Annotated in this window: 42 protein-coding genes, 2 tRNA genes, 4 rRNA genes and 1 pseudogene (2 of these 49 only partly in view); 35 read left to right on the plus strand and 14 right to left on the minus strand. The window is 40.2% G+C overall.

Annotated features, from left to right (window positions below; translation table 11 throughout):
* Nucleotides 1-992: the 5' portion of a M28 family peptidase gene (locus tag ACQY77_RS16280; protein ID WP_421941120.1), read on the minus strand. It extends 712 nt beyond the left edge of the window; 992 of the gene's 1,704 nt are visible here — the first part of the coding sequence; the start codon lies at nt 990-992; the stop codon falls past the left edge of the window.
* Between the two features lie 33 nt (nt 993-1,025).
* The gene (locus tag ACQY77_RS16285) at nt 1,026-1,484 is read right to left on the minus strand and encodes a DoxX family protein (RefSeq protein ID WP_421941119.1); all 459 of its coding nucleotides are present in this window, start codon (nt 1,482-1,484) and stop codon (nt 1,026-1,028) included.
* A 565-nt stretch (nt 1,485-2,049) separates the two neighbouring features.
* On the opposite strand from ACQY77_RS16285, the gene rlmD reads away from it, so the two are divergent.
* Nucleotides 2,050-3,459, plus strand: a complete 1,410-nt coding sequence (rlmD, locus tag ACQY77_RS16290) for a 23S rRNA (uracil(1939)-C(5))-methyltransferase RlmD (RefSeq protein WP_421941118.1) — start codon at nt 2,050-2,052, stop codon at nt 3,457-3,459.
* A 107-nt stretch (nt 3,460-3,566) separates the two neighbouring features.
* Nucleotides 3,567-3,977 carry a hypothetical protein gene (locus tag ACQY77_RS16295; protein ID WP_421941117.1) on the plus strand — a complete coding sequence of 137 codons (411 nt, stop codon included), beginning with the start codon at nt 3,567-3,569 and terminating at the stop codon, nt 3,975-3,977.
* Nucleotides 3,978-4,047: 70 nt separating this feature from the next.
* Here ACQY77_RS16295 and ACQY77_RS16300 read toward each other — a convergent pair whose 3' ends face one another.
* Nucleotides 4,048-4,752, minus strand: coding sequence for a head GIN domain-containing protein (locus tag ACQY77_RS16300; RefSeq protein ID WP_421941116.1), 705 nt, complete (start codon nt 4,750-4,752; stop codon nt 4,048-4,050).
* Between the two features lie 196 nt (nt 4,753-4,948).
* Here ACQY77_RS16300 and ACQY77_RS16305 point away from each other — a divergent pair, with 196 nt between their 5' ends.
* The 9 genes from ACQY77_RS16305 (at nt 4,949) to ACQY77_RS16345 (ending at nt 11,729) form a co-directional block, all read left to right on the plus strand.
* Entirely contained in the window at nt 4,949-5,458 is a 510-nt protein-coding gene (locus ACQY77_RS16305; protein WP_421941115.1) for a phosphoribosyltransferase family protein, read from the plus strand.
* A 69-nt stretch (nt 5,459-5,527) separates the two neighbouring features.
* Nucleotides 5,528-6,151 carry a 1-acyl-sn-glycerol-3-phosphate acyltransferase gene (locus ACQY77_RS16310; RefSeq protein WP_421941114.1) on the plus strand — a complete coding sequence of 208 codons (624 nt, stop codon included), beginning with the start codon at nt 5,528-5,530 and terminating at the stop codon, nt 6,149-6,151.
* Nucleotides 6,148-7,245, plus strand: coding sequence for a glycosyltransferase (locus ACQY77_RS16315; RefSeq protein WP_421941113.1), 1,098 nt, complete (start codon nt 6,148-6,150; stop codon nt 7,243-7,245). Before ACQY77_RS16310 ends, ACQY77_RS16315 begins: the two co-directional genes overlap by 4 nt.
* A gap of 2 nt (nt 7,246-7,247) precedes the next feature.
* The gene (locus ACQY77_RS16320; RefSeq protein ID WP_421941112.1) at nt 7,248-7,871 is read left to right on the plus strand and encodes a carotenoid biosynthesis protein; all 624 of its coding nucleotides are present in this window, start codon (nt 7,248-7,250) and stop codon (nt 7,869-7,871) included.
* A 29-nt stretch (nt 7,872-7,900) separates the two neighbouring features.
* On the plus strand, nt 7,901-8,749 hold the full coding sequence (locus tag ACQY77_RS16325) for a 4-hydroxy-3-methylbut-2-enyl diphosphate reductase (RefSeq protein ID WP_421941111.1): 849 nt from the start codon (nt 7,901-7,903) through the stop codon (nt 8,747-8,749).
* A 78-nt stretch (nt 8,750-8,827) separates the two neighbouring features.
* Complete coding sequence (locus ACQY77_RS16330; protein ID WP_421941110.1) at nt 8,828-9,502, plus strand: fatty acid desaturase; 675 nt, start codon at nt 8,828-8,830, stop codon at nt 9,500-9,502.
* A 91-nt stretch (nt 9,503-9,593) separates the two neighbouring features.
* The gene (gene hemH / locus ACQY77_RS16335; protein ID WP_421941109.1) at nt 9,594-10,607 is read left to right on the plus strand and encodes a ferrochelatase; all 1,014 of its coding nucleotides are present in this window, start codon (nt 9,594-9,596) and stop codon (nt 10,605-10,607) included.
* The gene (locus tag ACQY77_RS16340; protein WP_421941108.1) at nt 10,604-11,116 is read left to right on the plus strand and encodes a gluconokinase; all 513 of its coding nucleotides are present in this window, start codon (nt 10,604-10,606) and stop codon (nt 11,114-11,116) included. Before hemH ends, ACQY77_RS16340 begins: the two co-directional genes overlap by 4 nt.
* Before the next feature lie 4 nt (nt 11,117-11,120).
* The gene (locus ACQY77_RS16345) at nt 11,121-11,729 is read left to right on the plus strand and encodes an HAD family hydrolase (RefSeq protein WP_421941107.1); all 609 of its coding nucleotides are present in this window, start codon (nt 11,121-11,123) and stop codon (nt 11,727-11,729) included.
* Here ACQY77_RS16345 and ACQY77_RS16350 read toward each other — a convergent pair.
* Nucleotides 11,726-12,832, minus strand: coding sequence for a 3-deoxy-D-manno-octulosonic acid transferase (locus tag ACQY77_RS16350; RefSeq protein ID WP_421941106.1), 1,107 nt, complete (start codon nt 12,830-12,832; stop codon nt 11,726-11,728). The two genes, ACQY77_RS16345 and ACQY77_RS16350, sit on opposite strands and share 4 nt — an antisense overlap.
* A 180-nt stretch (nt 12,833-13,012) precedes the next feature.
* Between ACQY77_RS16350 and ACQY77_RS16355 the strand changes: the two genes are divergently transcribed.
* Genes ACQY77_RS16355 through ACQY77_RS16375 form a run of 5 tightly spaced genes read left to right on the plus strand, consistent with a single transcriptional unit; the run spans nt 13,013 to nt 17,648 of the window.
* Nucleotides 13,013-14,323, plus strand: a complete 1,311-nt coding sequence (locus ACQY77_RS16355; RefSeq protein WP_421941105.1) for a UDP-glucose dehydrogenase family protein — start codon at nt 13,013-13,015, stop codon at nt 14,321-14,323.
* Nucleotide 14,324: 1 nt separating this feature from the next.
* Nucleotides 14,325-15,314 (plus strand): UDP-glucuronic acid decarboxylase family protein, encoded by a 990-nt coding sequence (locus ACQY77_RS16360; protein ID WP_421941104.1) that lies wholly within the window; start codon nt 14,325-14,327, stop codon nt 15,312-15,314.
* Between the two features lies 1 nt (nt 15,315).
* Complete coding sequence (galE, locus tag ACQY77_RS16365) at nt 15,316-16,338, plus strand: UDP-glucose 4-epimerase GalE (protein ID WP_421941103.1); 1,023 nt, start codon at nt 15,316-15,318, stop codon at nt 16,336-16,338.
* Nucleotides 16,339-16,896 carry a hypothetical protein gene (locus ACQY77_RS16370; protein WP_421941102.1) on the plus strand — a complete coding sequence of 186 codons (558 nt, stop codon included), beginning with the start codon at nt 16,339-16,341 and terminating at the stop codon, nt 16,894-16,896.
* A 14-nt stretch (nt 16,897-16,910) separates the two neighbouring features.
* Nucleotides 16,911-17,648, plus strand: coding sequence for a tyrosine-protein phosphatase (locus ACQY77_RS16375; protein WP_421941101.1), 738 nt, complete (start codon nt 16,911-16,913; stop codon nt 17,646-17,648).
* 81 nt (nt 17,649-17,729) lie between these two features.
* Here ACQY77_RS16375 and ACQY77_RS16380 read toward each other — a convergent pair whose 3' ends face one another.
* Together ACQY77_RS16380 and ACQY77_RS16385 are read right to left on the minus strand one after the other, a co-directional pair.
* The gene (locus ACQY77_RS16380) at nt 17,730-18,959 is read right to left on the minus strand and encodes an ABC transporter permease (protein WP_421941100.1); all 1,230 of its coding nucleotides are present in this window, start codon (nt 18,957-18,959) and stop codon (nt 17,730-17,732) included.
* Nucleotides 18,960-19,108: 149 nt separating this feature from the next.
* Nucleotides 19,109-19,462: a HesB/IscA family protein gene (locus ACQY77_RS16385; protein WP_421941099.1), complete on the minus strand. Its 354-nt coding sequence runs from the start codon at nt 19,460-19,462 to the stop codon at nt 19,109-19,111.
* A gap of 93 nt (nt 19,463-19,555) precedes the next feature.
* Between ACQY77_RS16385 and ACQY77_RS16390 the strand changes: the two genes are divergently transcribed.
* From ACQY77_RS16390 to ACQY77_RS16420, 7 genes and pseudogenes are all read left to right on the plus strand, one after another.
* Nucleotides 19,556-20,086 (plus strand): hypothetical protein, encoded by a 531-nt coding sequence (locus ACQY77_RS16390; protein WP_421941098.1) that lies wholly within the window; start codon nt 19,556-19,558, stop codon nt 20,084-20,086.
* 146 nt (nt 20,087-20,232) lie between these two features.
* A complete protein-coding gene (locus tag ACQY77_RS16395) occupies nt 20,233-21,783 on the plus strand; it encodes an acyl-CoA mutase large subunit family protein (protein WP_421941097.1) in 1,551 nt (516 codons plus the stop codon).
* Nucleotides 21,784-22,254: 471 nt separating this feature from the next.
* Nucleotides 22,255-23,685 carry a chromosomal replication initiator protein DnaA gene (gene dnaA, locus ACQY77_RS16400; RefSeq protein WP_090887578.1) on the plus strand — a complete coding sequence of 477 codons (1,431 nt, stop codon included), beginning with the start codon at nt 22,255-22,257 and terminating at the stop codon, nt 23,683-23,685.
* Nucleotides 23,686-23,946: 261 nt separating this feature from the next.
* Nucleotides 23,947-24,486, plus strand: coding sequence for an RNA polymerase sigma factor (locus ACQY77_RS16405; protein ID WP_421941096.1), 540 nt, complete (start codon nt 23,947-23,949; stop codon nt 24,484-24,486).
* Nucleotides 24,487-24,596: 110 nt separating this feature from the next.
* Entirely contained in the window at nt 24,597-25,622 is a 1,026-nt protein-coding gene (locus tag ACQY77_RS16410) for a FecR family protein (protein ID WP_421941095.1), read from the plus strand.
* Between the two features lie 103 nt (nt 25,623-25,725).
* The gene (locus ACQY77_RS16415) at nt 25,726-29,022 is read left to right on the plus strand and encodes a SusC/RagA family TonB-linked outer membrane protein (protein WP_421941094.1); all 3,297 of its coding nucleotides are present in this window, start codon (nt 25,726-25,728) and stop codon (nt 29,020-29,022) included.
* Nucleotides 29,023-29,133: 111 nt separating this feature from the next.
* Nucleotides 29,134-30,603 (plus strand): annotated as a pseudogene (locus ACQY77_RS16420) (RagB/SusD family nutrient uptake outer membrane protein); the annotation flags it as partial.
* Nucleotides 30,604-30,661: 58 nt separating this feature from the next.
* Here the strand turns inward: ACQY77_RS16420 and ACQY77_RS16425 are convergent.
* From ACQY77_RS16425 to ACQY77_RS16445, 5 genes are all read right to left on the minus strand, one after another.
* A complete protein-coding gene (locus ACQY77_RS16425; protein WP_421941093.1) occupies nt 30,662-31,213 on the minus strand; it encodes an NUDIX hydrolase in 552 nt (183 codons plus the stop codon).
* 83 nt (nt 31,214-31,296) lie between these two features.
* On the minus strand, nt 31,297-31,683 hold the full coding sequence (locus ACQY77_RS16430; RefSeq protein ID WP_421941092.1) for a hypothetical protein: 387 nt from the start codon (nt 31,681-31,683) through the stop codon (nt 31,297-31,299).
* A gap of 101 nt (nt 31,684-31,784) precedes the next feature.
* Nucleotides 31,785-32,576 (minus strand): TPM domain-containing protein, encoded by a 792-nt coding sequence (locus ACQY77_RS16435; RefSeq protein ID WP_421941091.1) that lies wholly within the window; start codon nt 32,574-32,576, stop codon nt 31,785-31,787.
* Nucleotides 32,577-32,666: 90 nt separating this feature from the next.
* Entirely contained in the window at nt 32,667-33,110 is a 444-nt protein-coding gene (locus ACQY77_RS16440; protein ID WP_421941090.1) for a TPM domain-containing protein, read from the minus strand.
* 83 nt (nt 33,111-33,193) lie between these two features.
* The gene (locus ACQY77_RS16445) at nt 33,194-33,775 is read right to left on the minus strand and encodes a LemA family protein (RefSeq protein ID WP_421941089.1); all 582 of its coding nucleotides are present in this window, start codon (nt 33,773-33,775) and stop codon (nt 33,194-33,196) included.
* A 108-nt stretch (nt 33,776-33,883) separates the two neighbouring features.
* Between ACQY77_RS16445 and ACQY77_RS16450 the strand changes: the two genes are divergently transcribed.
* From ACQY77_RS16450 to rrf (ACQY77_RS16490), 9 genes are all read left to right on the plus strand, one after another.
* A complete protein-coding gene (locus ACQY77_RS16450) occupies nt 33,884-35,425 on the plus strand; it encodes an NAD(P)/FAD-dependent oxidoreductase (protein WP_421941088.1) in 1,542 nt (513 codons plus the stop codon).
* Nucleotides 35,426-35,458: 33 nt separating this feature from the next.
* Nucleotides 35,459-35,926, plus strand: coding sequence for a DinB family protein (locus tag ACQY77_RS16455; protein ID WP_421941087.1), 468 nt, complete (start codon nt 35,459-35,461; stop codon nt 35,924-35,926).
* Nucleotides 35,927-35,944: 18 nt separating this feature from the next.
* Entirely contained in the window at nt 35,945-36,304 is a 360-nt protein-coding gene (locus tag ACQY77_RS16460; protein ID WP_421941086.1) for a CoA-binding protein, read from the plus strand.
* A gap of 1,466 nt (nt 36,305-37,770) precedes the next feature.
* Nucleotides 37,771-39,292: ribosomal RNA gene (locus ACQY77_RS16465) — 16S ribosomal RNA — on the plus strand.
* 271 nt (nt 39,293-39,563) lie between these two features.
* Nucleotides 39,564-39,638 (plus strand) — tRNA-Ile (locus ACQY77_RS16470).
* Nucleotides 39,639-39,716: 78 nt separating this feature from the next.
* Nucleotides 39,717-39,790, plus strand: a tRNA-Ala gene (locus ACQY77_RS16475).
* 412 nt (nt 39,791-40,202) lie between these two features.
* Nucleotides 40,203-43,080 (plus strand): 23S ribosomal RNA (locus tag ACQY77_RS16480).
* Nucleotides 43,081-43,217: 137 nt separating this feature from the next.
* Nucleotides 43,218-43,329: ribosomal RNA gene (gene rrf / locus ACQY77_RS16485) — 5S ribosomal RNA — on the plus strand.
* 164 nt (nt 43,330-43,493) lie between these two features.
* Nucleotides 43,494-43,605: ribosomal RNA gene (gene rrf, locus ACQY77_RS16490) — 5S ribosomal RNA — on the plus strand.
* The 16S, 23S and 5S rRNA genes sit together here with 2 tRNA genes alongside, the layout of an rRNA operon.
* Before the next feature lie 239 nt (nt 43,606-43,844).
* On the opposite strand, the gene ACQY77_RS16495 is transcribed toward rrf (ACQY77_RS16490), so the two are convergent.
* The 3 genes from ACQY77_RS16495 to ACQY77_RS16505 are packed head-to-tail and all read right to left on the minus strand — an operon-like array spanning nt 43,845 to nt 46,452.
* Entirely contained in the window at nt 43,845-44,696 is an 852-nt protein-coding gene (locus ACQY77_RS16495) for a hypothetical protein (protein WP_421941085.1), read from the minus strand.
* Nucleotides 44,697-44,722: 26 nt separating this feature from the next.
* On the minus strand, nt 44,723-45,574 hold the full coding sequence (locus tag ACQY77_RS16500; RefSeq protein ID WP_421941084.1) for a hypothetical protein: 852 nt from the start codon (nt 45,572-45,574) through the stop codon (nt 44,723-44,725).
* Between the two features lie 26 nt (nt 45,575-45,600).
* Nucleotides 45,601-46,452, minus strand: coding sequence for a FimB/Mfa2 family fimbrial subunit (locus ACQY77_RS16505; RefSeq protein ID WP_421941083.1), 852 nt, complete (start codon nt 46,450-46,452; stop codon nt 45,601-45,603).
* A gap of 635 nt (nt 46,453-47,087) precedes the next feature.
* Between ACQY77_RS16505 and ACQY77_RS16510 the strand changes: the two genes are divergently transcribed.
* The 3 genes from ACQY77_RS16510 to ACQY77_RS16520 form a co-directional block, all read left to right on the plus strand.
* A complete protein-coding gene (locus ACQY77_RS16510; protein WP_421941082.1) occupies nt 47,088-51,527 on the plus strand; it encodes a hypothetical protein in 4,440 nt (1,479 codons plus the stop codon).
* Nucleotides 51,527-55,435: a fibronectin type III domain-containing protein gene (locus ACQY77_RS16515; RefSeq protein ID WP_421941081.1), complete on the plus strand. Its 3,909-nt coding sequence runs from the start codon at nt 51,527-51,529 to the stop codon at nt 55,433-55,435. The genes ACQY77_RS16510 and ACQY77_RS16515 overlap by 1 nt, the downstream gene beginning before the upstream one ends.
* Before the next feature lie 554 nt (nt 55,436-55,989).
* A protein-coding gene (locus ACQY77_RS16520; RefSeq protein ID WP_421941080.1) for a hypothetical protein crosses the window boundary here: on the plus strand, nt 55,990-57,671 show its 5' portion. 409 nt of this gene lie beyond the right edge of the window; the window shows 1,682 of its 2,091 coding nt (coding positions 1-1,682); its start codon is at nt 55,990-55,992; the stop codon falls past the right edge of the window.

Raw genomic sequence — 57,671 nt, forward strand, 5'->3', positions numbered from 1 at the left:
GCCCTGGTGCTATCTTCAGTAATGTATCTTCTGGTTGATACAATTTCATCTCCCCACAGAAAGGTTAGGGTTCTTTTAGGATTGATTTTCTTCTCCTGATATAATTGTGCGGTTAGTCTGGCCATTTCTGCCAATGTACCTACGCCACTGGCATTATCATTTGCGCCCGGTTCCTGAACATGAGCACTGAATACGAAACGCTCGTCTGGATTTACACTTCCTTTAACATTGGCCACAAGGGTTAACTCTTCAGCCTGGTAACGCTTGTTTTGAATATTAACCTTTAATTTTGGGCTTCCGTTTAAGCAAGCTTTTTTTAACTTTTCCTTTGCGGCATAAGACAGGAATAAGGCCCATATCGGACTGTCAGTGCCAATACTTCCAAACTGAATGGAGGTTTGATGTTTTTCGGGCTGCGTATATGTGGGCATAGAATAGCCGAGCACACCTATGGCCCCTGCCTTGGCCGCAATATTTATCAGGCGTGAAGGATTGGTTTCGGAAAAAAGAATCTTTCCTTTCAAATCCAACTTTTCTATTTCGGCCGTAATAATTTTTGGAATATAAATTACTTTAGCCGAAACCCCACCGGCTGGTGTAGAACCGCAATTTATGGGGATCATGTTGCGGTTGGTTTGAAAAGAAAGTAGTGGCATAGGTTCTCCAATAATGCCAATGCTCGCTGCTAGCGGTTCCCATGTAGCTTGCTTCATTGCCCGCTTTTCTATACGATAAGTTAGCGGCGTCTCCAATTCGTTTTCTTTTTGTTCAACGAATCCTGCCTGTTTTAAAATATTTTCTACATAGTGGATGCTTGCATTAAATCCTGTATTTCCGGGAACACGAAAATATTGTTCCACAAATTTTGTGGTTTCAAAAGCATTTTCTTCTTTAAATCCAGCACGTGTTAACTTAAAGCCCTCTTCAACTGGGGTTTGGGCATGTGTAGATAATCCCACCAAAAGCAGGGCGATTAGTACTTTCGTTTTCATGGCGAAAGATACTAAGAAAATTAATGGCTGTTGTTAGGCGTATCGCTTTCCGGTTTTGTTTTTTAAGCCTTCATCAACAGATAAAGGGCCTGAGCCAACTACCCAAAACAAGATCAGCAAGAAAAGCACGATTACGGAAAGCCAGAGTTCTGAATTGGGCATTGAAAATCCTTGTGTTAAGTTTACAAAGAAAACCGCAAATATCAGAATTGGAATCTGTATCACTACGGCAAATCGGGTTACCAATCCCAAAATGATGAGTATTCCGCCTACCAAATGCGCAAAAGCCACCACATGAATAGCCATACTGATCATCATACTGGAAAAGCCAAACACATTGTTTTCAGTAATCAAATTTTGTAGTGTTGTGGTATCGCTGATGAAAGATACACCTTTGCCGAAGATAATGAGGCCGAGCAGGATGCGCAGGTAGTCTAGCCACTTTGCATGATGAACATCGCCCCAATGCTCAATTTTACGGATAACGTTCATAATGAACCTCCATTTTTATGTGAAATGATATATTAAGTTACGCACTTAAATCGACTATGTCAAGGTGTTTTTTTGATTATACCCGGTTAAAAGGAATGTTAGGGATGTTGTCCTTTAGTTGTAATTTAACATGATATTAATATATACCGTTTCGGTTTTTGGTATAAATTTGGTATTATTGTAAAAATGAGGAGGTTTTTTGTCATGAGTAAAGAAATATTGGAATTTAATGTTCAGCTAGATGAAAAGTTCGATTTACATTTTAATTGGTTAGATGGCTTTTGGGCTTCGGCGGTAAAGATTGTGTTTAACATCAAATAGGGTATATTGAATTAAGATTTTTTCTTTTAACGCCTTTAACCAATTTAGGCGGTCAGGCATGTTATGGCTTTTGGTATTTTTTATCTGTTGCCCTTTGTTTTCTTCTTTCACTGCGCCTGATCTTGCTGCCTGATACTTGCTACTATGTACTTGATACTTTTTGCTCCTTGTTCCTTTCTTCCTAACTCCCTATACTAACGAATTACTTTAGTCTTTCAGCTTTTAACTTTATCTTTGCAAAATAATGAGTAGAAGAAAACCAGGAACAGTTACCATCATTCCTAATGTAGAGATTATCGACATTGCTGAGGAAGGAAAGGGAGTAGGCAAAGCCGACGAATTAGTGATTTTTGTAGATAAGGCCGTACCCGGAGATGTAGTTGATGTTCGATTAACTAAGAAGAAAAAGAACTTTGCAGAGGCTGTAATTGAACAATTGCATCAAAAATCTGCTCTAAGAACAGAACCTTTTTGTCAGCATTTTGGAACCTGCGGGGGCTGTAAATGGCAACACATGGGCTATGATTCCCAACTGAAGTTTAAACAGAAAAATGTAGAAGCTGCGCTTCAACGTTTGGGTAAAATAGATACCTCTGCTGCAGAACCTATCTTAGGATCAGTAAAAAACAAGTATTATCGCAATAAACTGGAGTTTACTTTTTCTAATAAAAGATGGTTAGAGAAAACGGATATGGAGCGCGACGAAGCGTTTGATATGAATGCATTGGGCTTTCATGTTCCTTTACGGTTTGATAAGATTTTAGATATTGAACACTGTTACCTGCAGGATGATCCTTCCAATCAAATCAGAAATGCCGTAAGGAAATACGCATCAACAAATGAATTATCATTTTATGATCTGCGTAATCATGAAGGTGTATTGCGTAATCTCATTATTCGTACTTCTTCTACTGGTGAAATTATGGTTGCCGTGGTTTTCGCCTATCCGGAGCAAAACCAGGTTGATGGATTAATGACCTTCCTAAAAGCTGAATTTCCACAAATAACCTCGTTATTGTATATCATTAACCAAAAGAAGAATGATACCATCTTTGATCAGGAGGTGATCGTATTTGCTGGTCGCGACCACATCTTCGAAGAAATGGATGGCATTCGTTTCAAGATAGGGGTAAAGTCTTTTTATCAAACCAATTCAGATCAGGCTTTCGAACTGTACAAGATTACCAAAGAATTCGCGGATTTTAAGGGCGGAGAATTGGTGTACGATTTATACACCGGAGCAGGTACTATAGCAAATTTTGTGGCCAGGGAAGTAAAGCAGGTGGTAGGCGTGGAATATGTGCCAACAGCTATTGAAGATGCTAAATTCAACTCTGAACTAAATGGAATTGATAATACTATCTTCTATGCCGGCGACATGAAGGATATCCTTACAGCGGAATTTATTTCATCTCATGGTAAGCCAGACGTGGTTATTACAGATCCGCCAAGGGCTGGTATGCATGCAGATGTGGTTCAGCGCTTATTGGAGATGGAAGCCGAGAAAATTGTTTATGTAAGTTGTAATGCGGCAACACAAGCAAGAGATTTAGAACTTCTTAAAGAAAAGTATAACGTAGAACGGATTAAACCGGTAGACATGTTCCCACATACGCAGCACGTAGAGAACGTGGTGTTGTTGAGGTTGAAGTAAGTAATTGAATGATTGAATGATTGAATGAGTGAAGGAGAGAATGGCTGAATATGCGTTATGCTATATTCATTTATTCAAAATGCGCTCATTCGATCCTTTTATATAATATGGATAGAGAAGAATTATTAAGTGCAACGCCCGAAGATAGTGGCGCACCGAAGAAAAAGGAAAGTCCTTTAGTTAGTCTGGAAAAGGACCTTGAGTTTTATTCTGATGCGATTAAAGAAGTGGCGATCGAAATTATGGTTGAGGGTATTTCAGCTCATCCGATTTTCATTGCACACCAGCATGAAGTGAGTATTGGAGAATTGATCTTAAATAAAGAAGAATTAAACACCGATTGGACCATTCAGGCTTCTACTTTAGAAGAGTTTGTAGAAAAAGGTATCATCAGTAAGGAAAAAAAGGATCCTTTTTTAAAGGTTTACAAAAAACCTGAAGATTATATGTGTGTATTTGTAATTGTACCGGAGGGCGCCAACTTCATTTACTACCCATACAAAGGATTCAAAAAATAGAATTTTTATCAAAAAAAAACGCTGCTTTGCATCCACAAAGCAGCGAATTAATTATTAACTAAAACTAAACTTATTTTACTCTGGTTACATCCCCACTCTTGGAGTTGGATGTTTTCTTCAATGCGGCATTGCCTTTAAAGTGGATATCACCACCACCACTCGCAGCTGCTTCCAGGCCCTTCTCTACATAAATGTTTACATCAGATCCGCCTGAGGTGTGCACTTTGGCATATTGGGTAATCAATCCGTAGGCATTTATATCGCTTCCACCACTAGATTGGATAGACATATTTTCAGCCCTTCCTTTTAAATCAACATCGCTTCCACCACTTGATTGGATCGATAAATCGTTACAAACCAATTCTAATTTTACATCAGCACCACCAGATGAACGGATGGCCAGCTTATCAACTTTGATTGGGTTTTGAGAGAAAACATCAGAACCTCCGGAGGCAGCAATGGCCGACAGCGTTTTGAAATTTACATAAGCTTTAATGATGCGGTTTTTAAACAAACCACTCCAGTTAATGCCGTCTTTAAACTTAATGGTGAGGTTGCCGCCGCTTTGCTCAACAACAATGTTTTTTAATGTTTCTTCATCCGATTTGATGCTTACACTTTCAGATCCGCCTTGTGTAAGGTAGAGATCTATGCCACTACTCACGCCAATACTGTTAAAGCTTCTTACTGCAACATTTTTAGTGTCCTGGGCTTTTGCCATGTAACTGCTGATGATGATAAAGAAGATAGCGGCCGGTTTAAATAATTTTTTCATCTGTTCAATTTTTAAGTGGAAGCAATCATAATCGAAGTATTGTACCAATGGCTCATGTTGATCCCACAATTTGGTCTTAGGTTATTGATTAGACGCATCAAAGATTGAAACGTTGCAAACAATTGAAATTTTTTTTCAAATAGTTTGAATATCCTAGTTAAAATCGTTCTTTTTGTATTCAATCCTTTTGAATACAATGGCAGCATCGCAATTACTTATTTTAAATAAAAAGCAGATCCAACAGAAAATAGACCGTATCGCTTACCAGATTTTAGAAGATAACCTTAATGAAAAGGAAATCGTGCTGGCGGGTATATGGGATAGAGGTTATAAATTGGCGCTGCGTTTGGAGAAAGTATTGAAAAAGATTTCTGCATTAAAGATCACCTTGCTCCGTATCGACCTGGAGCGTGAAAGCAGCAAGCTCATTGCCAAAACTGATTTAGATGAAAGCCATTGGAAAAACAAAGTGATTATCATTGTTGATGATGTTTTGAATAGTGGTAAGACTTTAGCTTATGGTTTAGGGGTATTTTTAAACACACCTCATAAGAAAATCAGAACAGTTGTACTGGTAGATCGCAGCCATAAAATTTTTCCGATTGCAACAGATTTTGTAGGTTTAGAACTGGCAACCATCTTAAAAGAACATGTGGATGTAGTAATGGATGTAGAAGGGGAAGAAGATCGTGTTTATTTAAGTTAAACTATCCGGTTGCCATCTTTTAGGCTTTAATGATTTGCAAATTACCCCAAATTTTTGCAATTTCCCGGAATGCACCGGCCACGAAAAAATTCTGTCATTTATAACTTTTTTTCCTGGTATATCTCTTTTATCCTCAAAAAGGATTTTAGTGATTTTCAATATAACTCGCTGGAAATCAAAGATAACACATCTGTATTGATATTAGCTAATCACTTTAGCTGGTGGGATGGTTTTTTCCTTTTTTACATCAATAAAAAGCTTTTTAAAAAACAATTTCACGTTTTGGTAAATGCAGAGAATTACAAGCAAGTAGGTTTTTTAAAATATTTAGGGGCGTTCGCCGCAGAAAATAAGGGAAAAGATGTATTAGAAACGCTCAATTATGCCGGCCGGCTTTTGGATAATCCACAAAACCTTGTGCTCGTTTTCCCCCAGGGCAAACTTTTCTCTAATCATGTAAATAGCATTAATTTCGAGAAAGGAGTAATGCAAATGATTAATGCCAGTCAGAAACGAGTAAGCATCGTTTTTGCGGCAACATTTATCGATTATTTCTCTAAGCGAAAGCCTTCAGCATTTAGCTATCTTCAAAATTGGGAAAGTGAAGAATATATCAGTTTACAGTTATTAAAAAGTGCTTATAACAAACATTACGATCATGCCGTTGTTAAACAAACACAAATCTCAGAATGACCGTTTTTATTTATGCCGTACTTGTTTTTTTAGTGATTAGATTTTCTGTTACTGTTTTCAATTTTTTATCTAATCCCAAATTGCCCCGGGTAATTAAGCATTATCAGGACAAGGTTTCTATTTTAATTCCTGCACGCGACGAAGAAGCAGATATCCTTCTGCTGTTAGAATCTGTTTTACAACAGGACTATCAAAATTACGAAGTCATCATTCTGGATGATGATAGCAAAGACAATACTTACGAGGTGGTAGAGGGATTTTGTAGCCGGCACCCTCAATTTCGCGTGGTAAAAGGATTACCCTTGCCAAAAGATTGGTTGGGTAAAAATTATGCCTGTAAACAACTTGCTGAACAGGCTACAGGCAAGTATCTGTTGTTTATAGATGCCGATGAAACAATTGAACATGGTTTAATCAATGCGTTAATCAATAGAATGGAAGTTGAGCAGCTTGCTTTGCTGAGTATTTTTACCCAACAACGTATGTTTTCATTGGGTGAAAAACTAACGGTTCCATTGATGCATTTTATTTTACTCAATCTGCTTCCTTTGCGGTTGGTGAGGCTTTCGGGAAATCCGGCATTTGCTGCAGCAAGTGGTCAGTGCATGTTCTTCGATGCAGAAAATTATAAACAGCACCAATGGCATGAACGGGTAAAGCTACAGGTTGTTGAAGATGTAGAGATTTTAAAGCAGGTTAAACTGGAGAAATATAATACTGAGGCGCTTTTAGCTAACGGTTTGATTCATTGCAGGATGTATAAGAATCTGAATGAAAGCCTGCAGGGTTTTAGTAAAAATTTACTTGCCGGCTTTGGCAATAACATTATAATATTGTTAATTTACCAGCTTTTGGTAACCATTGGCCCTGTAATTTTGATTTTCAACTTCGATATTAATCTATTGATTTTGCCTATCGCTTTAATTGTGTTAAGCAGAATGATGATTTCTTATTTATCAGGTCAACCTGTATGGATGAACCTGATATTACATCCCCTGCAAATGGTTTTTTTCTTTATTATTTCGCTCCTCTCAATAAAAAAACACTTATTTAAAACAAGCACATGGAAGGGCAGAACAATCAATCCGATATAAAAATGAAAAAGATAGCTACTGCAGTTATCATCATTTTCCATTTGGTGGGTTTGTTAGGCTTTTTAATTCCTGCAGCAATACCCTATTTCCTCAAATTAGTTCCCTTCCATCTTTTACTGATGTTTGCGGTCATTATCTTCTCGTACAATGCTGATGTAAAAAGACTTTTGCTTTTTGTTTCAGGGGTTTTCCTTTGTGGATATCTGGTAGAAGTTTTAGGGGTTCATACCGGGAAAATTTTCGGAAGCTATTATTATGGTGATACGCTGGGATATAAGGTTGCTGCGGTACCGCTGTTAATGGGGGTTAACTGGGTGATTTTAATCTTCAGCGTGGGACAAACCATGAAAGCGCTGAAAATTAGAAATAGCATTGCCGCCTCTGCATTAGGTGCAGCTGTATTGGTTTGCTTTGATTTCTTTTTAGAGCCTGTAGCCATGAAATTTAATTACTGGCAGTGGGACTGGCACGAAATTCCGGTTCAGAATTATGTAGCCTGGTATATTGTTTCGGTAATCCTTTTGAAATTTTACTACGCTTTAGGTTTGAAGCAACAAAAGTATATTGGCCCAGCCATGTTCCTGTCACAGCTTGTCTTTTTTGTTGTCTTGTTTATGACAGCCTGAACAAATTTTTTGCTTAATTTTGCAACTACATGAGTTATAATCTACAAGTCACTATCGATAAATCATCAGGCTTTTGCTTTGGTGTTGTATATGCTATAGAAATGGCAGAAGATATTCTGGATCATGAAGGATATTTGTACTGTCTGGGTGATATTGTACACAATGATGAGGAAGTTGCAAGACTAGCCAATAAAGGCTTAAAGATCATTGATCATGAGGTTTTAAAGGATTTAAGAAATGAAAAGGTATTGATTAGGGCCCATGGGGAAGCACCTTCTACCTATCAACTGGCTTTGGAAAATAACCTAACCCTTATTGATGCTTCCTGCCCGGTAGTTTTAAAACTTCAGAACAGGATTAAGAATTCTCATGATGATAATGAGCAGGTGTTGATTTTTGGCAAACACGGCCATGCAGAAGTAATTGGGTTGCAAGGACAAACAGATGGTAAAGCAATTGTTTTTCAGGATCTTGCAGAACTGGATCATGTAGAGTTGCCTTCTAAATTTACGTTGTATAGCCAAACCACTAAAAGCACTGATAAATTCTATCACATTAAAGATGAATTGCTGAGCAGAGGTTATGAGGTAAAGGCTAACGATACCATTTGCAGGCAGGTTTCTAACCGTTATGAAGAACTGGAAGAATTTGTAAGCCATTACGACAAGATTGTTTTCGTTTCAGGTAAAAAATCATCTAACGGAAGAGTACTTTATGACGTTTGCAAGAAATATAATGACAATTCATACTTCATTTCCAATGTAGACGAATTAGACAAATCATGGTTCGCTGAGCAGGATAAAATCGGGATTTGTGGAGCTACCTCTACACCGATGTGGCTAATGGAACAGGTTAAAGCTGCTCTTCTACAGTATTAAGCCCTTTTTTAGGTCTGATAAAATCAATTTTCAGTTTCAACTGTTACTGAGGTATATTACATCAACGCATAATATCCATTGAAAAAGACCAGTAAGCATACCGGAATTCTTGTAGCTGCAGCAGTAATTAGCTGTTGGTTTGCATTACTTTGCTTTTTACTCCAATGGGGTTTTTCCTGGTCTAACCCATGTGTTTATCTCCTCGTACTTTTACAGATGCATTTGTTTACCGGATTGTTTATTACGGCACATGATGCCATGCACAGTACGATTTCCAGTGATAAAAAAATGAATAACCTGATTGGTTATCTGGCTGTATTTCTTTATGCAGGATTCTTTTATAATCGGTTATATGCCAAGCATCATCAACACCACCGACATGTGCATACGGTGGATGACCCGGATTATGCAGACAAGGGTTTTTGGAAATGGTATCTTCGTTTTATGCTCAACTATGTGACCATTACCCAGCTAATTATCATGGCGATAGCTTATAACTTGTTGAAAATATGGTTTCCAGAGCAAAATTTATTGCTTTTTTGGGTACTGCCTTCATTACTCAGTACCTTTCAGTTGTTTTACTTCGGTACCTACCTTCCCCATAAGGGAGAGCATGATAATGAATATCAATCTGCAACCTTAAAGAAAAATCATTTTTTAGCCTTCATTAGCTGTTACTTTTTTGGTTATCATTTAGAACATCACCAAAAGCCATATTTACCCTGGTGGCAGTTGTATAAAACCAAAAGTTAAAGGAGTAGGTTTTTACCCAAACTTGATATTGATCACTTTTAGTTGACGTGGAAATAAGCGATATTTGCGCCTCAAAACATATCTATATTAAATGAGCAAGAAGGGAATTTTACTCGTCAACTTAGGAACTCCAGACAGTCCATCCGTACCCGATGTAAAAAAATATTTAGATCAATTTTTAATGGATGAGCGGGTAATTGATATCCCTAAACTTAACCGTACTTTATTGGTTAAAGGGGCAATTGTGCCTTTCAGGAGCCCTAAAACTGCGAAGTTATATACAGAGATATGGGATGAGCAAACCGGTTCGCCTTTGTTATATTATAGTGTTTTGCAAGCCAGGATGCTGCAAGATAAACTTGGTGACGGATACCAGGTAGAGTTAGCCATGCGCTATCAAAACCCTTCTATAGAATCTGGATTAGCTAAATTAAAGGCCGCCCTGGTAGAAAGCATTCAGGTAATCCCTTTATTTCCGCAATACGCTTCTGCCAGTACTGGTTCGGTAATGCAACTGGTAATGGAGCTGGTAAGCAAATGGCCAACCGTTCCACCAATATCGTTTGTGAATTCATTTCATGATAATGAATTGATGATCAGGGTATTTGCAGACAATGCACGGAAGCATCAGGTAGAAAGCTTCGATCATGTTTTGTTTAGTTTCCACGGATTACCCGAAAGACAACTTTTAAAATGTGACCACACCGGAAGTTATTGTTTAAAGACTGCAGATTGTTGTCAGACCTTGAATGATACCAATAAATTTTGTTATTCGGCCCAAGGGCATGATACAGCCCGATTAATTGCTAAGGAGCTGGGATTAGCCAAAGAAAATTATACCGTTTGTTTCCAGTCTCGATTAGGGAAGGAGCCTTGGGTACAGCCATACACTACAGATGTGTTAAAGCGACTGGCTGCTGAAGGTAAAAAGAGATTGCTGGTATTTAGTCCGGCATTTGTAGCCGATTGTTTGGAAACGCTTTATGAAATTACAGTAGAATACCACGAGGAATTTAGAACACTGGGAGGTGAGCATGTTCAGCTGGTAGAAAGCCTAAACGACAATCCTTTATTTATTGATGCTTTAGCTGGAATGGTTAAATGAGTTTAACTGGTTTTTGTGTAATGGTAATGGGTGTATCCGGGAGCGGGAAAACGGCTGTTGGAAAAGCGCTTGCACATGCATTACACGGACAGTTTCTGGATGCTGACGACCTGCATCCCTCAACCAATATTGACAAAATGAGCGCCGGAATTCCTTTAACTGATGAAGATCGGCTTCCATGGTTATTGGCCGTAAGTGAGGCTGTTAATACCACTTTTGTAGCCGAAAAACCTGTTGTTTTAGCGTGTTCGGCATTAAAAAAAGCTTATCGGACTTTATTAAGGGAGCATATTACCGCTCCACTAAAAATTATTTACTTAAAATCTTCCTTCGAGCAAGTGCACGATCGCCTGGAAAAAAGAAGCGGACACTTCATGCCGGCTAATTTGTTGGCCAGTCAGTTTGAAGCGCTGGAAGAACCTGATTTGGCTGAACCTGCTATAACTGCTGTTGATGCCAATTTGCCGATAGATCAGGTGATAAAAGATAGTCTTGCTGCCCTAAATTGAAATCATGAAAACCGAATTAGAAAAACTGGCCCTTTTAAACGCGCGTACTGCTGGAAATTACGAAGCTTTTTTATACGATTGCGATGGTACACTGGCAGATAATATGGGCTCCCATAAACTTTCTTATAAACAGGTTGCTGCCCGCTATGGGATAGATTTGGATACACAAATAATAGATGACCTGGCAGGTTGGCCAACGGCATTGGTAGTGAATGAAATCAGTAAAAAATACGCAGTAGAACTCCCAGCTAGTTTTGTTGAAGAAAAATATGCTACTTTCTTCGATGAATATATAGACCAAACTTTACCTGTAGAATTTGTTGCCGAACACCTTAAGCAACACGCAGGTAAGATGCGCATTGCAGTAGTATCTGGTAGTGGAAGAAAAAGTGTAGAAAAAACCTTAATGGTTTTAGGCCTGTTACCATTTGTAGAAGTTTTGGTATGTGCAGGAGAGACAGAAAACGGTAAGCCTTTCCCTGATCCCTTTTTGGCCGCTGCAGCTAAGCTCGGCGTTGATCCTTCAAAATGTTTGGTTTTTGAAGATGGGCAGCCGGGGGTTGATGCTGCCATTGCAGCTGGCATGGACTGGGTTCGTGTAGATCAGATTTAGTTTTCAGCAGTAATTTTACTCAGGATAGCATCTGTTGCACCTTTTTTATCGGCAACATACTTTTTAGCAGCAAGTTTAGCCGCTTGGTTATTTGAAAAATCTGCAAAGGCTTGTTGAAGTTCCTGTTCAGATGATATGCTCTTTGCTGCGGCAAGGGCAATTAAATCTTTTGCTTCCTGAAATTTATCATATTTAGGGCCGAAAATAACCGGCAAACCAAATGCTGCAGCTTCTAAGGTGTTGTGAATCCCGGCGCCAAATCCACCACCAATATAAGCTAGCTTTCCATATTGGTAAAGGGAAGAAAGCATGCCTATATTATCAATAATCAAAATATTGGAATTAACCTCAGCCATTGTAGCGTTCTTGTAATTGGAAAACCTTAAACTTCCGACAGGAAATAGCTTTACAATACTGTCTATATGGCTTTCGTGAATCTCATGGGGTGCAATAATGAATTTCCAATCAGGATATTTTAATGGCAGTGTGGCGAGTAATTTTTCATCTTCAGGCCATGTACTTCCACAAACGAATGTTGGTGAATAACCTATAAATCTTTCGATTTCAGGTAATGATTTTGGACTGGCTGCATTTTCAAACACACGGTCAAATCTGGTATCACCATTAATTACCACATTTTGTAGTCCAATTGATTTTAAAAGTCGCTCACTTTCCTCATTCTGAACAAAGAAATAGGTTACGGCTTTTAAAATGTTTCGATAGAAACCGCCATACCATTTAAAAAAGCTTTGACTTTCTCTAAAAATCCCGGAAATCAGGTATAAAGGAATGTTTCGCGCTTTGAGTACTTTGAAGTAAAAGTGCCAGAATTCATACTTGGTAAAGATGGCCATTTCAGGATTGATGGCTTCAATAAAACGTTTTGCATGACCAGGTGTGTCAATTGGCAGATAAAAAACCTCAGCCAATGCATAGTTCTTCCTTATTTCATAACCCGAAGGGGAGAAAAAGGTTACCACGATCTTTTTGTCTGGATATTGGGATTTCAGTTTCTCGAGTACGGGCCGGCCTTGCTCAAATTCCCCTAAAGAAGCAAAGTGGAACCAAACATGTTTTTCCTGTTTATTAATCCTGTTTTCCAATTCATAAAACAGCTTTTTTCGCCCATCAATAAAGAATTTCGCCTTTTGATTAAAAAAAGAAAACCCCCAAATAATTAAATTGTAAACTCTAATTCCTAATATGTAAAGCAAAAGCATTGTTGTAAATTCATATCTTCGTGGCCAAGATAAAAGGAATATATTTAAAAAGCTTAAAAATATATGAAGATAGCCGTTATTGGTACTGGATACGTAGGTTTAGTTACCGGAACTTGTTTAGCAGAAACAGGCAACGATGTTATATGTGTAGACATAAATGAAGCAAAAGTTAAGAAAATGCAGGGTGGCGAGGTTCCGATTTACGAACCGGGTTTAGATCTGCTTTTCCATAGAAATATTGAGCAGGGAAGGTTAACCTTTACTACTGTTCTGGCTGATGCGATTAAGGATGCCCAGATCATTTTTATGGCGCTCCCAACTCCTCCGGGAGGCGATGGTGCTGCCGATCTTTCTTATATTTTAGGTGCTGCCAAAGATGTAGCCAGGCTGATTACAGAATATAAAATTATTGTAAACAAATCTACAGTGCCTGTAGGTACCGCTGATAAAGTGAAGGCCGTGTTTGTTGAACATACCGATATTGAGGTGGATGTGGTTTCTAATCCTGAATTTTTACGCGAAGGTGTTGCAGTGGATGATTTCATGAAACCGGATCGTGTGGTGTTGGGCACCAAAAGCGAGCGGGCTAAGAAACTGATGACAGAACTTTACGGACCATATGTTCGTCAGGGAAATCCGATTCTTTTTATGGATGAGCGTTCCTCAGAACTAACTAAATACGCTGCAAATTCATTTTTGGCTACCAAGATTACCTTTATGAACGAGATTGCAAACCTTTGTGAGCTTGTTGGGGCAGATGTGGATGCTGTGCGTAAAGGAATTGGTTCTGACGACCGTATCGGGAAACGTTTTCTTTTTCCAGGCGTAGGTTACGGTGGTTCGTGCTTCCCCAAAGATGTTCAGGCCCTGGTAAAGTCATCAGACGATTATGCTTACGATTTTCAGATTTTGAAATCTGTAATGGAGGTAAATGAGCGCCAAAAGACCATTTTGGTGGATAAAGTGTTGAAATATTACAAAAATGACATCAAAGGAAAACATTTTGCGCTCTGGGGATTAGCATTTAAGCCAGAAACTGACGATATTCGCGAAGCGCCAGCTTTGTATATCATTGATGACTTATTGAAGAACGGAGCCACAGTTACGGTTTTCGATCCTGAAGCTATGGAAAATGTTCGCAATCTGATCGGTGATAAGGTAAGCTACGCTAAAAATCCATATGAGGCATTGGAAAATGCAGAAGCACTGTTAATTGCAACGGAGTGGTCTGTTTTCCGAAATCCGGATTTTGAGAAGATAGAGAACACATTAAAAAATAAAGTAGTTTTCGATGGCCGAAACCTGTACGATCTGCAAAAAATGATCGATCTGGGTTACTATTACAATAGTATCGGCAGGAAGCTCATCAGTTAAAATGAAGCGAAAAAGAATATTGATCACAGGGGCAGCAGGCTTTTTAGGCTCTCACCTCTGTGATCGTTTTATCCGTGAGGATTACCATGTAATTGGGATGGACAACCTGATTACCGGAGACATGGCCAACATTGAACACCTGTTCAAAATGGAGAATTTTGAATTCTATAACCACGATGTTTCCAAATTTGTACACATCCCAGGTAAACTGGATTACATCTTACATTTCGCCTCTCCGGCAAGTCCGATAGATTACCTTAAAATTCCCATTCAAACTTTAAAAGTTGGTTCATTAGGCACACACAACCTTTTAGGTTTGGCCCGGAATAAAAATGCCAGGATGCTAATTGCTTCGACATCAGAAGTGTATGGCGACCCTAATGTAAACCCCCAACCAGAAGAATATTGGGGAAATGTTAACCCGGTAGGTCCTCGCGGGGTTTATGATGAAGCTAAGCGTTTTCAGGAGGCCATTACCATGGCTTACCATACCTTTCATGGGGTAGAAACCCGGATTGTTAGGATTTTTAACACTTACGGGCCTAGGATGCGTTTGAATGATGGACGGGTTTTGCCCGCTTTTATCGGACAGGCATTAAGGGGAGAAGACCTTACTGTTTTTGGAGATGGTAGTCAAACACGCTCCTTTTGTTACGTTGATGATTTAATTGAGGGTATTTATCGTTTATTGATGAGCGACTATGCACAACCCGTGAACATTGGCAACCCGGATGAAATTACCATCAACCAGTTTTGTGAAGAAATTATTAAACTTACGGGCACTACACAAAAGATTGTTTATAAAGAACTTCCGCAAGATGACCCTAAACAGCGTCGTCCGGATATTACCAAGGCCAGGGAGATTTTGGGATGGGAGCCTAAAGTAGGCAGAGCAGAGGGTCTGAAAATTACATACGAATATTTCAAGTCATTGCCCAAAGAAGCATTGGCCAAGATAGAACATAAAGATTTTACCACATTCAACCGTTAAAATGGCAAAAATATTAGTTACTGGTGGTACAGGATATATTGGCTCCCACACAGTAGTAGAATTACACAATGCCGGTTACGAGGTCGTAATCGTAGATAATTTATCTAACTCGCACATCAAAATCTTAACTCAGCTTCATGCAATTACCGGAAAATGGTTTGATTTTCAGGAAATAGATCTTCAGGAAGAAAAAGCAGTTCAGGATTTTGCTAATGCTAACCCGGATGTAACCGGAATTATTCATTTTGCTGCTTCAAAGGCAGTAGGAGAGTCGGTAGAAAATCCTTTAAAATACTATAAAAATAATTTTTATGGTTTAATTAACCTGCTTACAGCCTTTAACAGAAAGCTTAATTTCGTGTTTTCTTCTTCATGTACAGTTTATGGCCAGCCAGACAGCTTACCTGTAACAGAAGCGGCGCCAGTTAAGAAGGCAGAATCACCATATGGCAATACCAAGCAGATTGCAGAAGAAATCCTGGCAGAAACTGCTGCGGTAACACCAGCGTTAAATGTAATTGCTTTGCGTTATTTTAATCCGGTAGGTGCACATGAAACGGCATTAATTGGTGAACTTCCAAATGGCGTTCCGGCCAACCTGGTACCTTTTATTACGCAATCGGCTATTGGCAAACGTGGCCCGATTACGGTTTATGGTGATGATTATGAAACACCAGATGGTTCAGCAATCCGCGATTATATTCATGTTGTGGACCTGGCAAAAGCCCATGTGGCCGCTATTAAGCGATTGGAAGAAAATAAATCGGGTTTAAATTACGATGTTTTCAATATTGGAACCGGAACCGGATCATCAGTTCTGGAAATTATCGCTGCTTTTGAAAAATCTACTGGTGAGCAGCTGGACTATAAAATTGGCCCGAGAAGGGCAGGAGACATTGTTCAGATTTATGGCGACGTAACCAAATCTAACCAGGAGCTGGGCTGGAAAGCAGCATTAGATATTAATGAAATGATGCGTTCGGCCTGGGAATGGGAAAAGTATATCAAGGCTAATCCCTTTTAAATGAAATTATCGGAGCACAAGGATTTAAAAATGGCCATAACAGAACTGCCACTCAAAGAGAAGGATAAGTTACTGTTGCGATTAATTGCTAAAGACAAAGTGCTTACCGAGCACCTTCACTATAAACTATTGGAGGGTGAACTTGATCTTGAAGATCGAAAAGAAAAAATAAAGACCGATGTAACCAATCAGATCCCATCCTTAGCAAAGCTCAATGCAAAAGAGGCTTTGGCAATTGTGAGAAAGATGATTACATCGGTTAATCACTTTTATAAGGTTACAAAAGATTCTTTTGGCGAGGTGGAACTCAAAGTTTTTATCCTCCATAACATTCCATTAGATTATAAAAGATCCCTGTTCGGTTATCGTGATTATGGCTTTTTATTTTCTGCCTTTTACATTAAAACCCTGAGTGTAACACTTAATAAGTTTCATAAGCTTCATGAAGACCTGCAATTTGACCTGAAGGAAGAATGGAATCATTTGCTTGATAAGATCTATTCTTCTAAATTAGCAGCTGAAGCGGCAGCCTCTTCCATTCCTAAAGAAATTGCCTAAAATACTTTTACACCATGTTCGGATTATTTAAGAAGAAGAAAATAGTACCCGAATTTAATTTCTCTAGCATAGGGGTAGATATGCACTCTCATATTATTCCCGGGATTGATGATGGCGCACAAACTATTGACGATTCTATTTTATTGGCCAAAAAATTTAAAGCCTTAGGTTTTAAGAAATTGATTGCTACCCCGCACGTTATGGCAGATTATTTCAGGAATACGCCAGATACCATCAATCGGGGACTGGATATTTTAAGGAAAGGTCTTCATGAACATCAAATCGACCTGGAGGTAGAAGCAGCAGCAGAGTATTATCTGGATGAAACCCTTGAGAAAAAGGTTAATCAGAAAGAAGTGCTAAGTTTTGGGGCTAACTACCTGTTGTTTGAACTCTCATTCATTAATGCCCCACAAAATTTAAGCGATTTTATTAAAAAAATGCAGGATGCGGGCTATCAGCCTATTTTGGCACATCCCGAACGGTATCCTTATTTCTATTCTTCTATAGAGTACTTTAATCAAATCAGGGAAACCGGTTGCCTGCTACAGATCAATTCTATCGCCTTAAAAGGATATTATGGTGCTGGGGCTAAAAAAGTAGCAGAAGATCTGACTGAAAATCATTTGGTAGACTTTATTGGTACCGATATGCACCACCTCAAGCATGCTAAAGCGCTGGAAGATAGTTTAACCACCCCCGTGATGCAACAGCTCTTAAGCCAGCACCAGTTGAAGAATAGTTTGTTGTAGTTTCCAGTTTCCAGTTAGCAGTTTTCAGTTAACAGTTTCCAGTTGAGGGTTCAACAATTAAACAGCTAAACAGCTCACCCTTTACTCATACCTCAACGCCTCTACCGGATCAAGTTTAGACGCTTTTTTAGCAGGATAATATCCCGATCCGATTCCCACCAATACGCATAATATAAAGCCCAGGATGATAAATATCCAGGGGATGATGAAGGCTCCGCCCATGGCAAGCGATATGATATTGCCTAAAACTATTCCCAGGAATATGCCTAAAATACCACCCATTAGGCAAATTACAACGGCCTCAATTAAAAACTGCCTGCGAATTACTGCTGGATTGGCACCAATTGCTTTTCGAATTCCGATCTCACGCGTTCGTTCGGTAACTGAAACCAACATAATATTCATTAAGCCAATAGAGGCACCAAGGAGGGTGATAATACCAATGGCTACACCGCCAATGGCTACAAATTTCAGGTTTTCAAACAAGGTTTGGGCAATGGCATCACTTTTAGTTATCTCAAAGTTATTGGTAGCGCCAACCTTAACTTTTCTGATATTTCTAAATAATGCAGTAGATTCACCAATTACATTATCCATAATATCATTATTCGGTACCATTACAGTAATGGTATAAGAAGGATTTGCATTCGAATTGATTTGTTTGGCCTTTGGAAGAGGTACGTAAACGGCCCTGTCGCCACTAAAACCCATACTTGAGCCTTTTTTTGCCAGGATACCAATAATTCTGAAACGATTGTTGCCTACATTGATCAGCTTATCCACCGGATCTTCACTTTTAAAAAGCTTTTCTACCACTTCACCACCAACAATACATACGTTATTCCCCACCTGAACTTCGGCCTTACTGAAATTCCTGCCTTGTGAAAGACCTAAACCCTGGGCAGCAAGACCATTTTCGTCAATCCCTTGTACATTAATGTTCGGATTGGTTTTTAAACTTCCATATTTTACTGTAGAGCCACCACTGGCAAAAACACTTACCGCAACTGTGGCAGGCGTATTTAAGCTGTCTTTAAATTTAATCGCATCCTCATACCTGATGGCTTTGAAGGGTTTCGGGCGTTTGCCAGAACCAATTCTAATTCCTGTTCCCCTGTTTCTGATTGTAAATGAATTAGCGCCCATGTTGCTAAAAGCATCTGTCATACTTTTTTTAACGGCATCCAATGTAGTTAAAATACCCACCAAAGCCATTAAACCAATAGCGATAATTAAGGCGGTAAGCATGGTGCGCAAGCGGTTGCTTTTAATTGATTCTAAAGCAAGCCTGATATTTTCTCTGTAATTCATTAGCTAAGTTTGCAGTATAGGTTGTTCAGTATTAAGATTGGCCTTAGCCTTAAATCTACACTGTTTTCGACTTAATATCCTGTTGTAAAAATAAAAAAGTCCCAATGTTAGACAAAGGGACTCTACTATATGTTACAATAAAATTTTCGTTATGCAGAAAAACTTGTTCCACAACCGCAAGTACTGGTTGCGTTAGGATTAATAAAGGTAAACCCGCGGGAGTTTAATCCATCTTGCCACTCAATCATCATGCCCATTAGGTACATTTGATGCGCTTTGTTCATGAATACTTTGATTCCATCAATAAAGAATTCCTGATCGCCATCCTTTTTCTGGTCAAAACCCAAAATATAGTTCATGCCGGCACAACCGCCACCTTCAACGCCAACACGTAAACCATAATCGTCGCCAATTTCCTGCTGGTCTTTTAACTTATGAAGTTCTTTTGCGGCACCTTCCGAAAAACTTACCGGAGCAAATGATGTATCAACTGTTGTACTCATAGTATTTTAAATTTTTAACTATTACAAATATAAATAATAATGTACATTTTTGCTTTCAGGGGTACACTAATATTACCTTATTTAAACAATAATATGAATACACAACACCTGCTTACAGAAATAGTTATATTATTTGCCGGTATTTTTTTGTCACTGATGGCGGTTTATCTTGTGCTTAAGAACGACATTCAGCGATTCTTTAACTTGAAAAATGCCGAGTTAAATAAAGAGAGCCGTGCAGCACTTTTGCCCTTGAGGTTGCAGGCCCATGAACGCCTCATCCTGTTTACAGATAGAATTAACCCCGCAAATTTGTTGGTACGCCTACATCAGCAAGGTATTCCGCTCTCTGCACTGCAGGCCAGTATATTAAATGATATCCGTTCAGAATACCAGCATAACATTACCCAACAGCTATATGTGGATAGTACCACCTGGACTGTTGTTCGTAAATTGAAAGATGATACCATTGCCATGATTAACAATGCTGTGCAGGGCTTACCCGCCGACGCAAATGGAATTGAACTCAGTAAAATAATATTGCAGCACATGGCTGGTATTGATGATAACCCTTACGATTTAACTATTGAGTTAGTGAAAAAGGATATTCAGAAAATGTTTTAGTGCTGATGAGAAGGTGTTTAATTGGTGAATCGTTTAATCGGTGAGGTGTTTAATAGATGAAGCTCAGTTAAACAACTGGACAGTTAAACAGTTAAACAATTTTCAAAGCAGTTAACCAAATCATGTATTCCAAGTTATAATGTAATATGAGCGAGAAAAAACATATCACCACATCAGGAATAGAGATTAAAGAAATTTATACCTCATCCAAACCAATGGAAGAAAAGGCTGGAGCGTTTCCTTTTACCCGGGGAATACAGCAGGATATGTACCGGGGACGCTTGTGGACCATGCGGCAGTATGCAGGTTTTTCTACTGCAGAGGAGTCGAATAAGCGCTATCACTACTTACTGGGCCAGGGTACTACAGGTTTATCGGTAGCATTTGATTTGCCAACACAAATCGGCTACGATTCTGATCATGAAATGGCCGATGGCGAAGTGGGGAAGGTAGGGGTAGCGATAGACTCGTTAAAAGACATGGAGATTCTGTTTGAAGGTATAGCCCTCAAAGACATTACCACTTCCATGACCATTAACGCAACTGCTTCTGTTTTGCTGGCCATGTATATCGCATTGGCCAAAAAACAAGGAGCTGATTTGAAGCAGATTTCAGGCACCATTCAGAATGACATTTTAAAAGAATACGCTGCCCGTGGAACGTATATTTATCCACCCAAACCTTCCATGCGGCTGATTACTGATATTTTCGAATATTGCAGTAAGGAAGTGCCTAAATGGAATACCATCTCGATTTCGGGGTACCACATTCGGGAGGCTGGCTCTACAGCAGTTCAGGAACTGGCATTTACCCTGGCCAATGGAAAAGCCTATTTACAGGCGGCAATTGATAAAGGTCTCGACATAAATATTTTTGCTAAGCGGCTTTCTTTCTTCTTCAACTGTCACAATAATTTCTTTGAGGAGATTGCCAAGTTCAGGGCTGCACGAAGAATGTGGGCTAAGATTACCAAAGATTTAGGGGCCACAGACGAGAAGGCTCAAATGCTTCGATTTCATACACAAACCGGTGGCTCTACGTTAACTGCCCAACAGCCATTAAATAATGTAATCAGGGTGAGCAATCAGGCCTTAGCTGCAGTTTTAGGCGGCACCCAGTCTTTACATACCAATGGATATGATGAAGCGCTTTCACTCCCAACCGAATCGGCGGCTAAAATTGCTTTGCGTACCCAGCAGATTATAGCTTTTGAAAGTGGGGTAACAGATACTGTTGATCCTTTGGCAGGTTCTTTCTTTATAGAAAACCTTACCGATGAGGTAGAGGCTGCAGCATGGGGATATATTGATAAGATTGATGCGATGGGAGGTTCTGTTAATGCCATTGAACGTGGTTATATGCAAAATGAAATTGCCGATGCTTCTTACCAGTATCAAACAGCTGTTGAAAGTGGCGAGCGAATTATTGTAGGCGTTAACAAATTTACCCAAAAGGAAGAGGGCCTAACCGAGGTTTTTAATATAAATGATTCGATCAGGAATGTCCAAACAGAAAAGTTAGCACACTTAAAGGCTGCACGAGATAACAATGCAGTAAGCCTGGCGTTAAATAACTTAGGAGAAGCGGCAAAATCAAATGAAAATTTGATGCCATTTATTATACATGCGGTGGAGGAATATGCAACGCTTGGAGAGATTGCAGATACACTTCGCGGGATTTTTGGAGAGTATCAGTAACGTATAAATGCTTATGGGGAATGGGGGAGTTTTGTGTCTGCAAAGTAGGAGTGGCTTTGTATTTCTGTAGTAACAAGAATGATAGATTTGTAGACTTTTTTTCTCTTATTAATTAATAGGTTTTTAATAGCTTTGATTATCAGGCGGTTTAGCTGCTGGAAAAGTGAAAATTGATTAAACCACGCTGTTGGATGGCATAATGGCTTAGAATTTGCTTTTAAGGTGAAGATTTAGAATTTTGGGTGTAAAACGGTTTAGAGGGCTTTTTGTGTGGAAAACCTATGTTAGTAAATAGTTATCCACATAAAAAATTGAGGTTAAGACCTCTACTATATTCCTTATCAGTGGGTTACGATTTATTTGAGAATTTTGTTTAAAATGTTGATAATTTTCCCAATATTCGAAGTCCCGAAACGGAGCATCCCGTAAACTCGAATCGGTACTGTAAATCAATAAATTATAGAAATCGCAATGGAAAAAACTTGTACAGAAGTGTGGAAGAACTGTCTTCAAATTATTAAGGATAACATTCCGAACCAAAGCTTCAAAACTTGGTTCGAACCTATCACAGCCCTTAAATTGGAAGGTAAGGTTTTAACCATACAAGTGCCAAGTTTGTTCTTTTACGAATGGCTTGAAGAACATTATGTAGGCCTGCTACGCAAAACCGTTAAGAAGCAGTTGGGTGAAGACGGCCGCCTGGAATATAACATCGTTGTAGATAAATCTTCTAACAGCGGAAGCCCTTACACTACCAACATGCCCTCTAACGGAAATGGGGCAGAAGCGAAGGTACAATCTATGCCTATCCCGGTAGCGATTAATAAGGATATCAAAAACCCTTTTATTATCCCTGGATTAAAAAAATTAAACGTAGATCCTCAATTAAATGGTAACTATACTTTTGAGAACTACATTGAAGGAGATTGTAACCGTTTAGCACGCTCTGCTGGTTATGCAGTAGCCGCAAAGCCCGGAGGCACTTCATTTAACCCGCTCATGATTTATGGCGGAGTTGGATTAGGTAAAACCCACCTGGCCCAAGCTATCGGAAATGAGATCAAACGCAGCATGCCCGATAAACTGGTAATCTATGTAAGCTGTGAGAAATTCTGTCAGCAGTTTGTAGACTCCCTAAAAAACAATACGATTAATGATTTCGTAAACTTTTACCAGGCAATGGATGTAATCATTATGGATGATGTACATAACTTTGCAGGTAAAGAAAAAACCCAGGATATTTTCTTCCACATCTTTAACCACTTACATCAATCAGGTAAACAGGTAATCTTAACTTCTGATAAGGCACCTAAAGACTTAGCCGGTTTAGAAGAACGTTTGTTAAGCCGTTTCAAATGGGGGCTTTCTGCCGATTTGCAGATTCCGGATCTGGAAACCCGTATTGCCATCTTAAGAAAGAAAATGTATGCCGATGGTATTGAACTTCCTGGAGAAGTTGTGGAATACGTAGCACACAATATCGATAACAACGTTAGAGAACTTGAAGGTGCAATGGTTTCATTGTTGGCACAGGCTACTTTGAACAAAAAGGAAATTGATTTGAGCTTAGCTAAGCAAATGCTGAAGAATTTCATTAAAAATACTTCGAAAGAGATTTCAATGGAATACATTCAGAAACTGGTTTGCGAATATTTTGAAGTGCCGGTTGATATGGTTAAATCGCAGACTCGTAAACGTGAAATTGTTCAGGCCCGTCAGATTTCAATGTACCTGTCAAAAAGCCATACCAAATCATCATTGAAAACCATCGGCGCTTTCTTTGGTGGCAGAGATCATAGTACAGTAATTTACGCTTGTCAAACGGTAGAAGATTTGATCGATACAGATAAGAAATTCAAAGCTTATGTGCACGATATCCAAAAGAAATTAAAAATGAGCTAAACCATAAAGCCATTTGATTGCACCTTGTGCAACGGAAAAACAGCAAATTCTTAAGAATTTGCTGTTTTTTTTTGTTCTACTTTTAAATGTTTTATATTTATTGCTGTTAGTGAACGCACTGATAATGTTCTTATTTAAATAATTGGTCATCCCATCAATTTATTGATTCCAATGGAAACAGTTGTATAGCAAACAGCTGCAACCATTAAATCTCCCTTTTTTACTAACCAGGCACCATGTGCTTTTATTAAAAATTGGGTGATGAACAGTCAAGAATTGGAATTGTGGCTTAGCTTTAAATCGGGAAAAATAGATGCTTTGTTTGTTATTTACGAACTCCTGTATGAAGATTTATGGAGAGGCGGTAAGGAGATCACACCGGATAACGAACTTATTAAAGATGCCATTCATCAGTTTTTTATCTATCTCTGGGATAAAAGAACAAGCCTTTCTCAACCACAAAATCTCAGAAACTATTTATTGGTATCGCTAAAACGGGCACTCATTGCCGAACTGAAGAAAAATGGCAGGTTAAACGAACGAATATTTTTGTATGATGAAGAATTAACCTTATCCCCGGAAGATGGAATAATCGTAGCGGAAACCAGTTTTGCCTTAGCTTTAAAAATGAAACTGGCCATTGATAAACTCTCTGCGAGGAAACAGGAACTTGTTCGCTTAAAATATTACGAAGGCCTGAGTTATGAAGAAATATCGGCAATTACTGCATTAAGTATACGAACAGTTTATAATAAACTACATGAAGCCATCAAATTCTTAAAAGAGGAGTTTTCAAGTTAATTATTTCCAGATACGCTTTAGGGCCTCCAACAGCAATTCTTATTTAGAAAAATGAGAACTCAAGGGTAAAAATCGGATGAATGATCCTCTTATAGAAAATGAGGCAGGAAATGGATTTCGAAAAATACCAGGTTGAAGACTTTTTAGCAGATCAGTCATTCTTAAATTACTGTTTAAATCTTAATGAGCAAGACCAGGAATTCTGGACTGCTTATAAAATCCAAAATCCACATCAGGCGCTATTTATGAATGAGGCCGAACGCCTTAATCAGCTTATAATTGACGACTGGTACAGGCGCGAGTATTATGGCAATAGTCGGGAAGCATTCAAATCCCTTCTGAATTCCCACCTTACCAAAACACAACCCAAAAGAAGATACAGACCTGGCTTACTGGCTCCCTATCTGGCGGCTGCCTGCGTTTTAATCGTATTTGGCTTATTTCTTATCAAAAAGAATCCCAAAACAAGCCTCCCTCCATCACAGGCAAAAATTACAGAACTATATAACCGAAAAAAAATCACACTTCCTGATGGCAGTAAGGTAATATTAAATGCCAACAGTACGCTCACCATTTATAAAGGCTATAATGCCAGAAATCGCGTATTAAGTTTAGTAGGTGAAGCTTTTTTTGAAGTAGCTAAGAATCGGCAAAAACCATTTATTGTCATGACTGGAAAAACATCCACCATTGCATTGGGAACATCATTCCTTATTCGAAATTATCCGCAAGATCCTGAGGTAAGCGTAAAATTGGTAACCGGCAAAGTAAGGGTAGAGCTAAACCGCTCAGCCTTAAAAAAACAGACCTACTTAACACCCGGAATGCAAATAAGTACAACCAAAACTGAAAGGGATGAAGTTATTGCGGTAAGCCAATTTAACACTCAATCTGTTTCCGTTTGGAAAGCGAACACGCTGAACTTTAAAGATGTTTCTTCTACAGAGATATTTAGAAAACTTGCGCAATGGTACGGCGTAGAAATTAAGGTAGTTGTTGGAGCAAAGACAGATAAACATTTTACAGGTGATTTTAGAGATAAGAGTTTAGGGGCTGTACTGGAAGCCTTAAGCTTTACCCAGAATTTTGAATATACAGTAATAAACAACCAGATAGAAGTCAAATTTAAAACCTGAGGAATCGCATAATCCCTCATTTGGATATAAAAAAATCCCATCCCCTTTGGATTAACAGGTAAAGCATCCCGCTCAAAACTGAAAACTATAAACCAAATAAATTATGATGAAAACTAAACCAATTAAAAAGGGGAACAAATTTGTGTGCAAATGCGCCTTTATTTTCCTGCTGTGTTTTTTTATGAGTTCGATGGTAAGTGCGGGTCAGATCTTAAACCTTGGATTTAATGACAGTAAAATTCTGGATGTATTTGTGAAAATTGAGCGTGCTACGAAATTGAAATTTATCTACAACAATGAGGATATTGATAAATCTAAGCGGATAAATTTAGCGGTTCAACAACGGGATGTGGTTGATTTGCTGCGGGAAATTACAGCCCAGTCTAACCTGAACTTTAAAGTTGTAGATGGGATAATTGCTGTTTCTGCACAACATTTAGCCGAAGAAATTACAGGGAAAGTAACCGATTCTAAAGGTTTGCCATTACCGGGCGCCACTTTAAAGGTAAAAGGAACGAACACGGCCACCACTACCGATGCCAATGGTAATTTTAAGCTGAAGGCCGAGGCCGGAGCTGTTTTGGTGGTTTCTTTTACAGGCTATGTTACAAAAGAGGTTTTGCTGGGTACTGAGCGTTCACTGGCAATTGTCCTTAAAGAAAATTCGAATACTTTACAAGAGCTTACCATTACGGCTTTAGGGATTAAAAAAGTAAGAAAATCGCTTACTTATGCAGCTGCAGAACTTAAGGGTGATGAACTGACCAATGTTAGGGATGCGAATTTGGTTAATACTGTTGCCGGAAAAGTGTCAGGAGTAGTCATCAACAAGGGGGCAGGTGGCTCCGGTGGTACTTCCAAAGTAGTAATCAGAGGTAACTCTTCCTTTAGTGGCAACCAACCGCTCTATGTTATTGATGGTGTTCCATTATATAATGCGACCACCACACAGGCGAATTCGGTTTTTGGCGGTGGACGCGATGGAGGAGATGCGGTATCATTACTAAACCCGGATGATTATGATGGTATGACGATTTTGAAAGGTGCAGCTGCTACCGCACTGTATGGTAGTCAGGGTGCAAACGGCGTAATTTTACTCAGTTCTAAAAAGGCTAAAGCAGGGCAGAAGAGCATATCCCTATCTTCCTCTACCAATGTAGAAAGTGCTTCCAGCCTTCCGCAGTTTCAAACGAATTACGGCGCAGTAAAGGATGCAGAAAAAAGCTGGGGTGCAGCCGCAACGCTGGAGAACCATGTTCCCGGTTTCTTTAAAACGGGTATAATCCAATCCAGTTCAGCAGGGTTCAGCTCAGGTTCTGAAGTGGCCTTAACCAGTTTTAATTATGCCAATACCAATGGAAGAGGTATTATTGAAGGCAACAAAATAAATAAGCATAATTTTAGCTTAAAGGAAACAATCAAATTATTTAAAGATAAGTTTCAGGTTTTTGCAGGTGGTACGTATAATACTCAACGCATCAATAATAAGCCGGTTAATGGTTTCTACTTTAATCCCATATTAGGTGCTTACCTTATGCCTCGTGGAAATGATTTCCAATATTATAAGCATAATTTTGAGGTTTTTGATGTTTCAAGAAATCTGATGGTTCAAAACTGGCCGAAAAATGCCATTACCGACAAAGAACAAAACCCTTACTGGATTATCAACAGAAATCAGACGAAAGATAACAATACGTTTTTTGAGGGGAATTTAGGCTTTAACTTCAAAGTAACTGAATGGTTTACCTTGGCATCACGCTACAGTTATAGTGATTTGACAAGTATTTATGAAAAGAAAATGTACGCAGGTACTGCGCCTACGCTTGCCCGGGCCAATGGAGGCTATGTGTTACAGAACCTGAAAAGTATTCAAAACTATGTGGATGTTATTGCAAGCTTTAACAAACAATTGGGTAAAGACTTAAATTTAGCCGCGAACTTAGGCGCCAGTCAGCTAGGTATAACGGCCAACAATGGTACTACTTTTAATGCCGGTAATGGTTTGCAGTATGCCAATTGGTTTACCATAGGCAATTTTATTTATAATGCCGGCAATACCCAAAGCACAGGGGTAAAGAAAATGCTGCAATCGGTTTTTGCTTCGGCAACTTTAGGTTATAAAAACTTTTTATATCTCGATTTAGCGGGCAGGAACGACTGGTCGTCTACTTTGGCGAATACAGATAAGAACTGGTTTTTCTATCCTTCGGTTGGTTTAACCACCATTGTAAGTGAAATGGTTAAGTTGCCTGAATTTATCAGTTATGGCAAAATAAGGGGTTCGTTTGCGCAGGTAGGTAAAGATATTCCTGCATTTGTAACTTCGCCAACTTCAACCGTTGTTAGTGGAATTATCCAGAACCCCAACGTGGGGCCACGTCCCGGGGCAGTTTTAAAGCCGGAAATCAAATCAGAATTTGAGATTGGAACCGAATGGCGTTTTGTTAATAATCGTTTCGGCATCGAAGCATCTTATTATAAATCTACAGCCAGAAACCAATATGTAGAAGTGCCTGCTCCATCCACCAATCCCTTTGGTTATGTTAATTACGGTTTTAATGCCGGAAGCATTCAGAATAAAGGACTCGAAATAGATTTGAATGCCAAAGCAGTAATAACGGAGAAGTTTGAATGGAATTTGGGTTTAGTTTTTGCTAAAAATATAAGTTTAGTTAAGGAAATTCCAGCTGATTTAGGGGGAAGAATTAATTTAACAGGATCGGGTCCGAATTCTTATCGTTTTGCATTGATACAAGGCAGGCCGTTTGGTATAATTGAAGGTTATAACATCAAAAGAGATAATGTTGGGAATATTATTTTAAACAAGGATGCTAACAGTTCTATTCAAAAAACTGGCTGGGAAGAGTTGGGAACCCCTAACCCAAATTTTACCCTGGGTTTTAACAATAAAATAAAGTACGCACAATTTTATGCCAGTTTCTTAATAGACGGAAGATTTGGCGGTAAGGTAATGAGTATGACTGAATCTATGAACGATTCTTACGGCGTGTCAAAAGCTTCGGGTGATGCACGGCTGGCTGGTGGTGTAAACATTAAAGCAATTTATTCAGATGGTACCCCGTATACCGGGCTATATCCCGCTGAGAGCTATTATACCCAAACAGGAGATAGGACAGGGACTTCTGGAGAGTATATTTATGATGCCACAAATATTTCCCTTAGAGAATTTTCTCTGGGCTATAACTTTAATCTGAAAAGTATCCCATTCATCAAATCGGCAAGCGCTTCATTGGTAGGTAGAAATCTGTTCTTTATTCAGAAAAAAGCCCCGTTCGACCCCAATATCGCACTAAGTACTGAAGATGGTTTTCAAGGATTAGATGTTATGGGGCTTCCTACAACCAGAAGTTTCGGAATCAACTTAAATATCACTTTTTAAAATTCACACAATGAAAAATATACTATTAAAAACAACATTTTTTGGTGTTTCCCTTTTAATGCTTGCCGCATGTAAGAAGACGCTCGATCCTAAAAATGAAATCCCTATGGTGCAAGCAGTGAATTGCTTAGCCAGGATTTTAATAATATCAAATCTCTCTTTTCTCCCATGTTTAACAATGTTATTTCAACTACACCAAGTTATCAAACGCAGCAAGGGTTGCAGGGTGATGTTTGGGCAGGGTATATGGGCACACCTACAGATTTTAGAGGTGGCTCCAACAATACCACCTACGATTTAGTAGACGGCTGGAACAATACCTGCTGGAATTTAGCTTATACAGGGGTAATGGCAAACGCTTTAAAAATTGAACAAAGGGCAAAAGGGAAATATGATCAGTTTTATGCACTTTCATTAATTATAAAGGTAGAAGCCATGCACAGAATTGCAGATACTTTTGGCCCCATTGTATATACCAAATATGGTACTACTGATGCCATTATTCCATATGATTCGCAGGAGGAAGCATATAACGCCATGTTTGCTGACCTGGAAAGTGCGATTACCATCCTGACCAATAAAATTAATGCGAAAGAAGCATCAACTTTTGTGGGTACAGATATTACAGCTTATGCTGGGGATTATAACAAATGGGTTATGTTTGCAAACTCGTTGCGCTTGCGCATGGCGATGCGCATTGTAAAAGTAAATCCCGCTTTAGCCAAAACTCAGGCAGAAAAATCTATTGCGCACCCAATTGGTGTGCTGGTTGCGAATGCCGATGTTTGTAAAGTAATATCTCCCAATGTTACCAATCCACTCTCAACCATATCGGGCTCCTGGGATGATATCCGCATGAGTGCCGACATGGAATCTATATTGGTTGGATATGCAGATCCGCGGGTTGCGAGTTATTTTTTAAAATCAAGCGCTTATCCGGATTATAAAGGTATCAGAACAGGAATACAGATCAATGCAAAATCAGATCGGGTAAGTTTTTCTAAAATAGGCGCTTTAATCGAAAACAAGGAAACGGTATGGATGACTACCGCGGAGGTTTATTTTTTACGTGCTGAAGGCGCACTAAGGGGTTGGAATATGAATGGTACGGCGAAAGGCTTGTACGAGGCAGGTATAGCAAGTTCGTTTGAGCAGCGTGGGGTGTCAGGCGCAGCCACTTACGCAGCAGACAATGTAAAATTGCCTAAGGCTTACGTAGACCCTGTTTCTGCTGTAAACAATGCTGCGGCATTGAATAATGTAACCATAGCCTGGGATGCAGCAGCAAGTAATGAGGTTAATTTACAGAAAATCATTACCCAGAAATGGATCGCTGGCTTTCCTGATGGTCAGGAGGCCTGGTCGGAATACAGGCGAACAGGTTATCCGAAAATTTTACCGGTAATTAAGAATACCAGTGGGGGTAAAATCGATTCAGCTACAGGCATCCGCAGAATTAATTTTGTGGAGTCGGAGCGATCAGGAAATCCGGGAGGGGTAGCCACAGCACTAACTAAGCTTGGCGGACCAGATAATGGTGGTACCAGACTTTGGTGGGATGTTGCAGGTCCGAATTTTTAAATATCTGCTTATAAACAAGAAAATCCCGGCTTGCCGGGATTTTCTTGTTTTGATTTCTTTAGTTTGTTCCTTCTATTTCGGCCAAACCGTAAAGCAAGGCTGCAACATGAAGTGCCTGTGCAATTTTATTCTCTTTTATAAATTGTTTAACCTCATCCAGGCTGTATTCTTCTACATTTAAAACCTCATGTTCATCCAGGTGTTGTTCGTGGGTTTTAATGCCGCCTGTTAATACATAAGTAAAAGTGATGTTGTTTGATGTTGCAGGGTTGGGATAAAGTTCTGCCACTTGTTTACAGGTTTTAAAACTGTAGCCGGTTTCTTCCAGTAATTCACGCTTGATGGCAAATTCAGGAGCCTCATCTCCATCAATTACCCCTCCCGGAATTTCTAATGATACAATATCGGCACCATGACGGTACTGGCGCACCATAATTATTTTCCCCTCTTCAGTTAAAGCAACCGCGTTTACCCAATTGGGATATTCCAGTACATAATAGTCGTCTTTTACAATACCATCAGGTAATTTCACTTCATCTACCCGTAAGGTAGCCCATTTCTCTCTCACTAAATATTTAGAGGCTATTTTCTGCCACTTCTCTATAATCATTTTTTTATTGCTTAATTGTCTACTGTCTAATTGTTAACTGAATACTGCCAACTGCCAACTGAAAACTGCTAACTGAAAACCGCTCAAAGATACTGCTGTATTGTTTTCTGGCGGTGTAAATTTACTAAATGTACAATTTTGTGCTTATCAGACAATTGGTTATACACCAGATTCAGCTTTGGGGCAATCAGCTTGTTTCTCTCTGCGCTGATTCCAAGTTCATAATATAAAAATTCGCTCAGTGAATCCAGTTTTTCAGCGGGAAGGTCAGTGTTTGCTAACCATTGCTCAAATGCAGGTAAATCTTCAGACAAAAGTATATCAACGGGAAGTTTAAAGCTACCCTCCATGGTTTCTGTAAACATATGCGCTGCTTCGGCCAGTTTACCCTCCAGCTTGAGCCCCATAATGCGGGCCAGCACCTGGGCAAGCTTTTGAATTTCTGCAGTAATTAAATCTTTTCTGTACACTTTTTTAAATTATCAGGTATATACTGCCAAAGAGCAAGACTCAATTCCCTACTCCTTGCTCTTTGTTTCTTGCTCTTTGTTCCTTACTCCCAACTCATCAACTACCAGCTTCCGCTAGAGCCGCCTCCACCGAAACTACCGCCACCGAAACCGCCAAAGCCGCCTCCGCCACCTGAAGATCCACCTCCCCAGCTTCCGCCGCCGCCCCAGCCACTGTTGCCACGGCCACCGCCACCACTACCGAAAAGCATGGCCCAAAATAATGCATTGGATGCGCCACGGCCGCCGATAATTTCGCTTCCACCACCGCCACCGCCTTTGCGAAGGATGATAATGATGATAATGACGATAATGATAATTATAGCAATACTTCCCGAACCACCTTTTTTAGTAGAAACCCTGGGTTTATCATTTTTGTATTCGCCTTTGGTATATTTGATAATAGAAGTAGTACCGGCGTCTAAACCGGCATAATAATCGCCTGATCTAAAATATGGTTTAATATCATTTTCGATAATCCGTTTGGCATACACATCGGGCAAGGCGCCCTCTAAGCCATACCCCGTTTGGATAGATATTTTTCGGTCGCCCACGGCAACAACGATCATTATACCGTTGTTTTTGCCACTTTGGCCTACGCCCCATTTCCTGCCCAGTTCTACTGCATACTCATTAATGTCGTAATCGCCAACAGATTTTAGTATAGCAACGGCAATTTGGGTAGAGGAAGAATCGTCAAAGGCGACCAATTTTTGTTCAAGGGCTTGTTTCTGACTTGCAGATAAAACACCTGAATAATCGCTCACCAGGGCAGATGGCTTTTCAGGGAAATCTTGTGCAAATGAAAAAGAGAATAACAAACTCAGAAAAGATACAATGAATAGTTTTTTCATTAGATATATAGTTCTTTAACACTATGAAACCACACCCGCTTACCGATAAGCGGTGCAGTTGTTAATGGGAAACATAATTTGTTTAGCCGCTTATTTACGTTCGAGGTCATCAACATATACGATGTCGTTAGGCAGCTCATTAATATCTCCATGCTGTGGCGGGAAATACAAGGCCAGTTGTTCGCCGGCCAAAGAAACACCCGCAACAATCCCATCGGCTAAATTACCTTTGGCAAAATGTGCGGTCATGGCCACTTTAGTGGTATCCCAAAAATCTTTAGGAATAACCTTATTAATACCACTATCGCCAATTATCGCAAATTTATGATCGGCATGGGCCAGGTAAATTAACACTCCGTTTCTTTGTGCAGTTTGATCCATATCCAGTTTGTAGAAATAATCAATGGCCTTTTGGTAGGGGTCGCCTTCGCAATGTTTATCAATCGCAATTCTGATTTCTCCTGACGTTGCTTTTTCTGCATCCGCAATAGCTTGTGCAATTTTATCCTGTTCAGTATCTGAAAATAATGACATGATCTTAATTTTATTTGAAGTAAAAAGGGTAATGTAAGTTTAGAATTAAACCCACATTACCCTTAAAATTAATTTTTGAAGGATTAGAACTCTACTTTAGGCGCATTTTTAGCCGTAGCATCAGCCTCAAAGTAACCTTTAGCTTTAAAGCCAAACATGCCAGCCGTTAAATTGGTTGGGAACGACCTTATTTTACCATTGTATTCCTGCACAGCATCGTTAAAATCTTTACGGGCCACGGTAATCCTGTTTTCAGTGCTTTCTAACTGAGCAGAAAGGTCGCTAAACTGTTGTGTAGCCCTCAATTCCGGATAATTTTCGGTAATAGATAATAATTTACCTAAAGCCTGGCTTAACTGGCCTTGAGCAGCCTGATATTTTTCAATGTTTTCTGGTGTTAAATCATCTGCTTTAACGGTCATTTGCGTTGCTTTCGCACGTGCTTCTACCACAGCAGTTAAAGTTCCCTGTTCAAATTTGGCAGCCCCTTTTACGGTACTTACCAGGTTCGGAATTAAATCTGCCCTGCGTTGATATTGGGTTTGTACGGTTCCCCATTTCGATTTAACATTCTCATCAAGCTTCACCATGCTGTTATAACCGCATGAACTTAAAGTGCTAACTGCAATAACAGCAGCAATAATTCCAAATACTAATCTTTTCATTTTTATGGTTTTTGTCTTTTTAAGCAAATTGAATTAAGGTCAATTTACAAATTAGATATCAAATTCTGTACCTTTGTTACAATTCAGGATAAAAACCTGACAAGATGTATGCAAAAAGATATCGAAATTACTTTGCTCCCGCACCAGGTTGCAGCAAATGAAGCCATTGAACAAAAACTGGCAGAAGGCTTAAAGCTAAATCCAAGCCGTATTAAAGGTTACGAAATTTTAAAACGATCGATAGATGCCCGTTCTCGGAAAGTTATTTACCGTTTACAGGTACGCGCATTTATTGATGAGCTTCCACAGGTAGAAATTCAGGTAAGTCATTACCCTAATGTTAGCCAGGGCAGACCTGTTATCATCGTTGGCGCTGGCCCTGCCGGATTATTTGCAGCCTTGCAGGCCATAGAAAAGGGTTTGAAACCCATTGTAATCGAGCGCGGTAAAGATGTAAAACAGCGCAGGAGAGACCTGGCAGCCATTAATAAGCAAGGTTTAGTCAATACCGAATCTAACTATTGTTATGGAGAGGGTGGGGCAGGAACCTATTCAGATGGGAAACTCTATACCCGATCGAACAAAAGAGGTGATATAAATAAGGTATTACAGATTTTTGTAGATCATGGAGCCGAAAAAGATATTTTAATTGATGCACGGCCACATATTGGCACCAATAAATTACCGCATATCATTACAGCCATCAGAGAAACCATCCTCAATGCAGGAGGAGAAGTTCGCTTCGATAGTCAGATGACAGATATTTTGACCGATTTCGGGAAGATAAGAGGTATAGAAATAAATTTTGAGGAGAAACTTTTAGCGGATCATGTCATTTTGGCTACCGGCCATTCCGCAAGAGATGTTTATCAATTGCTCCATAAAAAGAATATCCTGATAGAAGCAAAGCCCTTTGCCCTGGGGGTTCGTATCGAGCATCCTCAAGAAATTATCGACTCCGCACAGTACCATTGCGATACCCGGTCAGAATTTTTGCCTCCCGCTTATTACAGTTTAGTAGAGCAGGTAGGCGCACGTGGGGTGTTTTCTTTTTGCATGTGCCCGGGCGGCATTATCGCACCATGCGCTACTGGCGAGAATGAAATTGTGGTAAATGGATGGTCGCCTTCCAAACGAAATAACCCCTATGCCAATTCAGGTACAGTGGTTCAGGTTACGCTGGATGATGTGCAGGGTTATGATCCGCTGCGGATGTTAAACTTCCAGTCTGAAATAGAACAAATCGCTTTTGAGGCCGGGGGAGGGAATCTCGTAGCCCCTGCACAACGCATGGTCGATTTTGTAAACAACAAGCTATCTATCGATTTACCTAAAAACTCCTATCTGCCCGGAACAAAAAGCGCCATGCTCGATAATGTGCTGCCAGAATTTGTATCCAGTAGTTTAAGATCGGCATTGCCCCTGTTCGGTAAGAAAATAAAAGGCTACTATACCAATGAAGCCATTTTGGTTGGAGTAGAAAGCAGAACTTCATCACCTGTTCGTATACCCAGAGATAAAGAAAGCTACCAGCATCCACAAATAAAAGGTTTATATCCTTGTGCAGAAGGAGCAGGCTACGCCGGCGGTATTGTATCGGCAGCAATAGATGGAATAAATTGCGCAAACGCAATAGCAGCAGCGCTGTAACAAACTTTCCTGCATGCCAATTGTTCATTGAATATGCTTAACCTAACTCACGAAATCCAGAAAGCCTTTAATGGCGATGCCTGGCATGGCAACCATGTAATGCAGGTTTTAAATAATGTTGATGCCAAAAAAGCATTCAGTCATTTTATTCCGGGAGCACATTCCATTGCCGAAATTGCCTTGCATTTAACCAGCTGGACAGAAGAAGTAAGGGCGCGCTTAACAGGCAAAGTGGCTTCCGAACCCGAAATGGGTGATTGGCCAAGCCCTGATTCTAAAACACCCCCTGCCTGGGAGAAAATCATTTTTAATTTCAAAATAGCCAATGAAGAGCTTATCCGTGTTTGTGAGGGTATGCACCGCAACCAATGGGACGACCCTACACAAGATGAACGAAATCCTTCACTTGGTACAGGGGTAACCTATGCCGAACTGATAAATGGCCTGGCACAACACCATGCTTATCATGCCGGGCAAATATCGTTGCTTTCTAAGTTTTAAATTACTCAATCCGTTCAAATGAAAAAGACACTCATTATTGGTGCTTCGCCAGATCCAAACCGTTACGCTTACAAAGCTGCACACATGCTAACGCGATTTAATCATGAAATTGTGAATGTTGGCATAAAAAAAGGAGCAGTTGCAGGTGTAGAAATCGAAAAACAAGGTACAATCCATCACGATATTGATACCATAACGCTTTATATTGGTCCGCCCTTACAGGCCCAATACCACGATTATATTTTAGAAACCAAGCCTAAACGGGTAATTTTTAACCCCGGCACCGAGAACTATGCGTTAGAAAAGCTTTTAGATCAGCACGGTATAGAACCAGTAGAAGCCTGTACTTTGGTATTGCTCAGTACAGGGCAGTACTAACCATCGCAATAAAGCTGTATCCTTTAACCATGCAACCGCTTTTACCCATACTATATAGTATAACATTCAAAACAGCAGGTATTGGCAAACTCCCTGTTTTTTATTCCGCCTTCCTTTTTTAGCAAATCAGGTTGCTGTGCATTTCGGTTGCTGCGGTCATCAACTGTCATCCTGAGCTTGTCGAAGGACTCAGGTAAGCCTGTTAAGCGTTTCAGCAATATCGTATAATGCCTAAAAGCAGGAGGTATAGGCAAAGCGCCCTGTTTTTTACTGCGTATTCCTTTTAGCAAATCAGGTTACTGTGCATTTCGGTTGCAGCAGTCCCGCCTTCCTTTCAAATCCCCGTCCTCGTTACCTCGTCCGCGGGTTTTCCATACAGTCGGGTTTAGTTTTGCCGGGGCAGTAGTGCTTCGGAGGGGTAAAACCTGCCTGGTGTATACATCAATTGTCATCCTGAGCCTGTCGAAGGACTCAGGTAAGCCTGTTAAGCGTTTCAGCAATATCGTATAATACCTAAAAGCAGGAGATACAGGCAAAGCGCCCTGTTTTTTATTCCGTATTCCTTTTTTAGCAAATCAGGTTACTGTGCATTTCGGTTGCGGCAGTCCCGCCTTCCTTCCAAATCCCCGTCCTCGTTACCTCGTCCGCGGGTTTTCCATACAGTCGGGTTTAGTTTTGCCGGGGCAGTAGTGCTTCGGAGGGGTAAAACCTGCCTGTTGTATACATCAACTGTCATCCTGAGCCTGTCGAAGGACTGACTGCCTAACTTTTTAAAATACAGCCTCCCATTTTGCCGCTCAAACAACCTTTCCCTGGGTTTGTTTTACCCCCTGTTTTATTTTTTCGTGCTGATAACCATTTGTTTAGGCGGTTTACCTAAAATAAAAGGCATTTACTATTTGCCTGCGTGGATATTTTTTCTACTTTTGCATCCCGCTTCGGAGGAAACGGTTTAGCTTGAAAGGTGTGCAAAAGCGGATGAAAAGAGGGGTTTAGAATTATTTTAAAATACTTCTTGCAGGATTAAAAAAGTTCACTACCTTTGCAGCCCGGTTCGGAAGGAACGGAAAGTGACAGGGGGATATGGAGAGGGTGATAATTGAAATAAGGTTGAAAAGAAAAGCGGAAAAATAAAAATATTTTTCTTGCGGATTAAAAAAGTTTTTCTACCTTTGCAATCCCAAACGGAAACGAAAGGGGTTCCCGGAACGGCGGATGTCGGAAAGGGGTTTAAAAAAAGATACAGACGGACTTCGGTCCAGAAGATATAAAAGAGATCGGCCGTGAGGTTTACCAGATCAATAAGTTCTTAAAAGAGATGTCAATGTAGCGTAGCGGGGTAATGAAGTACGCATTCAAGTACAGAATACCGTCGCTTTATTTTAAAGTCAGTGACTAACAGACAAAATTAAAAAAGAAGACTATTTTTAACATAGTTAAAACTGGTCAGTTTCAAAACACATTTTACAATGGAGAGTTTGATCCTGGCTCAGGATGAACGCTAGCGGCAGGCCTAATACATGCAAGTCGAGGGGTAGAGGAGAGCTTGCTTTCCTTGAGACCGGCGCACGGGTGCGTAACGCGTATGCAACCTACCTTTATCAGGGGGATAGCCCGGAGAAATCCGGATTAACACCGCATAAAATCACAGTACAGCATTGTACAATGATCAAATATTTATAGGATAAAGATGGGCATGCGTGTCATTAGCTAGTTGGCGGGGTAACGGCCCACCAAGGCGACGATGACTAGGGGATCTGAGAGGATGGCCCCCCACACTGGTACTGAGACACGGACCAGACTCCTACGGGAGGCAGCAGTAAGGAATATTGGTCAATGGAGGCAACTCTGAACCAGCCATGCCGCGTGCAGGAAGACTGCCCTATGGGTTGTAAACTGCTTTTATCCGGGAATAAACCTGCTTACGAGTAAGTAGCTGAATGTACCGGAAGAATAAGGATCGGCTAACTCCGTGCCAGCAGCCGCGGTAATACGGAGGATCCAAGCGTTATCCGGATTTATTGGGTTTAAAGGGTGCGTAGGCGGCCTGTTAAGTCAGGGGTGAAAGACGGTGGCTCAACCATCGCAGTGCCCTTGATACTGACGGGCTTGAATGGACTAGAGGTAGGCGGAATGAGACAAGTAGCGGTGAAATGCATAGATATGTCTCAGAACACCGATTGCGAAGGCAGCTTACTATGGTCTTATTGACGCTGAGGCACGAAAGCGTGGGGATCAAACAGGATTAGATACCCTGGTAGTCCACGCCCTAAACGATGAACACTCGCTGTTGGCGATACACAGTCAGCGGCTAAGCGAAAGCGTTAAGTGTTCCACCTGGGGAGTACGCCCGCAAGGGTGAAACTCAAAGGAATTGACGGGGGCCCGCACAAGCGGAGGAGCATGTGGTTTAATTCGATGATACGCGAGGAACCTTACCCGGGCTTGAAAGTTAGTGAATTATCCAGAGATGGATAAGTGAGCAATCACACGAAACTAGGTGCTGCATGGCTGTCGTCAGCTCGTGCCGTGAGGTGTTGGGTTAAGTCCCGCAACGAGCGCAACCCCTATGTTTAGTTGCCAGCATGTAATGGTGGGGACTCTAAACAGACTGCCTGTGCAAACAGAGAGGAAGGAGGGGACGACGTCAAGTCATCATGGCCCTTACGTCCGGGGCTACACACGTGCTACAATGGACGGTACAGAGGGCAGCTATACAGCAATGTAATGCGAATCTCACAAAGCCGTTCACAGTTCGGATTGGGGTCTGCAACTCGACCCCATGAAGTTGGATTCGCTAGTAATCGCGTATCAGCAATGACGCGGTGAATACGTTCCCGGGCCTTGTACACACCGCCCGTCAAGCCATGGAAGCTGGGGGTACCTAAAGTATGTAACCGCAAGGAGCGTCCTAGGGTAAAACCGGTAACTGGGGCTAAGTCGTAACAAGGTAGCCGTACCGGAAGGTGCGGCTGGAATACCTCCTTTCTGGAGTAGCATTGACTACTCGCTGCGCAACATGATACTCTAATAAAAGTTAAAAAGTTGAAAGTATTAAGTTATAAGTTGAAAAGGCCACATGGCCTTGGTACGATATACTTTATACTAACGACTAAAAAAGACACACCCAAAAGATTAACCACTCAGTGGCTTTAACAAATCTTTGAGAGGCGAGATTGAAATTGAATTACGATTTTTGATTTACGGTTTGCGATTGCATTAAATCTAAAATCGTGGGTCAGGAAATCTAAGATCAGAAAGTCCCGTAGCTCAGCCTGGTTAGAGCACTACACTGATAATGTAGGGGTCTCCAGTTCAAATCTGGACGGGACTACTATAAGGGAGTTAACAGTTAAGAGTTTACAGTTATATATACTGCAAACGTGGAACAGAAAACTGCAACATATCTTTCGGGGAATTAGCTCAGCTGGCTAGAGCGCCTGCCTTGCACGCAGGAGGTCAACGGTTCGACTCCGTTATTCTCCACTGGAAGTTATAAGTGGTAAGTAATAAGTTATAGGTTTTAAAACTTATAACATAAAACTTAAAACTTACAACTCAAAAACAAAGCTACCTGGATCGGTAGCATACATTGACATCAAGAAAAAGAAGAGAATGCCATCGGGGCACAGAGAAACGGTTCGAGCCCGCAATTTTCACTAACGAAGCTGTGACAAGGCTTAGGTTGGGGCACATGACACCCTACACCTTTATACCCTTGGTTTTCGGTTTCAGTAAAGTTCTTTGACATATTGGAAGAAGTTAAAAAAGAAGAGCAAACAACAATAGGCGACTGTTGTGTTTGTGCTCACCATTGAAGGGGCAACCTGGATATGGTATGAGACATCATAGCAAGAGCAAAAAAGCATACCATACGGCGCAAAAGGCGTATGCGTAGAAGAAAGTAAAGAAGAGTACACGGGGGATGCCTTGGCTCTCGGAGGCGATGAAGGACGTGATAAGCTGCGATAAGCACCGGTGATCTGCAAATAGGAACTATACCCGGTGATTTCCGAATGGGGCAACCCGGCATGTTGAAGACATGTCACCATAATGGAGCAAACCTGCCGAACTGAAACATCTAAGTAAGCAGAGGAAGAGAAAATAACAATGATTTCCTGAGTAGTGGCGAGCGAAAGGGAAAGAGCCCAAACCACACCTGTTACGGCATGTGTGGGGTTGTAGGACTGTGATGTGGTTACAATGTAATGAAGTGGAACGGGATGGGAAGCCCGGCGACACAAGGTGATAGCCCTGTACACGTAAATACCATTGGCCTAACAGTATCCTGAGTACCGCGAGGTCGGAGACGCCTTGTGGGAATCTGCCGGCACCATCCGGTAAGGCTAAATACTCCCGAGAGACCGATAGTGAACCAGTACCGTGAGGGAAAGGTGAAAAGAACCCCGAACAGGGGAGTGAAATAGAACCTGAAACCGTGTACTTACAAGCGGTCGGAGCATCCAGGTGGTGTGACGGCGTGCCTTTTGCATAATGAGCCTACGAGTTACTCTTCTCTGGCAAGGTTAAGTGCTTCAGGCACGGATCCGAAGCGAAAGCGAGTCTGAATAGGGCGTATAGTCAGAGGAGGTAGACGCGAAACCTTGTGATCTACCCATGGACAGGTTGAAGGTGCGGTAACACGTACTGGAGGACCGAACCGATAAACGTTGAAAAGTTTCCGGATGATCTGTGGGTAGGGGTGAAAGGCTAATCAAACTGGGAAATAGCTCGTACTCCCCGAAATGTTTTTAGGAACAGCGTGGATATTAAGTTTCATAGAGGTAGAGCTACTGATTGGGTGCGGGGGAGTCAAATCCTACCAAATCCAGACAAACTCCGAATGCTATGAAATATGATCTGCAGTGAGGCGCGGGGTGCTAAGGTCACGCGCCGAGAGGGAAAGAACCCAGACCATCAGCTAAGGTCCCCAAGTTACAGTTAAGTTGAACTAACGAGGTCCGGTTGCACAGACAGCTAGGATGTTGGCTTGGAAGCAGCCATTCATTTAAAGAGTGCGTAACAGCTCACTAGTCGAGCGGCCGGGCATGGATAATAAACGGGCATTAAATTGTACACCGAAGCTATGGGATTGAAATATATCGGTAGGGGAGCATTCTAGCGGCAGTGAAGGTACCTGGTAATGGGTGCTGGAGCTTCTAGAAAAGCAAATGTAGGCATAAGTAACGATAAGGCGGGCGAGAAACCCGCCCACCGAAAGGATAAGGTTTCCTGATCAACGCTAATCGGATCAGGGTTAGTCGGGACCTAAGGAGAACCCGAAGGGGATATTCGATGGACAACTGGTTAATATTCCAGTACTTTTTATAACTGCGATGTGGGGACGGAGTAGTGACACTGCCGCGATCTGACGGAATAGATCGTTGAAGGCTGTAGGTATACATTTGGTAGGCAAATCCGCCGAGTGTGCTGAACGCTGATAGTACCGCGAGCCTTCGGGTAAGTGGATAGTGCAGGTAATCAGACTTCCAAGAAAAACCGCTAAGCTTCAGGTTATAAAAACCCGTACCGCAAACCGACACAGGTATCCGGGAAGAGGATTCTAAGGTGCTCGAGTGAATCATGGCTAAGGAACTCGGCAAAATGGCCCTGTAACTTCGGGAGAAGGGGCGCTGGTAGCAATATCAGCCGCAGTGAAAAGGCCCAGGCGACTGTTTAACAAAAACACATGGCTTTGCAAAATCGAAAGATGAGGTATAAGGCCTGACACCTGCCCGGTGCTGGAAGGTTAAGAGGGGATGTCATCCGCAAGGAGAAGCATTGAATCGAAGCCCCAGTAAACGGCGGCCGTAACTATAACGGTCCTAAGGTAGCGAAATTCCTTGTCGGGTAAGTTCCGACCTGCACGAATGGTGTAACGATCTGGGCGCTGTCTCAGCCATGAGCTCGGTGAAATTGTGGTCCCGGTGAAGACGCCGGGTACCCGCAACGGGACGGAAAGACCCCATGCACCTTCACTACAATTTAACATTGACATTGGGTACAGGATGTGTAGGATAGGTGGGAGGCTATGAAGCGGTGTCGCCAGGCATCGTGGAGCCAACGTTGAAATACCACCCTTTCTGTATTCGGTGTCTAACTCCCTTAGTGGGAGGACATTGTTTGATGGGTAGTTTGACTGGGGTGGTCGCCTCCAAAAAGGTAACGGAGGCTTTCAAAGGTAAGCTCAGTACGCTTGGTAACCGTACGGGGAGTGCAATAGCATAAGCTTGCTTGACTGTGAGACATACAGGTCGATCAGGGTCGAAAGACGGATATAGTGATCCGGTGGTTCTGCATGGAAGGGCCATCGCTCAAAGGATAAAAGGTACGCTGGGGATAACAGGCTGATCTCCCCCAAGAGCTCATATCGACGGGGAGGTTTGGCACCTCGATGTCGGCTCGTCACATCCTGGGGCTGGAGAAGGTCCCAAGGGTTCGGCTGTTCGCCGATTAAAGTGGCACGCGAGCTGGGTTCAGAACGTCGCGAGACAGTTCGGTCCCTATCTGTTGTGGGCGTAGGAATTTTGAGTGGGGCTGACCTTAGTACGAGAGGACCGGGTTGGACCAGCCTCTAGTGAATCTGTTGTTCCGCCAGGGGCATTGCAGAGTAGCTACGCTGGGAATAGATAAGCGCTGAAAGCATCTAAGTGCGAAACTAGCCACGAGATGAGAATTCCATATAGGGCCGTAGCAGACTACTACGTTGATAGGTTACAGATGTAAAGATGGTGACATCACAGTCGAGTAATACTAATCACCCGAAGCTTTCAAAGCAACACAAGTTGTTTGCTCTTCGAAACTTAACTTCTTTCAATAATATGTCATTTAAGTTGATGGTTATAAGTTATAGGGTTTAAGTAAGTTTTACTTACAACTTGATACTTACCACTTATTACTTAAATAAAAATATTCAGGTGCCTATATCGGCGGTGTCCACCTCTTCCCATTCCGAACAGAGAAGTTAAGCCCGCCAGAGCCGATGGTACTGCGGTAACACGTGGGAGAGTAGGTCGGTGCCAGATCTTAAACGGAACCCCTCAGTTAACTCTGAGGGGTTTTCGTGTTTTATAGAAGGCCATGTGTGGCTGCTTGTTCTTAATCATAATCATTAAGTTGAAAGTTAAAAGTGGCAAGTTAAAAGTAATGATACTTTAAACTCTACAACTTTACACTTAAATAAAAATATTCAGGTGCCTATATCGGCGGTGTCCACCTCTTCCCATTCCGAACAGAGAAGTTAAGCCCGCCAGAGCCGATGGTACTGCGGTAACACGTGGGAGAGTAGGTCGGTGCCAGATCTTAAAACGGAACCCTTCAGTTAATACTGAGGGGTTTTCGTGTTTTATAGGGGTTTGGAGTATCCAAGGGCACATGGTTTAAGACTTTTAACCTTTTGTCTCTTGACTCAGGACTCTAGACTTTTGACTCAGAACTCACGACTCCCAGCTCCCAACTCCCTACTCACAACTCTGGACTTTCAACAAAAAACCGTAGCGTTCCTAAACGGATGACGCTACGGCGTTTTAAACAGGGGATGTTACTGTATGGTAAAGGTAAATTGCTCGGTGAGCAGGTTTCCTGTAACCTTGGTTACTTTGTTCTTTTGTACAGGTATGGTAACAGCTATGGGGTATGCTCCCGGAGGGTCGGCATCAATCCAGAAGGTACCATTGGTAGCCAGGATTTTTAATTTAAGCGGTCCGTCTGTAGCCGTATTTACCGGTATGTGCGGGCGAAAAGTTACGCCATTTAGCGGAAGTCCGGAGTCGAACTTAACGGCCGTCATCTCTCCCCTTAATTCTGCAATAAACTGTGGTGCATCAGTAAAAGAAACCTCTATGGCACCATTCTGCCGCTGCATCATTAAATCCACCGTTTTATTGCCGGTTATGTTACTGGTTGTTTTAGCCACATAAGTATCGGTAGTCAGGTAGGTTTTTTCTCCCTCATAAGGCAAGTCATAAGCCCATTGCATATAAGCCTCGGCATAAGACAGGGTTAAGGGCGGCGTGTCGGGTAATTCGTAGAAGCGGTTAAGGCGAAACCGGGTGTTCGAACCTGCAGCCACAAAATGGTAGTTATTGGCGGGTAAGCTAAAACTAATTTGTCCGTAATTAACATCCGTTGAGGCTTGTACCTGCCGGGCTACCTCGGCTCCCGTAGCAACATCGTAAACAATAATGCTCAGGTACTTAATGTAGTTTTGCAGGGGCTCCGTTTGGAAACCAACATTCGGCTCGCCAACGGTGTGGTTAAGTCCGCCAATGCGGAAGTTTACCGTATACTTTTTGTTGCCATGTGTGCTACCGAAATAATCAATCAGATCTTTACGGCAGCCTGTTAGCCATACCAGCTGAGATAGGAGTAGCAGGAATATAATTTTTTTCATATCAGGAAGGTGCTTTACAGGCCAGATTATTGAAAACTGAATTGAAGTTCATTGGTGTAAATGTTGCCCGTAACTTTAGTGGTTTTGTTTTTTTGTATAGGTACAAAAACGTCTATCGGGAGCCTTCCTGGTGGTGTAACCTCTAACCAAATATTACCACCAGTAGCCAGGATATCTAACCTAAACGGACCATTTATACCCGTATTTACCTGAAATTGTGGGCGAAAAACTACCCCATGCATGGTGGTCTTACTAGCAAAGGTTATGGCCGTCGCTTCCTGGTGCAGCTCCACCCTGAATTGAGGGGTATCATTAAAAGTAACTTCTACCTTACCAATTTGGCGTTGCATAATCATGTCAAGTGTTTGGTTAGCCGTTATGTTGCTGGTAGCATTGGCTATAAATGTATCGGTGGTTCGGTATCTTTTTTCCCCTTCTGATGGATCTTCATAAGCCCACTGCATATATGCCTCCGCATAAGGGAGCTGTAAAGGTGGCGTTTCTGGCAGCTCGTAAAAGCGGTTGATCCTGAAAAGCGTGTTAGATCCCGCTGCCACAAAATGATAATTGTTGGCGGGCAGGCTAAAGGCAATTTGTCCGAAGTTTACATCAGTATCTTTCTGTATCTGCCGGGCTACCTCAGCGCCGGTTTTTACATCGTAAACAATAATGCTCAGGTACTTAATATAGTTTTGCAGGGGCTCCGTTTGGTAACCTACATTCGGTTCACCAATATTGTGGTTAAGTCCGCCAATGCGAAAGTTTACCGTATACTTTTTGTTGCCATGTGCGCCAGCGAAATAATCAATCAGATCTTTACGGCAGCCTGTTACCCATACCAGCTGTGATAAGAGTAACAAGAAGATAATTTTTTTCATTTTAGGGTATGGTTTTACAGGTGAGGTTATTGAAAAGTAAACGTAAGCTGGTTGCTGTAAATGTTGCCGCTAACTTTGGTGGTTTTGTTTTTTTGTACCGGTATAACTACCCGTATAGCGTTGGTCATGGGTGGGTCAATATCGAGCCAAAGCGTACCCGCAGTAGCCAAAATCAATAGTTTTAAGGGGCCGTTGGCAGCCGTATTTACATAAAAGTGTGGGCGTACCACAACACCGCCAAAAGGTATACCCGAGTTAAAAGGATAACCTGTCATTTCGCCGCGAAGTTCAGCATTAAAGGTAGGCGTATCGTTAAAAGATACTTCTATGGCTCCAATAATCCGTTGCATCATCATATCAACGGTTTTATTTGCGGTTATGTTCACCGTATCCTTTGCCAGGAAGGTATCAGAAGTAATGTAGTTTTTATCACCTTCAGAAGGGCCATTAAAAAGATATTGCATAAATGCCTGGCTTTCCTGAAGCTTTATATCCGGGGTGGCAGCGGTTTGGTAGAAGCGGTTAATGCCAAATGGGGTTTTGGATCCTGCTGCTACAAAGCTGTAGTTTCCCTGGGGCAGGCTAAAGGCAATTTGCCCGAAATTAGGGTCGCTGCTTAACTGGGTTTGGCGCGCAACCTCTTCGCCACTGGCAATACTGTAGGCAATTATGCTTAGCTGGCCAATGTAATTTTGCAGGGGCTCTGGTTGGAAACCAACATTCGGTTCACCCACGTTGTGGTTAAGTCCGCCAAGGCGGAAATTTACCGTATATTTTTTGTTGCCGTGTGCGCCACCAAAATAATCAATCAGATCTTTACGGCAGCCTGTTACCCATACCAGCTGCGATAGGAGTAACACATAAACTAATTTTTTCATAGGTTTTTTTTACAATTTACTCCGATTAAGTGTGAAAATGCACCTGTAGGTGTTGATTGTGAAGCCTTTACACAGCAGCTTATAAAAAATTAAATAGAAGCATTTAATACCTGTAGGTGTACTGCAACATTACATTCTCCGTACAAATTATACAGTTGAGGGTGGGCTAAAATGGTAAGGCTTGTGTAAACGCTTATACAGGTGCAGCGGCAGGGTACTTAGAAATGAGTATTGGAGGCGAGTAAGCGAGGGATCGGAAATTAAGTATCAAGGATGAGAATCAAGTAGCAAGTATCGAAATGGTAAACATTAAGACTGGGTATAGCGATAAGTAGTAAAAAGTTTAAAGTGGAATAAGAATGCTGGGGAAATAGCGCACTTTTTTTGGGGAATAGGTTGCACAATTTTAAAGCTGCCGGGTGCTAGAAAAGGGCTGTAGACAGTTTTATCAGAGTTTGGTTTATTTGGCTCAGTAATTGGCTGTGGCATCAGTAGGAATCTTAACAGCTTCCCGGAAATATAAAAACATTAACGCAGTGATTTCTAGCTCTCGCTTTCATATCTGGTTCTTAACCTTTGCAGCTCTTTTTCTGACTGTATCATTTTGCTATGGGCAGCAACCCAAAAATTCTGATATGGCTATTGTTAGACAATGGGCGGTAAATGCAGTTGCAAAGGTTGACCAGAAAAACAGATATGTAGATATGTTAAGCCCGGCTGATCTTAACGAATTACCTATCGGGTTAAAACGCACGATTAACAATATCACCTATAAAATCGCAATTAGTAGTGCGGTATTTCATGCCACACATGCTGAACTAACTCTATATGCAAAAGTCGAAATTCCGCAACACCCTGGCGAACTATTTTTTGGTATTAGTGGATTAAAGCTTTCCTATGAAGGTGGTATTGTTGGTGATGCCAAACTGGTTTTGCTGGGAGATGTACCGATAGATTTTATTGGAGAAAATGGTAAGGTGATTCTTAAAGGAGGGTTTGATTTCAAAAATGGTAAAGCTTCAGATAATCTTACCTATTTAGAAATAGATTGTAATGGGTTTAAGGAAATGGGGATCTCTGCAGATGTTGTATTTCCCAGAAGTCTTTTAGTTCCTTGTTCTGCAAGCGGCAATCCAATTGCCGATGATACAAAAAAAGTTATAGGATATTTTCAAACAGTTGTTTCCGATTGGAATGACATTCTTGTTGATATAAGTTTACCTAAATTTCAATTTGTAGGATTAAAGGACATTGTATTTTCAGTTACTAACGCCACATTTGATTTTAGCGATCAACGGAACAGTAAAAATATTTCTTTCCCTGCAGGCTACGAATCAAAGTATTTGAGTTATCCGAGCAGTGATCTGTGGCGTGGATTATATATAGAGAAATTAGAGGTGATGTTACCCAAAACATTCACAAAAAGAACTACGAATGATAGAATTAGTTTTATCGCAAAAGATCTATTAATTGATAATAATGGCGTAAGTGGCAATTTTTATGCGAAGGATATACTATCCTTTAGTGATGGGTCAGCCTCAGGTTGGAAGTTTTCAGTAGATCAATTCAATGTCGAATTAGAAGCGAATACTTTGGTAGCTGCTGGTTTTAAGGGGCTTATTGGCTTGCCGATATCTAAAGATGATGATGAGGCTTTGAAATACGAAGCTGTAATAACGAATGATAATAAATATTGGCTCACGATCGCACCCAGAGAAAAAATTAATTTTAATCTGTGGCAAGCCAAAGCTACTCTGGATAAAAATTCATATGTCAAATTATTGGTGAAGGACGATCAGTTTTTACCAGAGGCAAACCTTTATGGTAAAATGGATATTGAGGGAAGGAAAAACAAAGACGACACATCATCTAATGCTATTGCTCAATTCAAGGGGATAGAATTTAAAGGCTTAAGGTTAAAGACGGTTGAACCTTACTTATCTGTTGATTATTTCGGATATGATGGAGAACTAAGTGTTGGGAATTTTCCGGTATCAATTGATAGTATTGCCCTGGTATCCAGTAGAAAAGAAGCAATCCTGACTTTTGGTGTAAAAGTTACGTTAATGGATGAAGGATTTAAAGCAGATACAAAGCTGGTTTTTAATTCACTTTTTGAACAAAATGAAGGATTGCATAAATGGAGTTTTAAGGATTTAGGATTAACTGCTATTAAGCTTAATAATGTCAACATTGGAAAAGTGATTCTCAATGGAGAACTTAATTTGTTACACAATGATCCTATTTATGGTGAGGGGTTTGGAGGTGGAATTCAAGCAACTTTTCAGGCCTTAGGTGCCATGGAGGTGAGAGTAAGAGCAATATTTGGTAAGAAGGAGTTTAGGTATTGGTTCGTAGATGGACGAGCAAGCTTTGGTTCTGGTGGGATACCAATTGCGCCGCCTGCTCCTATTAATGTGAACGGATTTGTTGGAGGTGTTTATTATAGAATGAGCAAGATCAGACAAAGTGTAAGCTCGAGTTCAGCGCATTTAATGCCTGAATATAAGCCAGATTTAGCAATGGGGCTAGGTGTAAAAGCCGGAGTATTATTTAACGTAAGCAAGGATGAGGTCTGCAATGGATTAGTTGAATTTGAAATGGCATTTAACAGGCATGGGGGACTTAATTACATAGGGCTTTTTGGAAGTGCCAAGTTCATGGAAAAAATTCCACTTGTGGGAAGTGCTTTAAATGCAGCAAGTAAGGTTCTGAATGATGTACAGGACAAGGTTTCAACGCAACTTGAGGGCTTGTCTGATGTATTGAAAATAGATAAATTAAACAGCATTCAGAATCTAACAATAAAAGATCCACAGAAAGCGGCCAGAGAAGTTTCAGCAGAAGTAGATTTTTCTAAGGGACTGGCAGCTTACATGGGAATTAGCTATGACTTTAATGCCAGTACATTTCATGCAAACTTTGACATTTTTGTTAACGCAGCTAAAGGACTTCTGAGGGGAGTTGGGGACAAAAATAGGGCGGGTTACGCTGTATTGCATTTCGCACCAAAGGAATGGTACATTTATATGGGAACACCAAGTGATCCAATTGGATTGCAGTTTGGTTTGGGTAGCTTTAGTCTAAAAACCGAAAGCTATTTCATGATTGGAACTAAAATACCAGCTTCTCCGCCTCCCCCTCAGGAAGTGGCGGACATTTTAGGATTAGATTTACGGCAACTTGATTACATGAGAGATCTCAATGCGCTAGAAGATGGAAGGGGATTCGCACTTGGTTCACGCCTGGCCATCGCTACTGGAGATATTACGTTTCTGATACTTTATGCAAATTTTAAAGCTGGGATAGGGTTTGATCTAATGTTGAAGCAGTACCCAGATGCTCATTGTGAAGAAAATTCTGAACCAATAGGAATCAATGGGTGGTATGCTAACGCCCAGGCATATGCATATATGCAAGGAGAATTGGGTGTAAAAGTTAATTTATGGTTTTTAAAGGCAAGGATACCCATTATTAAAGCCGGTGTTGCTACCTTGCTTCAAGCTAGGCTACCAAACCCATCTTTGTTTACAGGATATCTGGGGGTTCAGTATGATGTGCTAGGAGGATTAATTAAAGGAAGAGCAAATTTTAAGGTTCAGTTTGGTGATGAATGTAAGATCATTAATGGAGGACAAGAAAATCCGGTAGGAATAAGTGTAATTGCCGATATGTCTCCTAAAAACCCTGAAAATGTTGACGTTTTTACGGCTCCACAAGTAGCATTTAATTTTTCTGTTGATCGAGATATACCCATTGCTGATGAATCTGGAAATAAAATTTTTAGGGTTAAATTAGAGAAGTTTGAGCTTAGTGATGATGGAGGAAAATTAATTAATGGTAAACTGGAATGGAACAGTGGAAAAGATGCAGTATCATTTATTTCGAAGGAAATCCTACCACCAAATACTAACGTCAGAGCTTATGCTAAAGTAAGCTTCATACAGCAGGTTGATGGAATTTGGCAAACAGTATACATGGAGGGGAGAAAAGCTGAAGAGGAACGTTACATTGAATTTAAAACTGGAATAGCCCCACAATCAATTCCATTAACCAATATTGAATACAGCTGGCCTGTTGTGAATCAAAGAAATTTTTACAGGTTAGAAAGAAATAAAGGATTTGTTCAACTGAAGAGAGGCCAAAGTTACCTTTTCAGAGTGAAGGGATATAATCAATATTTGGCATTTAAAAAGGAAAAAGGAATAGCCGAACCCATAAATTTTAACTACGATTCAGCTCATGTGCAATTGAGGTTTGATTTGCCATCTAGTTTAGAATCTAATACCAGTTATAGTTTCGAACTATTCAGTAAATCTGATGCTAAAACTACAGGTCCAATTTCAATAACAGAAACAAAGAAAACTGATGAAGGCGATTTTACCCAACTTACAAATAAGCAAGCTCAAAATGTAATTCGAACTGATGAGGGCAAAATTATATTAGGTTATTCCTTCCATAGCAGTTCTTTTGGAAGCTTCAAGGAAAAGGTGGCCAGCATAACAACTATGCATGATGTTTTTGCAAAGGTTTCTTCTGATGTCATCGATCTTCGAAAAGAAGTTAATTTATACGAACCTTTTGAACTTGCAGAAGTTTTAGGAACCGCTTATACTCAGAATAAGCCGTTGTTACAACCAGTCGCCCTTCTTGATCATCCATATTATCAAGAAGATATTCTGCCACTTAATTATGCAAAATATCCTTTGAATGGAGATATTATCCTGAGAAGAGATACCGTTAGTCTAGGATTCGTTCCTGTTAAGGCGCTCCCTCTCATTTTTAGTTATGTTACAAATCTCGAGCAAGGTAATTTCACCTCACAATTTGTAAATCAGCGACTACCTTATATCTATGATCTTCCTCGGATTTATAAAGACGATTTCTTGGAATTACAAAATCAAGTGGTCAACAGATTTTTAGGAACGCCACTACAGAATGAATATCGTTGGTTGATTGCAGGTAAATTCCCATTTATGCGCGAAGGTAAATACAAGGTTAAGTATAAGTTTACCCTTCCTGATGGAACACCAGGGTCTGAAGCAATAATTGATTATTATAACCCTATCAGATAATGAGTATTTTAATTGGTTACATAGGGGATTGTGTAAAACTAATGGCTCTCCAAAATTCTAAATTTAGTTTTAGATTGTATTTAGTCATAGTTTTCCAATTTGCATTACTGAGTTTGAATGCTCAGATTTATCCAGTTACCCTTACTCCAATATTAATACCTCCTTATCCCCAGTATCTCAGTGATTACTACGAAGTGGCAACAGAGCGGCTATCAGTTATCTTGCTTAATACTGATTTACAGAAGCCTGCACTTAATGTTAAGCTGAGAATGTTTATGGAAGGGCCGGGCTTAAAATTACAGAGTAAAGATGATGTATACTTTCCGGTCTTGTCACTGGATGCCGGGATGCCACGTCGGCTTAACTTGAAGGACCTTGCTCCTTATTTTAGGCCGGAAAACCTCCTTTTCTTGAGAAATAACAGCTCCGTTAATAGTCATAGCGATAAGCTCCCTGAGGGGCTGTATTCTATTTGCTTCCAGGTTTTGGAAGTAAATTCAAACCAAATTTTAAGTAGCAAGAGTTGTTGCATGGCTTGGATTTCCTTAAGTGATCCTCCGTTATTAAACTTACCATCAAACGGAGAGAGCGTAGCAGCTTCCGTAGCTCAAAATATAATTTTTCAATGGACGCCAAGAAATTTAAGCAATTCAACAGGTTATTTCAATACTGAGTATGAGTTTACCTTAAAAGAATTGTGGGACTCAACAAGTCCTCCTCAAACAGCATTTCAGCATACTCCGTTGTTTTATCGGACAACAATTAAAAATACTATATTATTAATTGGTCCATCCGAGCCACAGCTTATTCCGGGGAAAAGATATGCGTGGCAAATTAGAGCTAAAAGCTCATCAGCATCACAACAGGAGACCGCAGATTATAGAAATGATGGTTACAGTGAAATTTTTTGGTTCACCTACCAAAATAATTGTTGCCCTCCATTTGTAATTAATGCCAAAATTACTGGAGTTAATGCATACCTCACATGGGTAAACAATATAAACACGGGACAAGATGCGAGTGGATATAGTGTTCAATATCGAGAATATAATTCTTCAGATTGGTTTACGATTAATACCCTGCATCCAAAACTTAAACTTTTAAACCTTAAGCCAGGTACTGAATATGAATGTAGGGTGGGAAACCGATGCGATCTTAGCAATATTAATATCATGGCGGATCAAACTACCTACTCAAATATTTTAAAAATAAAAACAGATTATATAGCTGATGAAGAAAGTGTTAAGAATTGTGGGATTATTGGCCCTGATATAAAGATTACCAATCATTTACCAATTCGAAGTTTGAATTCAGGAGAGTTAATTATGGCAGGTGGATTCCCTGTGATGATTACAAAAGTTAGCGGGAGCTACAGCTTTGTAGGTGAAGGTTATATTACCATACCATTCTTGGGACATAACATTGTTAAAGTACGGTTTGATAAGATTAAAGTGAACACAGATCGGTTGCTTTTTGATGGTGTAATCGAAACCGTTAATGATTCAGCGGAATCTCAAGTTGCTAATATTAACAAGATTATTGAGGGTGGATATGGTTCGGGCAGGGTTCAAACAGGTAAGGATTATGCAGATCTTGTTGTTGGTTTTATAATTAAAAATGTAGATGATATCGGTGTAGAATGGAATAAAACTCCAGATGATACTTCTCAAAGTCTGATGGTAACCGTGAAAGGGGGGGCTGGAGAAATAACAGTTTTACAACCAAAGGAATTACCTGTAATACTCAAAGATAGCCAAGGAACCCTTTACAATATACAAACCAATGAAAACGGTTTTCCAATAATAGCTGAGGTGGGTAAGCAAGAGGTATTGACTATGGCATCAGCGGAGCTAAATACATTGGATACCGCAAAAGGATATGTCTTTTTTAAGCCACACCCAAAGCAAAAATTTGCCTTTGATGGATATCAACCTGAATATGCTAAAAGTAAAATCTTTGGCTCGGATGTATATGAGAAGCTCACTGGAAATTATTTCGTAAATGCAAAAGCCATTCTGCCGGGCAAAACGGATTTGGTTATAGCTACGGTCGAGCTCAAGGACAAAATATTAGTTGCGGATAGCATTGAATTTATTACCGCAGAGGGTACCAGGTTGACCAAAAGAAAAGTTACTGAGAACACTTTTGAAGTCTTAATTATTGGTGGGCCTCCAAACGATGCTCAAGAGCTATTCGCCGTTTATCCAAAATCAAATGGTAAATATTATACTCTAGGGAAATTACTAGTCGCTTCATACCAGCCTAAATTAATTAACCTAATGTTGGTGCCTGTTAATGAAGCAACTGTTGATGGGGAAAGTATTGAGAAACAAATTAATGCAATCTATAACCCTATTGGTATAAAACTAAAGGTTATTAAGGCCGATAATTTCAACAACTCACAATGGGATTTAAATAACGATGGAAAACTTGCCGTGAGGGGTAGCAGTTGGTTTTCAACTCAGACAGCGGAAATGAAGGCCTTAAACAATGCCTACAAACAAGCAACAGCAAGCTTGGCTAATGATATGTCAGTATTGTTTGTCCTCAATGAATCAGATAGTACTATTAACCTCAAAGGCGATATGCCTCGGGGAAAGCAATTTGGATACTTGTTTAAAGGTGCTGATGGTAACACGGTAGCACACGAAATCGGACATGGTATATTTTGTTTAGAACATACTTTTAAGAAGTATGGATTTGATAAGGCTGATTTGCAAGGAAACGTAATGAATTATCCCCCTGGTGATAAATTTACTAAGTTTCAGTGGGATGCTATACATGCACCAGGAGTAGTGATTGGAATATTTGAGGATGATGAAGATACAATGTATGAAACTGATGGTCACTTTTCAACAGTTTATCTCATAAGCTTAATGCTTGGTATGAGTAAAAGCAAAGCGGAAGAACTGGCTACAGCGACCGAAGCACCTGATACCAAAATCCATTCCCCAATTGAATATGAACTCAATCAAACTTGGTTATATCCAACTGTCCAACAGAATGTTCATGCATTAACTGGAGGTTTTCATGGCGTTGAAGAATTCATTACTGCTTTGAAGATCTTATACACTCCAAATGAAAAAATAAAAGAAATCGGTGAGCTATTACACCGTTTCGGAGATACTTATGCTCATACTGAATTGGATAATCTAAAGCCAAATAGCCTGCCAACATACAAGTTAAGCGACAAACCCCAGCTGATGAAATTGGCTATTGATAATTGGAAGGGACAGGGATCGCAAAAATTGGCAACGAAAATTGAACCTTGGATAGATTACTTTAATTACTGTATTAAAAAGTATGGCTTGAAGTTTCTTACAGATCAAAACTTTCAAAAAGAACATCTGAATAACAAAACGTTGGAGCAAACAATGCGTGATATTTATTTACTGCAACCTGAAGATAAATTTAAAATGTATGGAGGAAAATTTGCGACTATTGAACATGCATTCGTTGACAGTACCTATCCAGATTTGATCTATATGCGGCCAGAATGGTATTTAAGTTATGTGAAAAATTTAGCATGGGTTATTGCTACGAAGTATAACTTTAATGAGCTTGCTTTAGACTATAGTGTTTTTAAAAAAATGGTAGATTTTTCTATCAAGAGGAAGTGTTCACTAAAAGGAATTATAGATTACGAAATTTCTAAAAAGATGAATAGAAAAGAAGTTTATGTTCCCGTGTTTTATTCTAAAGCAGGTATGCCAGCAGCTTCTTTCGATGCACTATTTCTAACCGATTATTACAGAACCGCTAAAGATGCAGCTAACCAGACAAGAGAATATATTTTACAAGATGGAAGAAAAAATGTTCGAGTAGAATCAGAAGACGGTAAGAAAACTAAATATGGAAGCAAAACCGGTTTCTTCAAAACCTTGGCTTTTAAAATCATATACAATTAGAGAATGAAGCAACTTTTTACTTTTTTGGGTATCATAACGTTTATCAATTTTCTGATACCTGCGGTTATTTATAGTAAAATCAACAGGGTTTTTAATGAACATCTAGGAGCATCATACGTAGTAGTAATGCTTCCTAATTTTCTTTTTATTTCCTTGCATGGTTGTGTCACATTATGTTTGGTAGCTAAAAGATATTTTTTTAATAACCTCGAAAACCATAATGCTATTTACAAATTTTTTTCAATTTCAAATTGCATATTAAATTATTTGTGGCTCTTTTATATCAACTCGGGTCATGCCTATAAATTTACCTCATATATGATTATAGTAATTTATTTTGTGTTTGATTTCTATATTTCATATAGATCATTTGTCGATTCAAATACATAAACAGTAACCGTTAATACATAAAAAAAGAACTTACCCAGAATAAATTGATTAAAAACTGAGATCCCATAAAAGATCTTCAGGTGTGCATTCATCCTAGCAGACCTAAGTAATATTAAATCTCACTGTATCTGATAGCAGTGGGATATGAATTAATGTCAATAAGGATGATTGTATTTAAAAATATTTTCTGGATTTGTTTGTTCTGTGTTTGCGCAAAATGTTCTTTAGCACAATCGAGCACAAATAAAGCAGCTAGACCAAAATCAAAAATTCTGGTAGTGGCAAGAGTATCCCAAAAAAATGGACCAATTCACATTCGCTGGGGGGTTGAAAATGCTCAAGCATGGAAGTTGAGCAATCAACATGGATTTTCGATTGAGCGATTTACTGTATTAAGAGATAAAAAACTGCTTTCTATACCAGAGCGAAAGCTAATTTCAATAGCACTTAAACCAAAGCCTCTATCAGAATGGGAAAGATTAGCAAAAGAAGATTCACACGCGGCTATAATTGCGCAAGCCATTTATGGAGAAAAATTTGAGGTCAATGCATCAGCATCCAATGGAGTAGCCAATATTTTGGCCCAATCACAAGATCTTGAGCAACGGTTTGGTTTCTCTCTTTATGCAGCTGATAGGAGTTTCGAAGGTGCAAAACTGGCTGGATGGGGGTATACGGATGAAGATGTAAGACATAATGAAAAGTACTTTTATCGCATAAAGTCAGCTGTTCCAATTTCAAAAATGAAAATTGATTCAGCCGGAGCGTTTGTAGGTCTCGAAAACTATGAGCCTTTGCCCAAATTAGAAGGAGTATCTGCGAATTTTGGAGATAGGAGTGTTTTGTTGAGCTGGGATTACAGTAGATTGAAAAATATCTATAATGCATATTACATTGAAAGATCAGTTGATAATGGCGGCACATTCCAAAAAGTAAGTGAGCTACCCATAGCCAATCTCAGTGAAAAGGCAGCATCAAAACGGATGTATTATATCGATTCTATTAATAATCTTGCAAACTATCAATACCGCATTGCAGGTATCAATGCCTTTGGAGAGCAAGGTCCGTACGCGGAAATTGTTGAGGGAAAAGGTAAAACTTTCTTGGCCTTTGTACCTAATATAAAGAGAAATTTTGTCGACGGAAATGGATTGTTGCAATTAGAATGGGAATTTGATTCTCTTGGAAATAATCAGATCAGTGGTTTTAGTTTGAGTAGATCAAATTTGGTGGAAGGCCCATATCTAGAAGTGCTACCAAGTATTTCTCCAAAAACTAGAAATTTAAACTATGCTGTTGCCGAAGTTACAGGGTATTATAAATTAACTGCTCTAGCAAAGGAGGGCGAAAGTAGATCTTCATATCCAGTGTTGGTTCAAGCTATTGATTCAATCCCACCTAAAACTCCTACAGGTTTAATAGCAAGAATAGATACCGCCGGTAGGGTTACTTTAAAATGGGATGCTAATAAGGAGCGAGATTTGATGGGCTACAAAATTTTTAGGGCTTTAAGTAAAGGTGAAGAACCAGTTCCATTAATTGATTCTGTTTGGTATACAAATAATTATAGGGACCTACTTAGTCTAAAAATGATTAATAAGAAGGCGTGGTATGGAATAAGCGCTTTAGATAAACGCTTTAATCAATCTAAAATTTCACCATTAGTTGAGCTTATTAAACCAGTAAAGATTCCTCCTTCCCCTGCGATAATTTCAAAATATAAAATTGAAGGTGGAAAATTGAGACTTCAGTGGATAAATAGTAGTGATGAAGATGTGATTAGCCATACTTTATATAGACGAAAGTATATGGATACCGAATGGACCTCTCTTAAGGTCTTTACCGA

Source organism: Pedobacter sp. (genome assembly GCF_965279535.1).
Lineage (GTDB): Bacteria > Bacteroidota > Bacteroidia > Sphingobacteriales > Sphingobacteriaceae > Pedobacter.

Bases quoted from the DNA above. Each gene is read 5' to 3' on its own strand.
- ACQY77_RS16455 (WP_421941087.1), top strand. From the start codon at position 35,459: ATGCTTAACCTAACTCACGAAATCCAGAAAGCCTTTAATGGCGATGCC.
- ACQY77_RS16450 (WP_421941088.1), top strand. From the start codon at position 33,884: ATGCAAAAAGATATCGAAATTACTTTGCTCCCGCACCAGGTTGCAGCA.
- ACQY77_RS16375 (WP_421941101.1), top strand. From the start codon at position 16,911: ATGTTCGGATTATTTAAGAAGAAGAAAATAGTACCCGAATTTAATTTC.
- ACQY77_RS16345 (WP_421941107.1), top strand. From the start codon at position 11,121: ATGAAAACCGAATTAGAAAAACTGGCCCTTTTAAACGCGCGTACTGCT.
- ACQY77_RS16320 (WP_421941112.1), top strand. From the start codon at position 7,248: ATGAAAAAGATAGCTACTGCAGTTATCATCATTTTCCATTTGGTGGGT.
- ACQY77_RS16310 (WP_421941114.1), top strand. From the start codon at position 5,528: ATGCACCGGCCACGAAAAAATTCTGTCATTTATAACTTTTTTTCCTGG.
- ACQY77_RS16510 (WP_421941082.1), top strand. From the start codon at position 47,088: ATGGCTATTGTTAGACAATGGGCGGTAAATGCAGTTGCAAAGGTTGAC.
- ACQY77_RS16315 (WP_421941113.1), top strand. From the start codon at position 6,148: ATGACCGTTTTTATTTATGCCGTACTTGTTTTTTTAGTGATTAGATTT.
- ACQY77_RS16295 (WP_421941117.1), top strand. From the start codon at position 3,567: ATGGATAGAGAAGAATTATTAAGTGCAACGCCCGAAGATAGTGGCGCA.
- ACQY77_RS16285 (WP_421941119.1), bottom strand. From the start codon at position 1,484: ATGAACGTTATCCGTAAAATTGAGCATTGGGGCGATGTTCATCATGCA.
- ACQY77_RS16385 (WP_421941099.1), bottom strand. From the start codon at position 19,462: ATGAGTACAACAGTTGATACATCATTTGCTCCGGTAAGTTTTTCGGAA.
- ACQY77_RS16500 (WP_421941084.1), bottom strand. From the start codon at position 45,574: ATGAAAAAAATTATCTTCTTGTTACTCTTATCACAGCTGGTATGGGTA.
- ACQY77_RS16435 (WP_421941091.1), bottom strand. From the start codon at position 32,576: ATGAAAAAACTATTCATTGTATCTTTTCTGAGTTTGTTATTCTCTTTT.
- ACQY77_RS16395 (WP_421941097.1), top strand. From the start codon at position 20,233: ATGAGCGAGAAAAAACATATCACCACATCAGGAATAGAGATTAAAGAA.
- ACQY77_RS16325 (WP_421941111.1), top strand. From the start codon at position 7,901: ATGAGTTATAATCTACAAGTCACTATCGATAAATCATCAGGCTTTTGC.
- ACQY77_RS16445 (WP_421941089.1), bottom strand. From the start codon at position 33,775: ATGAAAAGATTAGTATTTGGAATTATTGCTGCTGTTATTGCAGTTAGC.
- ACQY77_RS16390 (WP_421941098.1), top strand. From the start codon at position 19,556: ATGAATACACAACACCTGCTTACAGAAATAGTTATATTATTTGCCGGT.
- ACQY77_RS16305 (WP_421941115.1), top strand. From the start codon at position 4,949: ATGGCAGCATCGCAATTACTTATTTTAAATAAAAAGCAGATCCAACAG.
- ACQY77_RS16495 (WP_421941085.1), bottom strand. From the start codon at position 44,696: ATGAAAAAAATTATATTCCTGCTACTCCTATCTCAGCTGGTATGGCTA.
- ACQY77_RS16405 (WP_421941096.1), top strand. From the start codon at position 23,947: ATGAACAGTCAAGAATTGGAATTGTGGCTTAGCTTTAAATCGGGAAAA.
- ACQY77_RS16460 (WP_421941086.1), top strand. From the start codon at position 35,945: ATGAAAAAGACACTCATTATTGGTGCTTCGCCAGATCCAAACCGTTAC.
- ACQY77_RS16370 (WP_421941102.1), top strand. From the start codon at position 16,339: ATGAAATTATCGGAGCACAAGGATTTAAAAATGGCCATAACAGAACTG.
- ACQY77_RS16355 (WP_421941105.1), top strand. From the start codon at position 13,013: ATGAAGATAGCCGTTATTGGTACTGGATACGTAGGTTTAGTTACCGGA.
- ACQY77_RS16300 (WP_421941116.1), bottom strand. From the start codon at position 4,752: ATGAAAAAATTATTTAAACCGGCCGCTATCTTCTTTATCATCATCAGC.
- hemH (WP_421941109.1), top strand. From the start codon at position 9,594: ATGAGCAAGAAGGGAATTTTACTCGTCAACTTAGGAACTCCAGACAGT.
- ACQY77_RS16440 (WP_421941090.1), bottom strand. From the start codon at position 33,110: ATGTCATTATTTTCAGATACTGAACAGGATAAAATTGCACAAGCTATT.
- ACQY77_RS16415 (WP_421941094.1), top strand. From the start codon at position 25,726: ATGATGAAAACTAAACCAATTAAAAAGGGGAACAAATTTGTGTGCAAA.
- ACQY77_RS16360 (WP_421941104.1), top strand. From the start codon at position 14,325: ATGAAGCGAAAAAGAATATTGATCACAGGGGCAGCAGGCTTTTTAGGC.
- rlmD (WP_421941118.1), top strand. From the start codon at position 2,050: ATGAGTAGAAGAAAACCAGGAACAGTTACCATCATTCCTAATGTAGAG.
- ACQY77_RS16425 (WP_421941093.1), bottom strand. From the start codon at position 31,213: ATGATTATAGAGAAGTGGCAGAAAATAGCCTCTAAATATTTAGTGAGA.
- ACQY77_RS16340 (WP_421941108.1), top strand. From the start codon at position 10,604: ATGAGTTTAACTGGTTTTTGTGTAATGGTAATGGGTGTATCCGGGAGC.
- ACQY77_RS16380 (WP_421941100.1), bottom strand. From the start codon at position 18,959: ATGAATTACAGAGAAAATATCAGGCTTGCTTTAGAATCAATTAAAAGC.
- galE (WP_421941103.1), top strand. From the start codon at position 15,316: ATGGCAAAAATATTAGTTACTGGTGGTACAGGATATATTGGCTCCCAC.
- dnaA (WP_090887578.1), top strand. From the start codon at position 22,255: ATGGAAAAAACTTGTACAGAAGTGTGGAAGAACTGTCTTCAAATTATT.
- ACQY77_RS16515 (WP_421941081.1), top strand. From the start codon at position 51,527: ATGAGTATTTTAATTGGTTACATAGGGGATTGTGTAAAACTAATGGCT.
- ACQY77_RS16505 (WP_421941083.1), bottom strand. From the start codon at position 46,452: ATGAAAAAATTAGTTTATGTGTTACTCCTATCGCAGCTGGTATGGGTA.
- ACQY77_RS16410 (WP_421941095.1), top strand. From the start codon at position 24,597: ATGGATTTCGAAAAATACCAGGTTGAAGACTTTTTAGCAGATCAGTCA.